The following is a 56,524-nucleotide window of genomic DNA, read 5'->3' as shown; positions in this document are numbered from 1 at the left end:
GGTCAGTAAAGCCGATCGGATACCGAGGAGTCGATGATGACCAGCCCCGCAGATCTCTCCCTCGTCGATGGCGAACTCTCCGATGACGAGCGCCTGTTCGACGAGCTCATCGCGAACGAGCAGCGCATCGAGCCCCGAGACTGGATGCCCGATGCCTACCGCAAGACGCTGATCCGTCAGATCTCGCAGCACGCGCACTCCGAGATCATCGGAATGCAGCCGGAGGGCAACTGGATCACCCGGGCACCGAGCCTCAAGCGCAAGGCGATCCTGATGGCGAAGGTGCAGGACGAGGCGGGCCATGGCCTGTATCTCTATTCCGCCGCGCAGACCCTCGGCATCACCCGCGACGAGATGATGGACCAGCTCATCAGCGGCAAGGCCAAGTACTCGTCGATCTTCAACTACCCCACCCCCACCTGGGCCGACATGGGCGCGATCGGGTGGCTCGTCGACGGTGCCGCGATCTGCAACCAGGTGCCGCTGTGCCGGGCGTCGTACGGACCCTACGGACGCGCGATGGTGCGCGTGTGCAAGGAGGAGTCGTTCCATCAGCGGCAGGGATTCGAGATCCTGCTCTCGCTCATGCAGGGCACCGATGAGCAGAAGCAGATGGCACAGGACGCCGTGAACCGCTGGTACTGGCCGAGTCTGGCGATGTTCGGGCCGCCGGATGACCAGTCCCCCAACTCCGCTCAGTCGATGAAGTGGAAGATCAAGCGCTTCACCAACGACGAGCTGCGCCAGCGCTTCGTCGGCATGCTCGTGCCGCAGGCAGAGATCCTCGGCATCACCCTCCCCGACCCCGATCTGCGCTTCGATGACGAGACAGGGCAGTACGTCATCGGCGAGATCGACTGGGACGAGTTCTTCGAGGTGCTGCGCGGCAACGGTCCGTGCAACGCCGAACGACTCGAGCGCCGCCGCACGGCGCACGAGGAGGGCGCGTGGGTGCGTGAGGCCGCGGCCGAGTACGCCCGCAAGCAGGCGCTGAAGACGAAGGCGGTGGCATGATGGCGACGCCGGGGTCCGACGAACGCGAACCGTGGCCCCTCTGGGAGGTCTTCGTCCGCGCGAATCGCGGTCTGAGCCACGTGCACGTCGGCTCCCTGCATGCCCCGGATGCCGACATGGCGATCCGCAACGCCCGCGACCTCTACACGCGCCGCGGCGAGGGCGTGTCTATCTGGGCCGTTCCGGCGGATGCGATCACGACGAGCGACCCCGATGCCAAGGGCGCCTACTTCGAGAGCCCCGCAGGCAAGAACTACCGGCATGCCGTGTACTACACGGCGTCCGAAGGGGTGCCGCACCTGTGAACGAGATCCATGCGGACCCCCACGGCGACCTGCACGGCGACGTGTCGGTCGACGAGCTGCGACTGAGCGAGGAGCTCACGGGAACAGGCTCCACGGCGGCATCCGCCGACATCGCCGAGTACGCGCTGTGGCTCGGCGACGACGCCCTGATCCTCTCTCAGCAGCTCGGCGAGTGGATCGCCCGCGCGCCGGAACTCGAAGAGGACGTCGCGCTCGGCAACATCGCCCTCGATCTGCTCGGACATGCCCGCTCGTTCCTGCATTTTGCGGGGTCGTACGACGGACGCTCCGAAGACGATCTGGCATATTTCCGCGATGAGCCGGACTTCCGCAGCGCCTGGATAGTCGAGCAGCCCAACGGCGACTTCGCGCAGACGATCGCGCGTCAGTTCGTCGTGTCGACCTACATGTTCGAGCTCTACTCCGCTCTGCGAGGGAGCACCGAGCCGACGTTCTCGGCGATCGCCGAGAAGTCGCTCAAAGAGGTCGATTACCACCGCGACCACTCTGTGCAGTGGGTGCTTCGCCTCGCCGGCGGCACCGACGAGTCGCGGCAGCGGATCATCCGCGCGCTGGGCGATGTCTGGCCCTACGTCGACGAGCTCTTCCGCGACGAACCCCTGATCGAGCGGCTCGGCGACGCCGCCGTGCGCCCGTCGACGCTGCGCCCCGGTTTCGACGCGGTCATCGACACCGTGTTCGCCGAGGCGGAGCTGGAGACACCCGCCGTCTCTGCCTCCTCCGCCGGCGGCAGACGAGGGGCGCACGCGTCACCGCTCGGTCATCTGCTCGCCGAGATGCAGGTGCTCGCCAGACGGCATCCGGGGGCATCATGGTGACCGACATCCTGCGCCCGGACACCGAGGCAGCCGCCTGGCGGATCGCCGCCGCAGTGGCCGATCCCGAGGTTCCCGTGCTGACGATCGAAGACCTCGGCGTGCTGCGCGCCGTCGCGATCGACGGTGATGTCGTGCGAGTCGACATCACCCCGACCTACAGCGGATGCCCGGCGATGGACACGATCCGCGACGACGTCATCCTGGCGCTCACAGCAGCCGGGTACGCGCAGGTCGAGGTGCGCCTCGTGCTCTCCCCCGCCTGGACGACGGACTGGATGTCGGATGCCGGCAAGCAGAAGCTCACGCAGTACGGCATCGCCCCGCCATCCGGGCGCTCGGCGATCTCATCGGGCCCGATCCGGCTCGCCATCAGCGTGCGCTGCCCCCGGTGCGGATCGCTCGACACCCGTGAGGTCTCCCGCTTCGGATCCACCTCGTGCAAGGCGCTCTTCGAATGCCGCGCCTGCCTCGAGCCCTTCGACCACTTCAAGGTGCACTGATGTCGCTGTTCGCCTCTCCGGGCATCGCTCCGGCAGCCGCCACCTATCGCGCCGCGTCGACGACGGCGAAGAAGCGCGCCCGGTTCCACACTCTCGCCGTCGAAGAGGTGCGTCCACTCACCGACGACTCCGTGGAGGTGACCTTCACCGTGCCGGCAGAGCTCGCCGACGACTACGACCACCTGCCCGGCCAGTACGTGGCACTGCGCACGACGCTCGACGGCGCCGAGGTGCGCCGCTCGTACTCGCTGTGTCGCGCCCCCGAGCATCGCACGGCGGAGGAGATCGAGGCGGGACTGCCGACCCGCCTGAGCGTCGCCGTGAAGCGCGACGAGGGCGGCCTCTTCTCCACGTGGGCGCAGACCGGGCTGCACGCCGGATTCGAGATCGACGTGATGAGCCCGCAGGGCACGTTCACCTCGGGCCTCGACGACCTCGACGACCGCCACGTCGTCGGCATCGCGGCAGGCTCGGGCATCACCCCCCTGATGGCACTGGCGCACACCGTGCTGACGCGCTCGGACTCGTCACGCTTCACGCTGCTCTACACGAACCGCTCGACGCTCGACGTGATGTTCCTCGAAGACCTCGCCGACCTCAAAGACCGCTACCCCACCAGGGTGACGCTGCACCATGTGCTCTCGCGCGAGCAGCGCACGGCACCGGTACTGTCCGGCCGGATCGACGAGGAGAAGCTGCGCACCATCCTGCGGATGCTGATCGATCCGAGCGACGTCGACGAGTGGTTCCTCTGCGGCCCGCTCTCGCTCGTCGACCTGTGCCGCGAGGTGCTCGCCGACGTCGGCGTGCCGCGCGAGCACATCCGGTTCGAGCTCTTCACGACCGGCGATGAGCCGGTGCGAGCAGCGCGGCCCGTCGAGGTGCGAGCGGGAGAGAAGACGATCCGCATCGAGGTCAACCTCGACGGCGTCTCCTCGACCGTCGAGAGCCCCGTCGATGCGCACGAGTCGGTGTTGAACGCGGCGCTGCGGGTGCGCCCCGACGCCCCGTTCGCGTGTGCGGGCGGTGTCTGCGGCACGTGCCGTGCGCGAGTCATCGAGGGCAGCGTGACGATGACCGAGAACTACGCCCTCGAACCCGACGAGCTCGACCGCGGCTACGTGCTGACCTGCCAGTCCCACCCGACGAGCGACCGCGTCGTGGTCGACTACGACGTCTGAGGAGCATCCGATGATCGATCTCACCATCGCCGACGACGTCGCCACGGTCATGCTGAACGCGCCGGCGAAGCTGAACTCGCTCGACGAGCAGGCGCTGCGGGATCTCGGTCGCGCCTACGACGAGGCCGACGCGGCAGGAGTCAGGGCGCTCGTGCTGCGCGGCGAGGGCCGGGCGTTCTGCGCCGGGCGGGACATCTCGGCGGTCGACCCGCGCGACGACGACGTCATGGGCTACCTCGGTGGCCTCGTGACGCCGCTGCTGCAGAGAATGTCGCGCTTCCCCTCGCCGACCTTCGCGGTCGCACACGGTGCCTGTCTGGGGGTCGGACTCGGGCTGCTGATCGCCACCGATGTCGTCTACGTCGCGGAATCCGCCAAGATCGGCTCACCCTTCGCGGCGCTGGGCGCCACGCTCGACTCCGGCGGGCACGCGCTCTTCGTCGAAAGACTGGGCGCGCACAAGACCCTCGACCTGATCTACACCGGTCGCCTGATGAGCGGCTCGGAAGCCGTGAGTTCGGGCCTCTTCTCGCGGGTCCTCCCCGACGACGAGGTGCTGCAGACGACGACGGATGCCGCGGCGACCGCCGCACGAGGCGCCACCGCCGCGTTCCTGGCGAGCAAGCAGCTCGTCGCGCGCATCCGCGACGAGCGGCTGGCTCTGTGGGACTCGATCGACCTCGAGAACGCGGCTCAGGCCGCGTTGTGCGACACCGACGACTACCGCGAGGGCTTCGCTGCTTTCCAGGAGAAGCGCACGCCGGAGTTCCGCGGGCGCTGAGCCGGACGTTCCTACTGCGGCTGGACAGGCGAAAGCAAGGGAGTCGTCGATGTCGGATGCCGATGCGAGACTGCCTGCATGATGCTCTCGGAGCTCGTCTCCACCGCCGACACCGTCACCGCGACCTCATCGCGCCTCGCCAAGATCGATGCGCTGTCGCAGCTGCTCGCGCGTGCTGACCGCGATGAGATCCCCGTCGTCGTCGGAATCCTCCTGGCCGCTCCGCGTCAAGGGCGGCTCGGCGTCGGCTGGCGCGGGATCTCCGCACTCGAGGTCTCGCACGCCGACTCTCCCACCCTGTCGATCGGCGACGTCGATGAGGGGTTCGAGACTCTCGCTCGCACGTCGGGTTCCGGCTCCGCTGCGACGCGCACCGCCACGCTCGCGGCGCTCGCGAACCGAGCCACCGAGCACGAATGGGATCTCCTCTCCCGGGCGATGCGGGGAGAGCTGCGCACCGGCGCGCTCGGCGGCGTGCTGCTCGACGCGATCGCCCGGGCATCCGATCGACCGGCGGCATCGGTACGGCGAGCGGCGATGCTCTCGGGCGATCTCGGCGAGACGGCGCTCCTCGCGATCACCGGCACCGAGGCCGAGCTCGATGCGGTGAGCCTGGTCGTCGGCCGCCCCGTGCTGCCCATGCTGGCTTCGACCGCCGCGACCCCGACCGCAGCCCTCGACGTCACAGGCCGGGCGTCCGTCGAATACAAGCTCGACGGTGCGAGGATCCAGGTGCACCGCAGCGGCGACGACGTGAGCGTGTACACCCGCAGCCTGGCCGACATCACCCACCGGGTGCCCGAGATCGTCGAGATCGTGCGAGGCCTTCCCGCCCACGATCTGATCCTCGACGGCGAGACTCTGTCTCTCGACGAAGACGGCGGCCCCCGACCGTTCCAGGAGACGATGTCGCGGTTCGGCGCCGACGTCTCGCGCGAGCTCGTCCTGCGTCCGTGGTTCTTCGACATCCTGCACGTCGACGGGCGCGATCTGCTCGACGAGCCGCTCTCGACCCGCCTCGGCGAACTCGAGAGGGTCGTCGGCGAGTGGCGCATGCCCGGCATCGTGACCGACGACCCCGAGGCTGCCGAACGACTGTCGCGAGAGGCACTGGTGGCGGGGCACGAGGGAGTCGTCGTCAAGGGAGTCGATGCTCCCTACGCCGCCGGCAGACGCGGCAAGTCGTGGGTCAAGGTCAAGCCCGTGCTCACGTTCGACCTGGTCGTCCTCGCGGCCGAATGGGGGTCTGGTCGGCGCCAGGGATGGCTGTCGAACCTGCATCTCGGCGCGCTCGATCCGAGTGGCGAGTTCGGCGATCCGGGCGGTCTGGTGATGGTCGGCAAGACGTTCAAGGGCCTGACCGACGAGCTGCTGCGCTGGCAGACCGAGCAGTTCCCGGCACTCGAGACGCGACGCACCCAGAGCACGGTCTTCCTGCGCCCCGAGTTCGTGGTCGAGATCGCGATCGACGGCGTCCAGCGGTCTCCGCGCTATCCGGGCGGAATCGCGCTGCGCTTCGCCCGCGTCAAGGGGTATCGCCCCGACAAGACCGTCGCAGACGCCGACACCATCCAGACTCTGCGCTCGCTGCAGCGGGGCTGAGACCCTCAGGCGGACGGCGCGAGTCCGAGATCCTCTTCACGCACGGTGCCCTGGAACGACCACGGGAAGTTGATCCACAGATCGGTGTCCTTCCACGCGTAGTCGGGCTGGATGATCGTCGACGGCTTCGTGTAGATCGTGACCGAGCGCACATCGGCGCCCTTGTCCTTCAACAGCTGCACGGCGAGTGCGAGTGTGCGACCGGAGTCGGCGACGTCGTCGACGAGCAGCACGCGACGACCGTCGAGGTACGCCATGTCGAGCTCGGGCGGCAGCACCTCCGGGGCGTCGAGCACCGTGCCGATGCCGGTGTAGAACTCGACGTTGATCGCGCCGCAGTTCTTCGCGCCGAGGCCGTAGGCGATGGCGCCGGCAGGCAGCAGGCCACCACGAGCGATGGCCACCACGACCTCGGGCATGAAGCCGCTGTCGAGGATGCTGCGCGCGAGGTCTCGCGTCGCCGATCCGAAGCCGTCCCAGGTGAGCGTCTCGCGCTCGATCGATGCATCCGTCATCGTCTCATTCTTCCCCACCGCCGCACTCCCCGGGCGCTGCCGACTCTCAGCCGAGACGAGTGATCTCCACGGACACGAACAGCTCGGACGCGCTGGGTCCGGCGTACACACCGCGCAGCGGCGGCACGTCGGTGTAGTCCCGGCCGTGCCCGACGTAGACGTGCGACTCGCCCACCTCGACGAGATTGGTGGGGTCGTATCCGCGCCACTCTCCGGAGTACCACTCCACCCAGGCGTGCGACTCCCCCGTCACCGGCTGCCCGATCGCCGCCGTCGGGTCGGGGTGCAGGTACCCCGAGACGTAGCGCGCGGGAATCCCGGCTGCGCGCAGCACCCCCAGAGCCACGTGAGCGATGTCCTGACAGACCCCCGACCGGGTGGGCCAGGCGTCACGCGCCGTCGAGCCCACACCGGTGACACCGCTGCGGTACTCCATCGCCTCCCCGACCGCGCGGCAGATGTCCAGTGCGGTCTCGTCCACGCCGCCGCCCTCCGCTTCGATGTGCAGGGCGAGATCGCGCATCTCCTCATCAGGAGCGGTGGCGGGGGTCTGCGCGACGCATTCGGCCAGCGCGAGCGATTGCGGTATGCGGGCTGCGAGCTCATCCCAGTCGATCCCGGCGGTCGCCGTCGGCAGCGGCCTGACGTCGACCACACTCGTCGCCGTGACCGAGAGCATCTGGTGGGGTGTCAGCAGCTCGAATGTCGAGACCCGCGTGTCCCAGTAGTCGGAGTACGAGTGCTGCGTGGCCGTCGGCGAGATGTCGAGCGTCGCCTGCAGCACGAACTGTCCCTCTCGGGAGTGCGGCAGCATCCGCGCCTCGTTGTACGACGCCGTGGCCGGCTGCTCGTAGCGGAAGCCCGTGCGGTGCACGATCTTGAGGCGGCTCACAGCGCCTCTCCGATCCACACCGGCATCGCGATCGACGGGAAGTACCGCTCCCTGATCGCGTCACTCGCCACAGACATCCCCACCTGGACCTCCTCCATGCTCTCCGACAGACGATGCACGGTGTCGCCGATCGGCCGGTACTCCAGCTCCGATCGCATGCGCCCCAGCACGCGATGAGCGCGGTCGGGCACCCCGAATGCGCCGGCCGGATCGATGCCGCGCAGGCATTCCTCCGCCTGCAGGATGCTGGAGAGCACCGAGCGGGGGAACAGTCGGTCGATCAGGAGGAACTCCACCGCGGACGCGCCCGTGGGCACCGCTCGGTGGCTGCGCAGATGTGCTTCGTAGGCACCGCAGCTGCGCAGCAGCGTCGTCCAGCTCGGACCACCTGCCTCGGTCAGCGACCGCGTCGCCAGCAGCCGCGCGGTCATGTCGGCGCGCTCGATCGATCGGCCGAGCACGAAGAAGTGCCACGCCTCATCACGACTCGTCGACGAGTCGACGACACCGAACGCCAACGCCGAGCGGTCGCGGACCCAGCGGAAGAACGGATGCGTCTTGTCCGAGGCGATCCGACGCGGCATCCGCGCGTTGGACTCGTTGAGCGTCTCCCAGAGGTCCGTCGAGATGATCTCCCTCGCCCGCCGCGCGTTCTCCCTCGCAGCCGCGATCGAGTGGGCGATCGATGCGGAGTGCTCGCGGTCGAGGGCGAGGCGGCTCACCACGTCGTCACGACTCAGCACGGTATCGGCGTCCGCCGTCGTGCCCATCACCGAGAGCAGCGCACGACAGGCCGTGTCCTCGTCGACCCACGGGTCTTCGAGCAGCAGCTGCAGGTGCACGTCGAGGATGCGCGCAGTGCCGTCGGCCCGCTCGACGTAGCGGCCGATCCAGAACAGCGCCTCGGCGATACGGCTCAGCATCCCGCTCCTCCCGACTGCTGTTGCTGTTGCTGTTGTTGCTGCTGCTGGTGATGGCGCAGCTCCAGGTCCTCGTCCTGCGGCGACGAGAGGAACGGCGGGTGCGCGTCACCGCTCGTCGGTGCCACGACGGCGATCGCCCCGGTGGCGAGCGACACCTCGTCTGCCGCCGCATCCGGGTCGCCCTCCACGGTCGTCGTCGGCCCGGTGAGCAGAGAGGGATCCAGCACCCAGGTGTCCTTCGAGCCGCCGCCCTGGCTGGAGTTCACGACGAGCTGCCCCTCGGGCAGAGCGACCCTGGTGAGTCCGCCGGGCAGCACCCAGATGTCGTGTCCGTCGTTCACCGCGAAGGGACGCAGGTCGACGTGCCGGGGGCGGAACCCGTCTTCCACCAGTGTCGGAATGGTCGACAGCTGCACGACCGGCTGGGCGATCCAACCCCGGGGGTCGGCCCGCAGCGAATTGCGCAGGTCGTCGAGCGTCTCGCGCGATGCGTCCGGCCCGACCACGAGCCCTTTGCCTCCCGACCCGTCGACCGGCTTCACCACCAGCTCGTCGAGCCTGTCGAGCACTTCCTCGAGCGCGCCCGGATCCTCGAGCCGCCAGGTGTCGACGTTCGGGATCACCGGCTCTTCGCCCAGGTAGTAGCGGATCAGGTCGGGGACGTACGTGTAGACGAGCTTGTCGTCCGCCACGCCGTTGCCCACGGCGTTGGCGAGCGTGACGTTGCCGAGGCGAGCCGCGAGCATCAGACCGGGGGCACCGAGCACAGAATCGGGACGGAAGTGCTGCGGGTCGAGGAACTCGTCGTCGACCCGCCGATAGATGACGTCGACCCGCGTCGGGCCGGCAGTCGTGTGCATCCACACGCGCCCGCCGGAGCAGAACAGGTCGCGCCCCTCGACGAGTTCGATGCCCATCATGCGCGCGAGCAGGGTGTGTTCGTAGTACGCCGAATTGTGCACGCCGGGGGTGAGAACCACGACCGTCGGATCATCGACGCCGTCTGGCGCCGCCGCACGCAGAGCCTGCAGGAGGCGGCCAGGGTAGTCCACGACGGGTCGCACCCGCAGGCTCGTGAACAGCTCGGGAAGCGTCTGCGCCATCACCCGCCGATTCGCCAGCACGTAGCTGACGCCGCTCGGCACGCGCACGTTGTCTTCGAGCACGCGCCAGGCTCCGAGCTCGTCGCGGATGACATCGATGCCCGCGACATGGATGCGCACTCCGTTCGCGCCGACGACGCCCGCCGCCTGACGGTGGAAGTGAGCGGACGAGCTGATCAGCGACGCGGGGATCACACCGTCCTGCACCGCGAGCTGCGGCCCGTAGACATCGGCGAGGAACGCCTCGAGAGCCCGCACACGCTGCTTCACTCCCGACTCGACGTAGCGCCAGTCATCGGCGGCGACCACGCGAGGGACCACATCGAGAGGGAATGGACGCTCCTCCCCTGCGAAGTCGAACGTGACGCCCTGAGCGAGATACGAGCTGGCGAGCGCGTCGGTGCGTGCCCTCAGCTCCGCGTCGTCCATGGCCGCGAGCGCCGGATACATGTCCTGATAAGGCAGGCGCACGCCCTCGCCGCCAGCCGATGCGTCTGAGGGGAACATCTCGTCCCAGGGTGCGGCGCCCGCTCGTCGCGGCGACCGGCGCGAGGTGTATCCGTCGAACAGTGACTCCATGACCGCATGTTTCCGTGTCGCCGTTTCGATGGTGTTACGCGCGCAAGTCGGCGCCGCGTCGGCCCGGGCGCGATAGGATCTACCCGTCCGGCGCTCTCTGACGCCGGTGCCTGAAAAAGAGGCACGAAGCTCCCCACGATGACGCGGGGGCGAGACACATACGGAATACGAATGTTTCTCCGTCCCTGTCTCGAAAGGCTTTCGCATGCCCTCCGTCTCCGCGCACGTCGCCCTCACTCTCGCTCAGCACATCGACGCCGTCTTCGGCGTGATGGGCAACGGCAACGCCTACTTCCTCGACGCGATCGAGACCCAGACGGATGCGGTCTTCACCGCCGTCCGTCATGAGCAGGGCGCAGTGGTCGCCGCCGATGCGCACTTCCGGGCCTCCGGCCGCATCGCCGCAGGCACCTCGACCTACGGGGCCGGCTTCACCAACACCCTCACGGCCCTCGCCGAGGCCGTCCAGGCCCACGTGCCGCTCGTGCTCGTGGTGGGCGACGAGCCGACCTCCGGCCCGCGCCCGTGGGATGTCGACCAGATCGCCCTCGCATCCGCCGTCGGTGCTCGCACCTATACGGTCGGGCATGCGGATGCCGCGGCGACCACCGTCATCGCGATCGAGCATGCCCTGACCTACCGCGTCCCCGTCGTGCTCGCCATCCCGTACGACGTGGCATCGCTCGAGGCGGGCGCGGTGCCCGAGGCGCCGACGCCCCGCATCCCCGCGCCGCTCGCTCCCCGCGGCGAGTTCGCGGAGGGCACGCTCGACGAGATCGCCGCAGCACTGAGGGGCGCATCCCGCCCCTTCCTGCTGGCCGGTCGCGGGGCGTGGTTGGCTGGCGCCGGGAAGGCCCTCGGAGAGCTGGCTACGATGACCGGCGCACTCACCGCGTCGTCGGCTCTCGGCCGTGGGGTCTTTCCCGAGCCGCAGTTCGATCTCGGCGTCACCGGCGGATTCGGCGCGGACGGGGCGATGGACCTAGTGCACTCCGCCGACGTCGCAGTCGTGTTCGGCGCGTCGCTGAACCAGTTCACGATGCGCTTCGGCGAGCTCTTCGCCCCGGGAACACAGGTGTTCCAGATCGACATCGCTCCGGCTGCCACGCATCCGCACGTCGGCGGCTTCGTGCGTGCCGACGCCCGTGTCGCCGCAGAGGCGCTGGTCGCACGGGTCAGCGCCCTGTCGTCCGCTCCTCGACCCGACGCCGGGCACGACTTCGGAGCAGCGCCCCGCCAGGCCGAGGTGGCAGGGGTCGCACACGGCGCGTCGGCACCGGCATCCGAAGCTGCGCCCGGACAGCCGTGGCGTGAAACCGTCGATGTCGCGGCCGCACGAACCTATGACGCGGGCGACGACCTCGCCCCCGACGGGCGCCTGGATCCCCGGTCGGCCGCCCGCCGCATCGCAGAGCTCCTGCCCTCCGACCGCGTCGTCGTCTCGGACGGCGGTCATTTCATCGGCTGGGCGAACATGTACTGGCCTGTCGAGGCACCCGATCGCATGATGATGGTCGGCACGGCGTTCCAATCGATCGGCCAGGGCTGGCCCAGTGTCGTCGGTGCTGCTCTCGCCCGCCGGGAGTCGACAGTCGTCCTCACCTCTGGGGATGGAGGCGGCCTGATGGCGATCGCCGACCTCGAGTCGGCGGTGCGCGCCGCGGGCGGCCGCGGCATCGCAGTGATCTGGAACGACGCCGCCTACGGCGCCGAGGTCAACCTCTATGGTCTGAAGGGACTCGCCGAGGGACCGATGCTGATTCCCGAGGTCGACTTCGCGGCGTTCGGCGCTGCGGTCGGCGCCGAGGGCGTGGTCGTCAAGAACCTCGCCGACCTCGATCGGCTCGCGTCCTGGACGGAAGAGGATCCCGCGACGCGCAGGTTCCTGCTGCTCGACCTGCGCATCTCGGGTGACGTGATCGCGCCGTACCAGCAGGAGATCATCCGCGTGAATTCGTGACTCCGCAGGATCGCTAGGCTCCTCGTCATGACGGATGATCCGAGTGTCCTGCGGTACAGCGCCTTCGCGGCGACCCCCGAGGGCGGCAACCCCGCCGGGGTCGTGCTCGACGGCGGCGGCTTGTCGGATGAGCGGATGCAGCGCATCGCGGCGGATGTCGGTTTCTCAGAGACCGCCTTCCTCGTCGGTCGCGCGGACGACTCCGGTGCGCCGCGATATCGCGCGCGTTACTTCTCCCCGGCCGCGGAGGTGCCGTTCTGCGGACACGCGACCGTGGCGACGGCCGTGGCCCTCGCTGAGCGCGACGGCCCGGGCGACGTGGTGTTCGACACGAACGCAGGCGCGGTCGCACTGCGATCGGTGGTCGGCGCGGACGGCGCGGTGACCGTCTCGTTCACCAGCGTCGAACCGCAGGTGCGCGACCTCGACGCCGAAGCGCTCGAGCGCCTGCTCGGACTGCTCGACCTCACTGCGTCCGACCTCGATGAGCGCTTTCCGCCGAAGGAGGCGTTCGCCGGCAACTGGCATCCGATCCTCGTCGTCGAAGACCGCGAGCTGTTCGACCAGTTCCGCTTCTCCCCTGCCGAGGTCGCGGCTCTCATGCGCGTGAACGGCTGGCTCGGCACCGTGACCGTGCTGCACGCCGCCGGCCCCGCCGACTTCGACGCCCGTAACCTCTTCCCCGTCGGTCGCATCACCGAGGACCCGGCGACCGGCTCGGCCGCAGCATCGACCGGGGCGTATCTGCGCGCACTCGACCACCCCGAGACGACCGTGCGACTCCACCAGGGAGCCCATGTCCGGCGGCCGAGCCTGCTCACGGTGACCATCCCTCCGCGCGGCGGGATCGTCGTCTCCGGGGGTGCGACGCAGATCGGCTGATCGCTCGCGGGCATGGGCGGTGCGTTAGCCTTCCGGGATGCCCGCCATCCGCAACATCGCCGTCGGACTCCCCGTCAAGGACGGTCACCTGCTCGCGCTCGAGGGACACGACCGCTCACGTCGGCTCGACTTCCTCCGTGCGATCGGCGGGGGCATCGAGTTCGGCGAGACGGCGGAGGAGGCGCTGCGTCGCGAGTTCACAGAAGAACTCGACGTCGTCGTCGACGCTGCGGAGCTTCTCGGCGTCTTCGAGAACATCTTCACGTACGAGGGCTCACCCTGTCACGAGATCGCGCACGTCTTCGCGGTGTCGTCCGCAGCGCTCGATGCCGTGCCCCTCGACGCCGAACTCCGCATCCTCGACGAGGGCAGCCCCGTGCACTGGGTGCCGGTGGACGACATCCGTTCCGGCGCGCGCATCCTGTTCCCCTCGGGTGCACCCGAGGCTCTGTTCGCGATCACCGAGCGCTGAGCACGACGCCTACAGCGCTCAGGCCTGAGCGCTGTAGTCCGGCAGCTCCTGCAGCGTCCAGGTGTTGCCGTCGGGGTCGTCGAACGTGACGAACCGCCCCCACGCCTGCTCATCGACGCCCTGTGCCGCGACTCCGAGCCCGTGAAGGTGGGCGAGCGCCTCGTCGGCATCCGGAACGACCACCTGGATCGTGTTCTGCTGGCCGGGCAAGAGCCCCTCGCCGAGGTTGGTGCCGAAGGCGATCGAGCAGGCCGACCCGGGAGGGGTCATCTGCACGAACCGCAGGCCTTCATACGGCACCTGGTCGTGATCGGCATGAAATCCGATCTTCTCGTAGAACTCCTTCGACCGGTCGACATCCGAGACCGGGACGAAGATCAGCTCGATCTTCCACTCCATCGCGCACTCCTCCTGTCGGGGCGACGTCGCCCATCGACCCTCACGGTACGCGGGGCGTCCGACACCCGCCAGAGGTGCCTCACCCGTGCGAGGCATCTCACCCGTGTCCTCCCGAGGGCGCGAGGGGCTCTCGCGACGGACTCAGGATGCGGGCAGCAGCGCCCCGTCGAAGAATGCGGCGAGCTCCTCCACGACGTCCAGAGGCAGGATCGCGGCGACGTACTGGTCGGGGCGCACCACGACCACGACTCCGTCGCGCGACAGCTCGCGCGCCTCGAAGATGTCGGTCTCCGTCCACTTCGACGGCCCAGCGGCATAGACCTTCTCCCAGTCGGTGAGCCCGAGCGGACCGGTCTTCGGCTGGAACAGAGCGGGCGCGGACGTGACCTCGATCTCTTCATACGGCTGCTGGTAGATCGCCTTCACGTCGAACACCGCGTCGGTGTCGGCATCCGCGGGCGTGAACCGCTCGAACACCGGCCCAGCCCCTGCTGCCCATGCGTCGAGGCTCGCCGTGTCGCGGCCGGCGAAGGCGTAGACGCGCCAGCGCCCGTCGGCCTTGGCGTGGTGTCCCAGGTGGATCGCGTTGCCGTCGCCTACCCGCACGACCTCTGCAGATTTGAAGCGCTTGCCCAGCGGGTATCCGACGGCGAGACCCTGGTGCGCGTCGGAGCCGGTGATCATCGACGAGGTGTACTGCGTCATGAACCCCGAGGGGAACTCCGCCGTCGCGAGATAGTACGTCGCGAGGTCAGTCGGGTCGGTGATCTCCGAGGGCTTGCGCGCCATCAGAGTCGACCACTCGCGATCGAAGTCGATGAGCTGCTGGGCGACAGGCCGGCGCTCGGCGCCGTACGTGGCGAGCAGCGCCTCGGGGGCCCGCCCGGTGAGCACGGACCCGAGCTTCCATCCGAGGTTGAACCCGTCCTGCATCGACACGTTCATGCCCTGGCCCGCCTTGGCACTGTGCGTGTGGCAGGCGTCACCTGTGAGGAACACCCGCGGCGTGCGGCCCGACCCGTCGATCACGTCGTCGAACCCGTCGGTGACCCGGTGCCCCACCTCGTAGACGCTGTGCCAGGCGACCTCCTTCACGTCGAGCGTGTAGGGAGTGAGGATCGCGTTCGCCTTGGCGATGATCTCCTCGATCGGCGTCTGACGCACGCGGTGGTCGTCGTCCTCGGCGACCTCGCCCAGGTCGATGTACATCCGGCTGAGGTAGCCGCCCTCGCGGGGGATGTGCAGGATGTTGCCCGCCTCGGAGTTGATCGCGCACTTGGTGCGCCAGTCGGGGAAGTCGGTGTTGACGAGCACGTCCATGACGCCCCAGGCATGCGCCGCGCTGCCGCCGACATGCGTGCGCCCGATGGACTGACGAACGCCGCTGCGCGCACCGTCGCACCCGGCGACGTACTTCGCACGGATCGTGCGCTCCTCGCCTGCGCGTTCCCCCGCGACGTAGCGCAGCGAGACCTCGACCGGATACTCGCCGTCGTCGTGCACGGTGAGTCCGGTGAACTCGATGCCGTAGTCGGGGGCGATGCGACCCGGGCCGTTCGCGGCGGCCTCCGCGAAGTAGTCGAGCACTCGTGCCTGGTTGACGATCAGGTGCGGGAACTCGCAGATGTCGTAGGCGTAGTCGGCGGTCCGCGACGTCCGCACGATCTCGTCGGGCTTCTCGGGGTTCGGCCCCCAGAAGTTCATCCAGCCGATGTTGTACGCCTCGGCGACGATGCGCTCGGCGAAGCCGAAGGCCTGGAACGTCTCGACGCTGCGCGGCTGGATGCCGTCGGCCTGACCGAGCACCAGCCGCCCCTCGCGCTTCTCGATGAGGCGCGTGGACACGTCGGGGTACTGCGACATCTGCGCGGCGAGCAGCATGCCGGCGGGGCCGGAGCCGACGATCAGCACGTCGATCTCGTCAGGGAGGTCTGCGGGCCGCTCGGTGCCGATGCCCTCGGCATCCTTCACGCGCGGGTCTCCCGAGACATAGCCGTGGTGGTGGAACTGCATCGTCGTCGATTCCTTCCGGACGTCTCTGTCGGGTGTTGCGTTCGAACCGAACGTGTTCTATATTCGAACACGACGTTCTACTATTGAACACAGCTTAGGGACGCTCGTCCCGAAACGCAAGGGAGCGCAACGCATGCCCGAAGGCACTCCGGCTTCGCAGACCCTCAGCCGCGGCATCCGGATCCTCGAAGTGCTCGCCGATGCGCGGATCCCGCTCACGATCGACGAGATAGCGGTGCGACTCGCGGTCCACCGCTCGGTCGCGTATCGACTGCTGCGCACGCTGGAGGACCACCGGCTCATCGGGAGAGACGCGTCGGGTGCCGTGACTCTGGGTCCTCGCATGGCGGCGCTGGCGGCTGGCGTCGCCCACGACCTGCAGGCCGAGGCGATCCCCGAGCTGACCGCGATCGCCAACGAACTCGGCATGACGTGCTTCCTCGGTGTGCTCGACGGCGACGACTGCATCACGCTCGCGAGCATCGAGCCCCGGCACGCGATCGCGAGCGTCGCGCAGCGCCCGGGCGCCAGACACCCGGTCACCGTCGGCGCGCCCGGCAAGGCGATCCTCACGCAGCTCCCGATCTCGGAATGGCCGGGCGATGCGCCCGCCGCCCTGCACGCGGAGGTCGAAGAGGCTCGCGTGCGCGGATACGCCACGAGTCACGACGAGGTCATCCCCACCGTGCGATCGGTCGCGGTGCCGCTCGTGCTGCGCGGCCAGCGCCCCTCGGCGATCGCGGTGGTGCATGTCGCCACGGCCCTCGACGACGCTGAGATCGCAGCACGTCTGCGGCGCTCGGCATCCGCGATCCGCGAAGCCCTCGAAGGCTGAGCCGGGGACACGCAGAACGCACGCCCGCGAGGCGGACGTGCGTTCTGGATGCGGCGCGCGTCAGACCTTGGCGAGCCCGCGGATCGGGCTCACCGACTGCTCCTCCTCGTGATCCGGGCCCAGCGGGATGCCGGAGCGATCACGCAGCAACAGTGTCGCCACGAGGCCGAGCAGGGTCATCCCGGCGAGGTACCAGGTGACGGCCTGCGTCGAGCCGGTGGCCTGCACGATGGCGGTCGCGATGGTCGGAGCGAACGCCCCACCGGCGATCGCGCCGATCGCATACGAGATCGAGACGCCCGAGAAGCGGATGCTGGCGGGGAAGAGCTCGGTGTACAGGGCCGCCTGCGGTCCGTACGTGAACCCGAGACCGATCGTCAGGATCGCAAGGCCGGCGAACAGAAGACCGATCTCGCCGGTGTTGACCAGCGGGAAGAGCGTGAAGACACCGACGAGCTGCATGACCCAGCCGATGATGTACGTCGTGCGCCGGCCGATCCGGTCGGACAGCCACCCCGCGATCAGAGTCGTGATGAGCCAGGTGACGGCCGACCCGGCGACAGCCCACAGCACGGGGCCGCGCTCGAGGCCGATCGGACCCTCGGGGTTGGTGGCGTAGCCCTGGATGTATCCGCCGGTCGTCATGTATCCCACCGCGTTGTTTCCGGCGAAGACGAGGGCGGCGACGATGACGAGCAGGAGGTGCTTGCGGAACAGCTGCACGATCGGCATGCTCGCCTTCTCCTTGCGCTCGGCGAGCTCGATGAAGACCGGGCTCTCCTCGACCTTGCGGCGCACGTAGTAGCCGACCAGGATCAGGACGACGCTGAGCAGGAACGGAATGCGCCAGCCCCACTGGATGAACTGATCCCCCGGGGCGATGACGGTCATGAGCGCCATCACGCCCGATGCGAGCAGCAGCCCCAGGGGCACGCCGATCTGGGGCGAGGCGCCGAAGATCCCGCGCTTCGACTTCGGCGCGTGCTCGACGGCCATCAGCACCGCGCCGCCCCACTCGCCACCGGCCGAGATGCCCTGCAGGATGCGCAGCAGCACCAGGAGGATCGGGGCGGCGATGCCGATCGCCTCATAGGTCGGCAGGACACCGATCAGTGCGGTCGCCGCTCCCATCAGGATCAGCGTCCACATGAGCACCGTCTTGCGCCCCAGCTTGTCGCCGTAGTGACCGGCCAGGAAGGCTCCGAGCGGGCGGAAGAGGAAGCTGACGCCGACGGTCGCGAAGGCGACGATGGCGCTGTTCGCCCCCAGCGGCTCGAAGAACAGCTGTCCGAAGACCAGGCCGACGGCCGTGGCATAGATGAAGAAGTCGTACCACTCGACGGTGGTGCCGACGACGGTGGCGAACACGACCCGGCGCCGATCGGCCGGTGTCGCGATTGTTCCGGTGGGGGTGAACCCCGCCTGTGACTGCCCGCTCATAGGGGTGTCTCCTTTGATTGTGACCGCATTGTCACGGCTCGCGCACGAGGTGTTTCGAGTTGCTTGCCGAGGGGTGACACGATGATATATGATTTCGAATACGACGCACAAGGCGTCGACGCAAAGCGCGAGGAGGCGCCCCGTGACGGCATCCATGACCCGCCCCGGCAAGATCATCGCGATCCACCTGAGCTACGCCTCCCGTGCCGATCAGCGGGGTCGGCGGCCCGCAGCCCCCTCCTACTTCTTCAAGCCGGCCAGTTCGGTCGGCGTCTCGGGTGGCACCGTCGAACGCCCGGCCGGCACCGAGCTGCTGGCCTTCGAGGGCGAGATCGCCCTCGTGATCGGCACCCCCGCCCGTCGGGTCTCACTCGATGACGCCTGGAGCCACGTCGGCTGGGTCACCGCCTCGAACGATCTCGGGATCTACGACCTGCGCGCCAATGACAAGGGCTCGAACGTCCGCTCCAAGGGCGGCGACGGATTCACGCCCCTGGGCCCCGAGCTGATCGACGCCCGCGCCGTCGACCCCGCCGCTCTGCGCGTACGCGCCTGGGTCAACGGCGAGCTGCGCCAGGACGACACCACGGCCGGTCTCATCTTCCCGCTCGCCCAGCTGGTCGCCGACCTCTCGCAGCACTTCACGCTGGAGCCCGGCGATGTCATCCTCACCGGCACCCCCGCGGGGTCCTCCGTGATCGTCCCGGGCGACGTGGTCGAGGTCGAGGTCGACGCGCCGGATGCCGAGGGCGCGCCGTCGTCAGGACGCCTGGTGACCACGGTCACGCAGGGCGACGTGCCGTTCGACGCCGAGATCGGCTCGCTGCCCGCCGTCGATGACCTGCAGCGCACCGAAGCCTGGGGCTCTCGTGAAGAGGCCGGACTTGCGCCTGCCGAGGCTGTTCCCGTGCTCTCCCCCGCGCTGCGCGCCAAGCTGATGGAGGCGCCGACCGCCGGCCTCTCCGCCCAGCTGCGCAAACGCGGCCATCACTCGTGCTTCATCGACGGCGTCTCAGCGAACATCCCCGGCAGCAAGATCGTGGGCACCGCCAAGACGCTGCGCTTCGTGCCCTTCCGGGAGGATCTGTTCAAGACCCACGGCGGCGGCTACAACGCGCAGAAGCGCACGTTCGACGCCGTCGACGAGGGCGAGATCATCGTGATCGAGGCCCGAGGCGATGCGACGACCGGCACCCTCGGCGACATCCTCGCGCTGCGTGCCCGCGCTCGCGGGGCGGCGGGCGTCGTCTCCGACGGCGGCGTGCGCGACTTCGACGCGGTCGCCGAGATCGGACTGCCGGTCTTCTCGCAGGGCGCGCACCCGTCTGTCCTCGGACGCAAGCACGTGCCGTGGGATTCCGACATCACGATCTCGTGCGGCGGCGCCACGGTGCAGCCCGGCGACATCATCGTCGGCGACAGCGACGGCGTCGTCGTGATCCCGCCCTCTCTTGCCGAGCAGGTCGCGGACGACACTCTCGCTCAGGAGATCGAAGACGCCTGGATCGCCGAGCAGGTCGCGGCCGGGCACCCCGTCGACGGGCTGTTCCCGCTCAACGCGGACTGGCGCGCCAAGTACGAGGCCGCCACGGGCGCGGGGTCTGAGGCAGGGTCGCACTCGTGACCGCGGTCGCCAACTCCAGCAAATCGGAGCAGGCCTACGCCTGGATCCGCTCGCGCATCTCGGCACATGCCTTCGGCCCGGGCTACCGCCTCGTGCTCGGCTCCCTGGCCGAAGAGCTGGGCATGAGCGTCGTGCCGGTGCGCGAAGCCATCCGGCGCCTCGAAGCCGAGGGTCTCGTGACCTTCGAGCGCAACGTCGGCGCCCGCGTCACTCTCGTGGACGAGAGCGAGTACGCGCACACCATGCAGACGCTCGGCCTGGTCGAAGGTGCGGCCACGGCACTCTCGGCACCGCTGCTCGACCCGGAGACGCTCGACGCAGCAGAGGCCGTCAACGAGCGGATGACTCAGATGCTCGGGCACCTCGATGCGCACGCGTTCACCGAGCTCAACCGACAGTTCCACTCTCTGCTCTTCGAGCCCTGCCCGAACCCGCACCTGCTCGACCTCGTGCACCGAGGGTGGGCGCGGCTCTCCGGCATCCGCGACTCGACGTTCGCCTATGTGCCCGGCCGCGCCCAGCATTCCGTCGAAGAGCACACGCAGATCCTCGAGCTGATCCGATCGGGCGCTGACCCGCTCGAGATCGAGCTCGCCGCCCGAAATCACCGCCTGCGCACGAGGGATGCCTTCCTCGACGCGCTCCACACCCGTTCTCACCACAACCCAGGAGACGAGTCATGACCGATTCCCGCATCCCCGCCGATCTGCCCGACCACATCCAGCACTACATCGACGGCGCGTTCGTCGACTCGGTCGACGGCGACACCTTCGATGTGCTCGACCCCGTGACCAACAAGACCTACACGACGGCCGCCGCGGGCAAGAAGGCCGACATCGAACTCGCCGTCGCCGCAGCGAAGCGCGCGTTCGACGAGGGCCCGTGGCCGCGGATGCTCCCCCGCGAGCGCTCGCGGGTGCTGCACAGGATCGCCGACCTCGTCGAGTCCCGTGACGCCCGCCTGGCAGAGCTCGAGTCGTACGACTCGGGGCTGCCGATCACCCAGGCGCTCGGACAGGCCCGCCGCGCCGCCGAGAACTTCCGCTTCTTCGCCGACCTGATCGTCGCGCAGTCCGATGACGCCTTCAAGGTGCCGGGCAAGCAGATGAACTACGTCAACCGCAAGCCGATCGGCGTCGCCGGGCTCATCACCCCGTGGAACACGCCGTTCATGCTCGAGTCGTGGAAGCTCGGCCCCGCGCTCGCGACGGGCAACACCGTGGTGCTCAAGCCTGCCGAGTTCACGCCGCTGTCCGCCTCGCTGTGGGCGGGCATCTTCGAGGAGGCCGGCCTGCCCAAGGGCGTCTTCAACCTCGTGAACGGCCTCGGCGAAGACGCCGGTGACGCCCTCGTGAAGCACCCCGATGTGCCGCTCATCTCGTTCACGGGCGAGAGCTCGACCGGGCAGCTGATCTTCGGCAACGCCGCCCCGTTCCTCAAGGGTCTGTCGATGGAGCTCGGCGGCAAGTCCCCCGCCGTCGTGTTCGCCGACGCCGACCTCGAGGCCGCGGTCGACGCGACGATCTTCGGAGTGTTCTCCCTCAATGGCGAGCGCTGCACCGCGGGATCCCGCATCCTCGTCGAGCGGTCGATCTATGAGGAGTTCGTCGAGAAGTACGCCGCGCAGGCGAAGCGCGTGAAGGTGGGCTACCCGCACGACCCCGCGACCGAGGTCGGCGCGCTCGTGCACCCCGAGCACTACGACAAGGTGATGAGCTACGTCGAGATCGGCAAGACCGAGGGTCGCCTCGTCGCCGGTGGCGGTCGCCCCGAAGGGTTCGACGAGGGCAACTTCGTCGCGCCGACGGTGTTCGCCGACGTCTCCCCCGACGCCCGCATCTTCCAGGAGGAGATCTTCGGACCTGTGGTCGCCATCACGCCGTTCGACTCCGACGAAGAGGCGCTCGATCTCGCGAACAACACGAAGTACGGACTCGCCGCCTACATCTGGACCAACGATCTGAAGCGCGCCCACAACTTCGCGCAGTCCGTCGAGGCCGGCATGGTGTGGCTGAACAGCAACAATGTGCGCGACCTGCGCACCCCGTTCGGCGGCGTCAAGGCCTCTGGCCTCGGCCACGAGGGCGGCTACCGCTCGATCGACTTCTACACCGACCAGCAGAGTGTGCACATCACGCTCGGCGGCGCCCACAACCCGACCTTCGGCAAGAACTGAGCAAGGACCTGACATGACCGACAAGACTGCGAAGACGCTGACCTCATCGGGCTACTACGTGAGCCAGGAGGCTCCGATCCAGACCGACAACCCGGTCGCCACCCCCGAGAGCACGCCCCCTGACGTGCTCCGCTGCGCCTACATGGAGCTGGTCGTCACCGACCTGGCAGCATCGCGGGTGTTCTACGTCGATGTGCTGGGCCTCTACGTCACGGAGGAGGACAACGAGGCCATCTACCTCCGCTCGACCGAGGAGTTCATCCACCACAACCTCGTCCTGCGCAAGGGCCCGATCGCCGCGGTGGCCGCGTTCTCGTACCGCGTCCGCTCGGCCGCCGACCTCGACCTCGCCGTCGCGTTCTACACCGAGCTCGGCTGCGATGTGCGCCGCAACGCCGAAGGCTTCGTCAAGGGCGTCGGCGACTCGGTGCGCGTGGTCGATCCGCTGGGATTCCCGATCGAGTTCTTCCACCAGTCCGACCACGTCGAGCGGATGTCGTGGCGCTACGACCTGCACATTCCCGGCGAGCTCGTGCGCCTCGACCACTTCAACCAGGTCACCCCCGATGTGCCCCGCGCCGTGAAGTTCATGCAGGATCTGGGCTTCCGCGTGACGGAGGACATCCAGGACGACGAGGGCACCGTGTACGCCGCGTGGATGCGCCGCAAGCCCACCGTGCACGACACGGCGATGACCGGCGGCGACGGTCCCCGCATGCACCACGTGTGCTTCGCGACCCACGAGAAGCACAACATCCTCGCGATCTGCGACAAGCTCGGCGCTCTCCGCCGGTCTGACGCGATCGAGCGCGGGCCCGGCCGTCACGGCGTCTCGAACGCGTTCTACCTGTACCTGCGCGACCCCGACGGGCACCGCGTCGAGGTCTACACGCAGGACTACTACACCGGCGACCCCGACAACCCGGTGATCACGTGGGACGTGCACGACAACCAGCGTCGGGACTGGTGGGGCAACCCGGTGGTGCCCTCCTGGTACACCGAGGCCTCGCTCGTTCTCGACCTCGACGGCAACCCCCAGCCCGTGGTCGCCCGCACCGACAGCTCAGAGATGGCCGTCACGATCGGCGCCGACGGGTTCTCGTACACCCGCCCGGACGACGACAAGGACATGCCCGAGTACAAGCAGGGCGAGTACAAGCTCGGTCACCAGCTCTGATCGATTCGCACGCAGGTTGAGACAGGGAGGAGACACGGATGCTGTCAGCAGACACCATCGAGCAGATCGCCGCGGAACTCGCCGAGGCAGACCGGAACCACTCCGTGATCCCGCGCATCACGGCGCGGTATCCGGAGGCGACGGTCGAGGACTCCTATGCGATCCAGGGCATGTGGCGCGACTCGCAGATCGCCGCCGGTCGTCGCCTCGTGGGTCGGAAGATCGGTCTGACATCCAAGGCGATGCAGCAGGCCACGGGAATCACCGAGCCCGACTACGGCGTGATGTTCGATGACACCGTCTACGAGTCGGGCGCCGAGATCCCCGTCGACCATTTCTCGAACGTGCGCATCGAGGTCGAGCTCGCGTTCGTGCTCAAGCGTCCGCTCGAGGGCCCCGACTGCACGCTCGACGACGCCCTCGCGGCGATCGACTACGCGGTTCCGGCGCTCGAGGTGCTCAACTCTCACATCGAGCTCGAGGAGCGCACGATCGTCGACACGATCAGCGACAACGCCGCCTACGGTGCGATGGTGCTCGGCACCGTGCACAAGCGGCCTGACGAGATCGATCTGCGCTGGGTGCCCGGTGTGCTCTCGCGCAACGGCGAGATCGAGGAGACCGGCGTCGCGGCCGGCGTGCTCGGCCATCCGGCCACCGGTGTCGCCTGGCTCGCGAACAAGTTCCACCAGCACGGCGCGCGTCTGGAGGCCGGGGAGATCATCCTGGCAGGATCGTTCACACGCCCGATGTGGGTGTCGCGCGGCGATCAGGTGCTGTGCGACTACGGACCGATGGGAACGATCGAATGCCGCTTCATCTGAGCCCCTCCTTCCGCGAGCAGCTCGCCGCCTCCGACCGTTCGCTTATCGGCATGTGGGGTTGTTCGGGCAGCCCGCTCGTGACCGAGGTGGCAGCGGGATCCGGCCTCGACTGGCTGCTGATCGACATGGAGCACTCGGCGAACACGCTCGAGTCGACGTTGCTGCAGCTGCAGGTCGTCGCCGCGTACCCGATCGCGCCGGTCGTGCGCGTGCCGTCCAACGACACGGTGGCGATCAAGCAGGTCCTCGACCTCGGCGCACAGAACATCATCGTGCCGATGGTGTCGTCGGTCGACGAGGCACGTGCCGCCGTCGCGGCGACGCGCTACCCGCCGGAGGGCGTGCGGGGAGTCGGCAGCGCACTCGCACGCAGCGCCCGCTGGAACCGCGTCGACGGCTACCTGCAGGACTCTGCCCGGCACACGTCGCTCACGGTGCAGATCGAGACGACGGCCGGGGTCGAAGCCGCCGCCGGGATCGCGTCGGTCGCCGGAGTGGATGCCGTCTTCGTCGGCCCGTCGGATCTCTCTGCGTCGATGGGGCTCCTCGGCCAGCAGACGCACCCCGAGGTGGTCGCCGCCGTGGAGCGGGTCTTCGCTGCGGTCAGGAGTGCCGGAACACCCGTGGGCGTCAACGCCTTCGACCCCGCCGCTGCCGATTCCTACATCGCGGCCGGTGCCGATTTCGTGGCCGTCGGTGCCGACGTGGCGATGCTCGCACGAGCATCCGAGGCTCTCGCCACCCGCTTCATCCCGGCATCCGACGACACGTCCCGCGCCAGCTACTGACGCCTGAGACCGCCCCGCCGGGCGTGGCAGGATTGACGGATGCAGAGAAGCGAGGCGCCGACATGATCCGCGCCCTCGCGGCCATGCACGACAAGGGGTTCCGCTGGTTCTTCCTGGCCCGTGCGATCACCCTCATCGCCGGCTCGATGTCGTCGATCGCCCTTGCCTTCGCGGTGCTCGAGATCGACAACGACGCACGATCGCTGTCGCTGGTGCTCGCCGCCTTCACGATCAGCAACATCGTGTTCCTGCTGTTCGGCGGCGTCATCGCCGACCGCCTCCCCCGAGCGCTGATCATCCAGTCCTGCTACGTCATCGACATCGTCACGGTCGGAGCGATGGCCGCGCTCCTGTTCACCGGCACGGCCACTGTTCCGCTGCTGGCCCTGCTGTCGGTCGTGAACGGAGCATCCACCGCGTTCGTGCTGCCTGCGATGCAGGGGATCATCCCGCAGTTGGCCTCCGCAGAGCACCTCCAGCAGGCCAACGCGATGCTCTCTTTCGTGCGCTCGGCGACGACGATCGGCGGGCCGATCATCGCGGGCATCGTGGTCGCCACTGCCGGCCCCGCCTGGGCGATGGTCGTGCAGGCGATCGGCTGGGTCATCGCGATCCCGGTCCTCGCGATGGTGCGACTGCCCCCACCCGACCACGGCGGCGGGACCACGATGTTCCACGATCTCCGCGTCGGCTGGCAGGAGTTCTGGAGCCGCACGTGGCTCTGGGTCATCGTGATCGCATTCATGGTGATGAACGCGATCCACATCGGCGCCTGGGGCGTCGTCGGGCCGTACATCGCGAAGAACGACGAACGACTCGGCATCGCAGGCTGGGGGTGGGTCGTCAGCGCCGAAGGCGTCGGCATCCTGCTGATGACCCTGATTCTGATGTGGCTGCCCCTGAAGCGACCGCTGCGCTACGGCATGATCGGCATGGCCGCGTTCGCGATCCCGTTGACCGTTCTCGGAGTGCACCCGGCCGTGGTCCTCCTGGCGATCGCCGCGTTCATCGCCGGTGCCGGCGTCGAGCTCTTCAGCACCGGCTGGAATCTCGCGATGATGGAGAACATCCCCGGTGACAAGCTCTCGCGCGTCTCGAGCTACGACATGCTCGGCAGCTACGTCGTGATGCCGATCGGCACCCTCGTGTACGGCTGGCTGATCACCCACAGCGACGTCGAGACGGTGCTCGTCACCTCGGCGATCCTCTATGCGTCGATCGCCGTCGCGACGCTGATCGTGCCGAGCGTCTGGCACATGGGGCGGCCGGCAGGTGCCCTTTCCGCCCACGAGGAGTTGGCGGATTCATAGCAATTCGGGCGAGACTGTGGGCATGACCTTCGCCGCGCTCCAGCCGCTCGCAGACCGTGCTGCACTGTTCTCCGCCCTTCGTCAGGATTCCCTGGCCACCGCCCTCGAGGACCTCGGCGACAACCGCTGGGATGCCGACATGGCGGCGGGGACGCTGACGTTCACGTCGAACGCCGACAGCACCCGCCAGCTCGTCGCTCGCGCCCACCTCGTCGCGACGATCGCCCCGGGGCCTCGCTCGCTGCTCTGGGCGTGGGCGCACCCGCAGGGCGACCCGGCCGGTGTCGCAGCCCAGTTGCGCGACTACGGAACCGAGCACGGCATCGTCGAGCTGAGCGAGACCGAGCTCCCCTTCCCCGCCGACTCCGCCGGAGACGCCGAGTGGATCACTGCCGCCGCTCGTACCGTCGGCGCCGTGGCCGTCGAGCTCACCGGCCGCGCCCCCTACTACCTCGCTCCGGTCGGCGGGGGCACCTACGCGGTGTTCCTGCTCGACGCCCCGCTCCCGCCGCTCACGGTCGCCTCCGCCGCGATCGTCCTCCCTCGCATCCTCTCGACCGTGACTCTGCCCGATGCCCGCACGGCCGTGTGGGATGCCGCTCGCCTCGCCGGGTGGAATCTCACCTGGACCGACGAGTCCTTCTCAGGTGCCACTGTCGCCGATGCGACAGGCACTGCGACGTTCCGCTTCGACGAGCAGGCACGCATCACGAACATCGAGAGCAGCCTGCACCCGCAGCCCTGACCCCTCGCAGAGGACAGCGCGTCATCGGCCCAGCCGCTGGCGCGCTGTCTTCGTTCCGGAGCCGACCGGCACATGGGCGGTGGCCGCCGCGAGCCCGAACACCGGCATGTCGACGTACACGGCTTCGAGGTCGGAGACGGGCACCTGGTAGGTCTCGTGCCAGACGCCCACGCTCCCCGTGCCCTGCAGCGACCGCATGAAGTCACGCCAAGGCTGCAGATGCGGAGCATCGCGGTCGGCGGCGAATCGCTGCAGGTGCTCCGGGCTCTCCCAATACGACAGCAGGATCGTCGTGCGACCGAACCAGCTGTGTGCGCCGAGCATCCCCGCGTCCGGATGGGTCGCGAGGTGCTGCAGCATCGGGGGCATCTTGCTGGCGGTCCACCACACCTTGCCGAGCTGCCACCAGCGGTTGGCGCGCATCCCGATCACGAAGACCGTGACGTCCGAGCGGTCGGGGGCCGCGGTGAATCGACCGGGGAAGACCTGCTGAGCCATGCGCCACTCCTTGGAACGTTGTTATGTAACTGCGTTATGCAACAACGTTACGGTACGATCGAACGCATGGCAAGACCTCCTCTGTACGATGTCGCTCTGCGTGATCGCCTGCTCTTCGCGACAGCGGAGATGGTCGATGACAAGGGGCCTGAGCGGATCAGCCTGCGCGACATCGCGCAGAATGCCGGCACCTCGACCTCGGCCGTCTACGCTCTGTTCGGAGGAAAGACCGAACTGCTCGTCGCCGTCATCGAGCACGGATTCGCCTCGTTCGGCGAGGCGCAGGCCGCATCCGAATCCCAGGGACTGCGCGCGCTCGGTCTCGCCTATCGGTCGTGGGCGATGGCCAACCCCGCCCTCTACCGCCTGATGTTCGGCGGCGGGGTCGCGACCGAGGACTGCCGGCCCGACGATGCGACCATGAGCACGGCGATGGCTCCGCTGATGCGCGCACTCGCGGCACGCGTCGACGAGTCGGACGTTCCGGCCGCCGCCCTCACCGTCTGGGCGCAGGTGCACGGCGCCGTGAGCCTCGAACTCGCCGGCGTGACGCCCCCGCTCGTTCCGTGGGACTCGGTCTACGGCGCGGTGGTGGACGCGGTCGAGCGCGCCTTCCCCGCCCGCTGATCCGTCCTGCACCTTCGAGGTGCCACGGCATCCGAGAGTGTGGAATTCTGGTCGCATGAAGAACGGAATCGTCCGGTTCGCCGCGCTCTACGTGTTCAACGTCGCAGTCCTGCTGCTCATCGGCCTGCTGTCCGCCGGGGTCTCGGTCGGGTTCCACGCGCTCTGGGCCGCGGTGGTCCTGACTCTCGCGGCACTCTTCGTGAAGCCACTGCTCACCGGGGCGTTCCGCAAGGCCGCAGCCAAGTCCGCAGCCGACCGCAACAAGACCGGAGAGAAGGTCGTGCAGTACGTTCTCGTCTACCTCGTCGAGCTCCTCATCTGGATGGCCGTCGTGTGGCTGAGCGGCGTCCGCGCCTCCGGCTTCTGGAGCTACGCGCTTCCCCCGCTGTTCCTGCTGTTCGGCTGGATGATCTACGACCAGGTCGACGACAGGCTCCGCGCGAAGGCGAGCGAGCTGTACGACGCCGTGCAGGGCAGGGTGTCGGGCAAGAAGTCCGCACCTGCCGCCGCAGCGCCCGGCTCCCCCGCCGCACCGGCCACCACCGAGGCGCGCACGGAACTCCACGACGGTCTGACCCCCGAGCAGCGACGGATGCTCGACGAGCTCGGCTGAACGCAGACGGTCCCGATCTGCGGACCTCGCCCCGATTCGCGGACGAATCGGCGGGAGAAATCAGCGGATCGGGACCGGATGCGCAGATCGGGACCGACGAGAGTCAGACGAGGCGTTCGGCCGCCTCGACGACGTTGGTCATGAGCAGCGCGACGGTCATAGGCCCGACGCCACCGGGATTCGGCGACACCCAGCCCGCGACCTCGGCCACATCGGGGTGCACATCGCCGAAGACCAGGTTCTTGCCGGTCTCGGGGTCGGTCTCGCGGGTCACTCCCACGTCGAGCACGGCGGCGCCGGGCTTGACGTCCTCAGCGCGGATGAGGTGCTTCACACCCGCAGCCGCGACGATCACATCGGCCTCCCGCAGGTAGCGTGGCATGTCGACCGTGCCGGTGTGCGTCAGAGTCACCGTCGCGTTCAGGTCGCGCCTCGTCAGCAGCAGTCCGATGGAGCGACCGATGGTCACGCCTCGCCCGACGACCACCACATGCTTGCCCTTGAGGTCGTAGTCGTTGCGCAGCAGCAGCTCGATCACGCCTCGCGGTGTGCACGGCAGCGGTGTGTGGATCGGGTTGTTGACGTTGAGCACAAGCCGGCCGAGGTTGGTCGGGTGCAGGCCGTCGGCATCCTTCGCCGGGTCGATCCGCTCGAGGATCGCGTCGGTGTCGATGTGCTTCGGCAGCGGCAGCTGCACGATGTAGCCGTGGCACTCCGGGTCGGCGTTGAGCTCGTCGATCAGCGCTTCGACGTCGGCCTGCGTGGCGTCGGCCGGCAACTCGCGCTGGATCGAATTCATCCCGATCGCCTCGGACTGACGGTGCTTCATGCCGACGTAGAGCTGGGATGCCGGGTCGGCGCCGACGAGCACGGTCGCGATGCCGGGCACGACGCCCTTCGCTTTCAGCGCGGCGACCCGCTCGGTGAGCTCGGCCTTGATCGCGGCGGACGCCGCCTTGCCGTCGAGGACCTTCGCGGTCACTGCTGCAGTTCCGGGTAGAGCGGGAAGCCTGCGGCGAGCGCGTCGACGCGAGCGCGGAGAGCCTCGACATCGGCACCGGGAAGGAGTGCGAGCGCGATCACGTCGGCGACCTCGGTGAACTCGGCGTCGCCGAAACCGCGGGTCGCGAGCGCGGGCGTGCCGATGCGCAGACCCGAGGTCACCATGGGCGGACGCGGGTCGTTAGGCACCGCGTTGCGGTTCACGGTGATGTGGATCTCGTGCAGCAGGTCTTCGGCCTGCTTGCCGTCGATCTCGGCGTCACGAAGGTCCACCAGCACCAGGTGCACGTCGGTGCCGCCGGAGCGCACTCCGATGCCGGCATCCTTCACGTCCTGCTGCGAGAGACGCTCGGCGAGGATCGATGCGCCGCGCAGTGTGCGCTCCTGGCGCTCCTTGAACTCGGGGGTGCCCGCGAGCTTGAACGCGGTCGCCTTGGCGGCGATGACGTGCATGAGCGGGCCTCCCTGCTGCCCGGGGAACACGGCCGTGTTGATCTTCTTCGCGAGGTCGGGGTCGTTCGTCAGGATGAATCCCGAGCGGGGGCCGCCGATCGTCTTGTGCACAGTCGACGAGACGACGTGTGCGTGCGGCACCGGGTTCGGGTGCAGGCCCGCGGCGACGAGGCCGGCGAAGTGCGCCATGTCGACCCAGAGGAGGGCGCCGACCTCGTCGGCGATCGCGCGGAAGGCGGCGAAGTCGAGCGTGCGGGGGTACGCCGACCAGCCGGCGATGATGACCTTGGGCTTGTGCTCGATGGCGAGGCGACGCACCTCGTCCATGTCGATCGTCGAGGTCTCGGGGTCGACGCCGTAGGCGACGATGTCGTAGAGACGGCCCGAGAAGTTGATCTTCATGCCGTGGGTCAGGTGACCGCCCTGGTCGAGGGCGAGGCCGAGCAGCGTGTCGCCGGGGCGGGCGATCGCGTGCAGGACTGCGGCGTTGGCCGATGCGCCCGAGTGCGGCTGGACGTTGGCGAACTCCGAGCCGAAGAGGTCCTTCGCGCGCTGGATCGCGAGCTCTTCAGCGACGTCGACCTCTTCGCAGCCACCGTAGTAGCGGCGGCCGGGGTAGCCCTCTGCGTACTTGTTCGTGAGCACGGAGCCCTGCGCCTGCAGGACCGAGACGGGGACGAAGTTCTCGGATGCGATCATCTCGAGGAACGTCTGCTGGCGAGCGAGCTCGCGGTCGAGGACCTGTGCGATCTCGGGGTCGACCTCGGCGAGCGGGGCGTTGAAGTAACGATCGGTCATGACTTGCTCCTCTGACGACGGATTCGAAGGGGTATACCTATCGGCCCAGGCGCGCGGTCGAATTCCGTGGTCAGTCGCTCCCCGGTGGTAGTCCACCCAGACGCCAGTCGCGACGTGAGTCAGCATAGCGGATTTCCCTGTGCTGCCGACTCCGCGCAGGGTAGGTTTTGTTCATGGTCCTTCCCCATTCCATGCCCCTTGTTCCTCTTCCCGCTTCCGCCATCGTCGGCGATGGCCGGCTGACCGTCTCCGAGAGCACGCGAGTCATCGGCGACTCCCCGGCCGCACGCCAGCTGATCGATGCCGCCGAGCGGCGCAGCGGCATCCGCTTCCTCCACTCCACGGACACCGCAGACGAGAGATCGGCGATCGTGCTCCGCATCGATGCCGCCACCGCGCCCGAGGGCTACACGCTCAGGGTCGCCGACTCCGTCGAAGTGGTCGGCGGCGACGAGGCCGGACTGTTCTACGGTGTGCAGACTCTGCTGCAGCTGCTCCGCGAAGACGACGAAGGCTGGGCACTGCTGCACGCCGAGGTCACGGACGCACCGCGATTCGAGCGCCGCGGCGTCATGCTCGACGTCACCCGCCACTTCTTCGACGTCGCCGAGGTCAAGAAGTTCATCGACAGCACCAGCGCGCTCAAGTTCAACCACCTGCACCTGCACCTCAGCGACGACCAGGGGTGGCGCATCCAGATCGACTCCTGGCCCAAGCTCACCGAACTGGCGTCGTCGACCGCCTCGCTCGGCGACCCCGGAGGCTTCTACACGAAGGACGACTATCGCGAGATCGTGGCGTATGCGGCCGAGCGGCACATGCTCGTCATCCCCGAGATCGACCTTCCCGGTCACACGCACGCGATCGGCGTCGCGTACCCCGAGCTCGTCGAGGATCCCGTGATGAACGACATGCTGATCGCCGAATCGGGGCGCCTCGGTCAGCCGCTCCCCGCGGCCGGCGAGCCCTACCTCGGATGGGGAGTGGGGCACTCGAGCGTCCGGATCCATGAGGAGCGCACGTATGAGTTCGTGCGCGACGTGATACGAGAACTCGCCGAGATGACGCCCGGTCCGTTCATCCACATCGGCGGAGACGAATCGCTCGGCACCCCGCAGGCCGACTTCGACCACTTCGTCGAGCGCGCGACGGCGATCGTGTTCGAGGAGGGCAAGATCCCGCTGGCGTGGCACGAGGTCGGTGCGGCGAAGAACATCGCCGAGGGCACGATCGGTCAGTACTGGGGCAAGACGACGCCCGAGGGCTCGCATGCCGCGGAGGCCGCGCATTTCGTCGAGCGGGGCGGAGCGCTCATCATGTCGACCGCCGACGTCGCCTACCTCGACATGAAGTACACCGCGGACTTCCCTCTCGGGCTGACCTGGGCCGCGATCATCGATGTCCGCACCGCCTACGAATGGGAGCCGACCTCGGTGCTCGACGTGCCGGAGTCCGCGATCCTCGGCATCGAGGCGCCGTTGTGGAGCGAGACCACTCGCACGCTGAGCGATGTCGAGCAGCTGGTGTTCCCGCGGGCCGCCGCTCAGGCGGAGGTCGCCTGGTCGCCGCGTACCGCTGCCGGTCGGGACTGGGAGTCGTTCCGTGTGCGGCTCGGCGCACTCGCACCGCTGTGGAAGGCTGAAGGCGTCGACTTCCACCCCGCACCCGAGATCCCCTGGAGCGAGCGATGACAACCGGTTCCGCAGCGACAGGGTCGCTCGTCATCCATTCGGCCCGACTGATCGACCACGGGGCCGATGTCGCGGACTCCTGGGTGCGGATCGAAGACGGGCGCATCATCGCCGTCGGCTCCGGGCAGACGTGGGGCACGGCAGACGAGGTCGTCGATGCGAGCGTCGTCGCCGGTTCGGATGCCGTGCTCGCCCCCGGGTTCATCGACATCCACAGCCACGGCGGCGCGGGCGCCTCGTTCGACGACGGCGTGGAGGCGATCCGCACGGCGCGAGCCCTGCACCGAGCTCACGGCACCACACGATCGGTGATCTCGCTCGTCACGGCGCCGCTCGATGCCCTCGCACAGCGCGTGGCGGAGATCGCCGATCTGATGGAGACGGACGCCGACATCCTCGGGTCGCATCTGGAGGGCCCTTTCCTCGACCCTGCGCACCATGGAGCACACGAGCCGACTCTGCTGCGCACTCCGGTCCACGACGATGTCGTCCGGCTGCTCGACGCGGGCCGCGGCACGATCAGACAGGTGACGATCGCGCCAGAACTCGCGGGCGGACTCGACGCGATCCGACTGATCGTCGATGCTGGGGCTGTGGCCGCGGTCGGTCACACGAGCGCGGATGCCGCGACGGCGATCGCCGCCTTCGACGCAGGCGCGACGGTGCTGACCCACGCGTTCAACGCCATGCCCGGCATCCACCATCGCGCACCAGGGCCGGTGCTGGCGGCAGCCGCCGACCGCCGGGTGGTGCTCGAGGTGATCGCCGACGATGTCCACCTCGATCCGCACGTGGTCAAGCTCGTGTTCGACTCGGCGCCGGGGCGCGTGGCGCTCATCACCGACGCCATGGCCGCCGCGGGCAGCGCCGACGGCCACTATGACCTGGGAGCGGTGAGCGTGACGGTCGAAGACGGCATCGCACGCGCTGACGACACCGGCTCGATCGCAGGGTCGACGCTCACTCAGGACGTCGCGCTGCGCAGGGCGATCGCCGCCGGGGCACCGCTCGCTGAGGCGGTGCGCGCGCTCACCGAGACTCCGGCGGACGCCATCGGATACGGAGACCGACTCGGCCGCCTCGCAGTCGGATACGTCGGCGACGCGGTGCTTCTGGATGCGCAGCTGCAGGTCGTGCGCGTATGGGTGGGCGATCGCCCGTAACCCGATGTCGCGCAGTCGGATGCGATAGCTCATCGAGTGGCCGACGCGCTCTCCTGCCGGACCCCTGAATGGGTGCGGGGCCGCCGTTCCCCAGATCGGCGGCCCCGTCACATTTCCCTCCCATGTGCGAGAGCTGGCGGGCCGAGCGCTCCTCCCCCGAGGTGCCCGACCCGCCATGCCGGTGCACTTACCCCTTGCACCAGCGCCTGAGCTCCGCCCCCCGGTGGAGCTCCATGGCTTGTCTCTAGTGATGAGACGAAGGCGATGCCGATTCATTACGCGATTTCCCAGATTTTTTTCGAGGTTCTTCGCCGGATCCCCTCGATCTGCTCCTGATCAGGGGTTTATCGCGAGAAGAAGATTTGCATCCAGTTTCTCGGAAGGGGTGGCAAGGCTGAGAGATTGGAGAGAGAATGGAGATGACGCGTGATGAAAATGGGGTTCACGCGTCTCTTCATGTGGAGGCGCACTCGCCCTCCACGACAGATGGATGACAGTGGATCAGGACAGCACTTCGCACGAGGGAACGATTGCCGACGCCGATCTCGTCCTGCGCACCCGTTCGGGTGACGCAGCGGCATTCGGCGAACTCTGGAGGCGGCACTATCCCTCCGGCATGTCGGTCGCCCGATCGATCACGTCGTCGATCGACCCGGACGATCTCGTGCAGGAGTCCTACACCCGCATCTATCAGGCGATCATCAAAGGCGGCGGGCCCAACGGCTCCTTCCGCGCGTACCTGTTCACGAGCATCCGCAACACCGCCGCCGCGTGGGGCCGCTCTCGCCGCGAGTCGGCGATCGACGAGCTCGACAGCGTCGCCGACCCCGACAGCACAGACCAGGCGGCCAACGAGGCGCTCGATCGCAGTCTGACGGCACAGGCGTTCCGCAGCCTCCCCTCCCGCTGGCAGGAGGTGCTCTGGTACACCGAGATCGAGCAGATGAAGCCGCAGGAGGCCGCAACCCTTCTCGGCATGAAGGCCGGTGCCGTCTCGCAGCTCGCTTTCCGGGCGCGCGAAGGGCTTCGCGAGGCCTGGATCCAGGCTCACCTCCGCAGCGCGGCCGCCGGCTCCGACTGCCAGTGGACCATCGAGCATCTGGGCGCCTACTCACGAGGCAACCTCGGCACACGCGACCACAACCGTCTCGAGCAGCACCTCGAAGAGTGCGCACGCTGCATGATCGTCGCCGCCGAGGCGAAGGACGTGTCCAAGCGTCTGGCTCTCGTGCTGCTCCCGCTCGTCCTCGGCGTCACCGGTTCCGCAGGTTACCTCGCCACCCTGCAGGGCGGCGGCGCTCCGATCGTCGCGCTCGCAGCCATGCCCTCAGGCATCACCGAGGGTGCGGTCGTCGTCGCAGGACACACGACGGCGGCATCGACAGGCTCCTCGAGCGGTGCAGCAGGCGGCGGGGGTGCAGCAGGCGGCGGTGCGGCAGGCGGCGGCGGTGCGGCAGGCGGCGGAGCCGGCGGGATGGCCAGCGGCGGCATCTTCAGCGGTGTCGGTGCGCTCGTCGGAGCTGGATCGGCGGCTCTGGTCGTCGCCGGTGTCGTGGCGGCCGCCACGATCATCCCCGGCCTCACCGGCGCGTCACCGGCAGCATCGCTTCCGAGCGCCGGCGACAGCGACTCATCGTCGATCAGTGCCGACGTCGGACCCGACGAATCGATGTCCAACGACAAGAAGCCCATCGTTGACGACGCAGAGCCCGACCCGGTGCCGGTCATACCACCGCCCGTAGAAGCACCCGTCACCCCTCTGCCCGGGGAGGACATCGCACCCGCGATCGCCTCGCCTGCGGCACCGGTCGAGTCGCCCGCACCGACACCGCCCGCCCAGACACCGCCCCCGGTGACGGAAGAGCCTGACGACGAGACCCCCGGCGAGAACCCCGACGGCGAAACCCCCGGCGAGAACCCCGGAGAAAACCCCGACGGCGAGAACCCCGGAGAAAACCCCGACGGCGAAACCCCCGGCGAGAACCCCGGAGAAAACCCCGACGGCGAAACCCCCGGCGAGAACCCCGGAGAAAACCCCGACGGCGAGAACCCCGGAGAAAACCCCGACGGCGAAACCCCCACGGAACCGGCTGCACCGACGACGCCGATCGAGGTCAGCCTCACGAACATCTGTCTCGATGCGCGCGCCGTTACCTACGTGACCGTGGGCGTGACCGGTGAACCGGGCGCAGACATCCAGGCTCTGCTCGGCGGACACCACGGTGGTGCAGACAGCACCTCGCTGAGCGATGCAGGCACAGGCACGATCGGGCTGCGACCCGGTCTCGTGCAGATCGTCCTCAGCGCGAGCGTCGAGGTCCACTACGTGACAGCCGCCGGCCCGGCCCTGCCGGTGACCACAAGCCTCTCCGCACTCGGGGTGACCCTCGAATCCGTGCTCCTCGCGCCCTCATGCGGTGTACCGGCGGAGGATCCCACCGAAGCCGCACCCGCTGAGCCGACTCCGGATGACGCGATCGTGCCCGTCCCCGAGCCGACGGACGAGGCCGCACCCGCTACTCCGGTCGACTCTCCTGAGACGGATGTCCCGACCGAGCCCGTCGCTCCGACCGAGCCCGCTCCGCCGGTCGAGACAGCTCCGCCGGTCGAGACAGCTCCTCCGGCAGAGCCTGTGGTCGAGGAAGAGACCGCCCCGGCAGAAGAGGGCGCGCCCGTCGAAGAGACCGCACCCGTCGACGACGTCGCCCCGGCTCCGGACGAGGCCGCCCCCGCGCTCTGACCCGCCATCCGCGGCGAATAGACTGGATCCATGTCCCAGGATCCCGCCTCCGTCCCCGGCGTCGACCGCCCGAGCATCACTCCCCTCGACATCGTCCGATCGGTGGTCCTGATCGTCGCCGTGGGCACGCTCGCACTGTGGGGATTCGCTACATGGCCGTTCCCATGGAACGTGATCCTCGGGATCGGGGCTCCGATCGTCGTGATCCTGGTCTGGGCTCTCTTCCTCTCCCCGCGGCCCGTGCTGCGTCTGCACCCGTTCCTGCGAGTCGTCGTCGAGCTCCTGATCTACGTCGGCGTCACGATCGCCTGGTGGTTGATGGATCAGCCGATCATCGGCACCGCATTCGCCGTGGTCGCTGTCGGCGCCGGCGTCATGAGCGGGCGGCGTCGCATCCGATGAGCACGCTCGATCAGCTCGTCGCCGCGCTCGGCGACATCGTCGACACCGCCACCGCCACCCTCGAAGAAGCCCGAGCCGACCGGTCAGGGCATGCCGCTCCAGGTCGCCCGCTCGCAGTCGTGCACGCTGAGACCGTGGAGCACGTCCAGACCGTGATGCGCATCGCGACTGAGCACTGCACCCCGGTCGTCGTGCGCGGGGCCGGCACGGGTCTCGCCGGTGCGGCGAACGGCGGCGAAGGAGAGATCGTCCTCTCCACCCGCCGTATGACCGCTGTTCACGAGATCCGGGCAGACGACCTGCTCGCCGTCGTCGAGCCCGGCATCCTCAACGCCGACCTCAACGACCTGCTGGCAGAGCATGGACTCTGGTGGGCCCCCGATCCCGCGAGCCGTGCGATCTCAACCGTCGGCGGCAACATCGCCACCGGGGCGGGCGGGCTGCTGTGCGCGAAGTACGGCGTCGTGAAGGACGCGGTCCTCGGAGTCGACCTGGTGCTCGCAGACGGTCGCCTGATGCGCCTCGGCCACCGCAGCGTCAAGGGCGTCACGGGGCTGGACCTCACGTCGCTCGTGATCGGCTCGGAAGGCACTCTCGGCGTGGTCGTCGGCGCCACGCTGAAGCTTCGCCGGTTGGTCGAAGGAACCACGTGCACTGTGACGGCGATCTTCCCCGACGTGCGCGCAGCGGCTTCCGCATCCGCCGCCGTCACCGCCTCGGGTGCACAGCCGGCGATCATGGAGCTGATGGACTCCGCCAGCCTGGCCGCAGTCGCTGCCCTGCTGGAGCTGCCCTCCCCCGCGGCCGGAAGCGCTCAGTTGACGATTCAGACGGATGGCCCGGCCGCCGTCTCCGAGGCGACGACGATCGCGGAGATCCTGACGGCTCACCGCGGTGCGACTCAGGTGTCGCACGACCGAGACGAAGGCGAGCGTCTGCTGGCGATCCGCCGTGCCATGCACCCCGCGATGTCCGCTCTCGGCACGACCCTCATCGAAGACGTGTCCGTGCCGCGCAGCGCGATGCCCGCGATGTTCGACGAGATCGCCCGCATCGAGAAGGCCTACTCGATGACCATTCCCACGGTGGCGCACGCCGGCGACGGCAACCTGCACCCGAACTTCATCTTCGAGGGCACCGAGCCCCCCGCGGAGGTCTGGGCCGCCGCAGACGAGCTCTTCCGGGCCGCGATCGCGCTCGGCGGCACGCTGACCGGCGAGCACGGGATTGGAACGCTGAAGAGCCGCTGGCTGTCCGCCGAACTCGGAGAGGACCAGTGGGAGCTGCAGCGGCAGATCACCCGGGTCTTCGACCCGCTCGGGATCCTGAACCCCGGCAAGGTGTTCGCCCCCGATGCCTGACATCCACGTCAGTGCGGCGGTCATCGTCGATGACGCCGGAAGGGTGCTGGTGGTCCGCAAGCAGGGGACGACGCGCTTCATGCAGCCGGGCGGCAAACCGGAAGCCGGTGAGACGCCGTCGCAGACGCTGATCCGCGAGCTGCACGAAGAACTCGGTCTGCGACTCGACGAGGCCGACCTCGAGCCCCTCGGCACGTTCGTCTCCGAGGCGGCCAACGAGCCCGGGCACCGGGTCGTGGCCGATGCGTTCTCGGTCTCGATCGCCGCCGCAGAGGTGGCGGTGCAGGCCGAGCTCGCCGAGCTGCGCTGGATCACGCCCACCGACGCCGAGACGCTGCCCCTGGCGCCGCTCAGCCTCGAGCACCTGCTGCCGCTCGCCTGGCCTGCGACGCGCCCCTGAGAGCCGACGCACCCCTGAGAGCCGCTCGGATCAGATGCCCTGCCAGCTCGGCTTGTTGGCGAAGGTGTAGCGGTAGTAGTCGGCGAGTCTGAGGCGCGATGCCGCGGCTTCGTCGACCACGACGGTGGCGTGCGGATGCAGCTGGATGGCGGAACCGGGGAGGATGGCCGACAGCGGCCCCTCGACCGCGTTCGCGACCGCCTGAGCCTTGCCCTCGCCGAAGGCGAGCAGCACGAGGTGCCGAGCGCGCAGGATCGTGCCCAGACCCTGAGTGATGCAGTGCATCGGCACGTCGTCGATCGAGTCGAAGAAACGCGCGTTGTCCTCGCGGGTCTGCTCGGTGAGGGTCTTCACTCGCGTGCGCGAGGCGAAGGACGAGCCGGGCTCGTTGAAGCCGATGTGTCCGTCGGTGCCGATGCCGAGGATCTGCAGATCCACTCCGCCGGCCGCCTCGATGGCGGTCTCGTAGTCGTCACCCGCGTGCTGGATCGTGTCCTGCGCGCCGTTGGGCACATGGATCCGTCGCGGGTCGAGTCCGAGGGGCTCCACGACCTCGCGGGTGATGACCGAACGGTAGCTCTCGGGGTGAGCCGGATCGATCCCCACGTACTCGTCCAGAGCGAACCCGCGCACCTGCGAGACGTCGCGCCCCGCGAGCTTCTCGCGCAGCGCCTTGTACACAGGGAGCGGCGTCGAACCGGTGGCGAGGCCGAGCACGGCATCCGGACGCCCGTCGATCAACTCCACGATCTCGGCGGCGACCAGTGCGCCTGCTGCTTCTGCGTTCTCGACGATGACGACTTCAGCCATGGGAAACGATCTCCTTAGAGGGTGTGGTTGCACCGACGACCGCTGCCCCGAAGGCCGCAGCGGGAGAGCCGGAAGGAAGCAGTTCGATCCTGTCGTCCAGGTGCAGCGAACGCATGAAGGGCGATGCCTCTGCACCTGTCTGCAGGGCGCTGCGGATGCCCGAATAGAGCCTGTCTCCGAGCGAGGTGAGCCCGCCGCCGATGATGACGCGTTCGACGTCTGCGGAGAGCACCAGTGCCCGCACAGCTGCGGCCGCGCCGTGGAAGAGGTCGGCCCGCAGACCTGCGGCGCGCTCGTCTCCGGCATCGGCTGCGTCGAGGATGTCGCGCACCGGCAGCGCACCCGGTCGATCCCAGGCACGAGCGAGCGCACCTCCGCCGCAGAAGGTCTCGATGCATCCGCGCTGTCCACAGCCGCACAGCCGGCCGTTCGGGTCGACCGAGAGGTGCCCGACCTCGCCGGCGGTTCCTCGTGCGCCCCGCCAGATGGTGCCGTCGACGACGATGCCGGCGGCGACACCCGTGCCGAGGTTGAGGTAGGCCATGGAGCCGTCGATACCACGCAGCACCGCAGCACCGAGGGCTGCCGCCTTCACGTCGTTCTCGACGCGCACCGGGATCCCCAGCTGTCGGCCGGCGAGACCGGCGAGATCCAGCGACTCGACGCCCAGGTTCACCGCATGCAGGACTCGACCGGTATCCGCGTCGACCAGCCCGGGGATGCCGACGCCCACGGATTCGACGGCGGAGCGGGCGAATCCTCCCTCGACGGCGAGCGCGTCGACGGCGTCGAGGATGCTGACGACGACCGCCTCCTCGCCCCATCCCGTCGGTCGGCGCAGGCGCGCCAGGAGGTCTCCGTCCGGCGACACCGCTACGGCGTCGATCTTGGTTCCGCCGACATCCAGGCCCACTCGAATGGGTCGACCGGACAGGCCGACCGCGATCGCATCCGTCATCGGATGGAGCCCCTGCTCGTCTCCGGGTCGTGGGCGCTCTTGCGAACGAGGGCGCGGCTCACGAGACACCCAGCTGGCTGGAGAGCACCATCACGGCCGCGCCGCGCAGGACGATGTCTTCCTGGTGGGTGCGTCGGATGAGCGCGTCTTCGAAGACGCCCTCGAGCGTGCGCGCATGCAGGGTCTCGACAGCGGCGTCGATCAGCACTCCGTCGAGCAGGTCCTCCGGGCCCGAGAGCACGACTTCGGACAGATCCAGTGCCGCCACGATCGGGGCAATCGCGATGCCCATACGGGTGCCGGCATCGCGGAGGATCTCGTCTCGCGACTCGGGAGCGGCAGCGATCGCCGGGCGGAGTCTCGTCTCGCTCAACCAGGCTTCGAGGCATCCGTCCTTGCCGCACGCGCAGCGGGGTCCGCCGTCCGTGCCGACGACGACGTGCCCGATCTCGCCCGCCGCGAAGCGGCTGCCGAGAAGCGGCTGGCTGCCGGTGATGACTCCGGCTCCGACTCCTCGACCGATCTTGATGAGCATGAAGTCGGCCTTGGCCTCGCCGAACGTGTACTCGGCGAGCACGGCGGCGTTGGCGTCGTTGCGGACCAGCACCGGCAGGTCGAGGTCGATGCCGAGCTTCGCCTCGAGAGGCAGATTGCTCCACCCGAGGTTCGGCGAGCTGAGCACGACGCCGTCGGGGCGCACGACACCCGGGCTGCCTATCCCGACGCCGAGGATGGGCTGGGTGGCGGTCTCGGCGAGCGCGCGCGCCAGTTCGAGCGTGGCGGCGTAGGCGGCGTCACCGTCTGCGCTCTCGGGGCGCGGCACCTCGCGGCGCTCGAGCACGTCGCCGTCGAGACTGAGCAGAGCGCCCACGAACGCGTGGGGACCCGAGAGATCGAGCCCGATGATCTGATGGCCGACGCGATCGATGTCGATGAGGATCGGCGGCTTGCCCGGTCCGACCGTCTCGCGGACTCCCATCTCGACGACGATCCCGTCGGCGATGAACTCGGCGACGAGGTCCGAGATGGTGACCCGTGTCAGGCCGGTCTCTCGCGAGAGATCCGCTCGGCTCATCGCGCCGGAGTGATAGAGGGTCTGGAGAACGAGAGCACGGTTGTGCCCGCGAGCGTGCTCCGGGAGCACCTTCGATCGCGAGCGCAGGTGGCGCCCCGGGCCGAAGGCGTGTGCGCTCGCGGCGACGTAATCTGGCGACGTCGAAGGACGCGATCCATCCGATACGGACATGTTTGTTAGTAGACCTTACGAACAAAAATTTCGCAACCCCTGGCTCAGTTAGCACAGGGAGGGTTACGGAAACGTTACATTATGCCGAGAGTACCCCGTCTGGGGTGCTGCGAGGCCCGGTCAAGCCCTCCACGAGGCCGGCCACGATCTCCTCTCGCGCCTCTCGAGTGAGAGGCTTCCCCGGCACTCCAGGACGCCTCTGCGCCGGCGTCGGACCGTCGAGAGGACGATACCGCACCCCCGACGCGGTGAGGCGTCTGAGGTGGGTCGGGAGCCTGCGGGCGAACTCCTCGTACTCGGGGGGATCGCCACCATCCCACAGCCGCTCGGCGATCGCCGCGAGACGGGGGAACATGGCGAAGTCGACTCGGTCTCTCGTCGGGAGGTGCTCGGTCCACACGTTGGCCTGCCCACCGGACGCGCCGTCCTCGACGCGCAGCGCATATGCACGCTCGATCGGCAGTGGCGGCCCCACCCGGATCGGCTCCTCCCCCGACTCCGACTGGGGATAGTCGAGATACACCTCGAGGTCGGGACACGCGATCACGGGAATGCCACGCCGCAGCGCCTCCCGCATGGCGACAGGGCCGCGCCAGGCGAGGACCTGCACCCCGTCGGGGACGTCGCCCTCGAGCACCTCGTCCCAGGCGAGGGCTGTGCGTCCGCGGCTGCGGACGTGCGCCACGAACTGACTCGTGAACCACGGCTGCACGTCATGCGGAGTCGCGAGACCGAGCTCGCGCATCCGCTCGCGCGCCACCGCGCTCTCGGCCCACTCCGTCACCGGGACCTCGTCACCCCCGATGCCGATCCACGGCGACTCGAAGAGGTCGCAGAGCGCGTCGATCGCGGCTCGCCCGAAAGCGAGAGCGTCATCCGTCGGCGCAAGCGTCCGCGGGTTCACTCCGAAACGTGACCACGGTGCGACGACGGGCTCGCCCACGTCCGTGTTGCCGAGCTCGGGATAGGCGGCGAGCCCGGCCTGGATGTGCCCTGGCAACTCGACCTCCGGCACGACCGTCACGAATCTCTCGGCAGCGTAGGCGACCAGGCCGCGCAGCTGGGCATCTGTGTAGTGCCCCTCGTGCAGCCCTGTCTCGACCGTCGCCCGAGGCCCGTGGCCCCGCTGCGTCTCCCCGCGGCGAGCGCCCACTTCGGTCAGACGCGGGAACCCCGGCACCTCGAAGCGCCACCCCTGATCGTCGGTGAGGTGCAGGTGCAGGTGCGTGAGGTGATGGTCGGCCATCAGATCGACCAGTCGCTCGAGATCCTCGACGGGGCGGAAGTGCCGTGCGACGTCGAGCATCACTCCCCGCCAGGCGTAGGCGGGCGCGGACTCCCAGACCCCCGCGGGGATCCGAGCTCGATCAGCGCCCGGTTCGCGCAACTGCCTCAGCAGGGTGACGCCTCGGAACACACCTGCCGGGCCGGCACCGGTGACGTCGATCCCCTGGGCGACGACCGTCACCCGGAAGGCTTCGTCGCCCACCCGCTCTCGGGCGAACGGCTCGTCGGCGAGAGACTCGTCGATGCGCAGCGTGATCGCGGGGGTCGAGTCCGATTCCTCGGGAGGTCCGCCGAGACGGGACGCGCTCCCGGCGAGTGCAGCAGGAGCGATGACGGGCGTGCGGACCGTCCAGTCGAAGGGCGCAGCGGCCGGGTCGATCACCGAGCGGATGTCCGGGACGGGCGCGCGATGCGCTGCGGGAGTCATCGTCAGAGCACTGCCGGGGGTCTCGCCGGACACGCGCCCCGCGATCACCACCGGCACACCGCCGACGAGCACCTCGTCGATCCCGATCGGCGCCCGGTGCGGTGCATCGAACGTCGCGCCGGCCGCGACGGTCTCGGGATCGAACAGCACCAGATCGGCTGTCGCGCCCTCGCGGATCACGCCGCGTGGTGCGTCGCCGCGGTCGAGGCCCAGCCGCATCGCCGGCGTGCCGGAGAGATGCCGAACGGCCTGTTCGAGGGAGAGGACCCCGAGCTCACGCACGTAGTGCCCGAGATAGCGAGGGAAGGTTCCCCGACCCCGCGGATGAGGTCGCGCACCGATCAGGATGCCGTCGCTGCCGCCACAGTGCCGCGGGTGCCGCATGATCGCGCGGACGTTGTCCTCGTCGCCGATGTGCATCAGGATGCCGGTCGCACCGCCGTCCGCGAGAATCGTGTCCAGCACGACGTCGACGGCGCGTCTGCCTGACGTCGAGGCGATCTCGTCGACGGTGCGCCCTACGAGGTCTGCGAGCGCGGGCGAGGAGGTGCCGGAGATCTGGATCGCCGACCAGTCTGCGCGTTCACCGTGGAATCCGTCGCAGCCGGTCTCCTCGAGCTCGACGCGCACGGCCTCGCGCCCTCCCTCATCGAGAGCGGCGATGGTCGCCAGCAGGTCTCCGCTCTCTGCGAGCCTGCTCGGCAGCAGCGCCGCAAGGGTCGTGGCGCCGGGAAGATAGGGGTAGGTGTCGAGAGTGACGTCGACGCCGTCCTCGAGTGCCTCGTCGACGAGTGCCAGCAGCTCCGCCGCCCGCCCGCGGTTCGGTGCGAAGTTCATCGTCGCGTGCGTCAGATGGATCGGACACCCCGTGCGGCGACCGATGCCGAGGGCCTCACGATAGGCGTCCAGGGCTCCGCCGCCGTAGCTCCGGGTGTGCGGTGCCCAGTATCCACCGCGTTCTGCGACGACGCGGCAGAGTGCCTCCAGCTCGGCGGTGTCGGCATACATCCCCGGGGTGTAGGTCAGTCCGCTCGACATTCCGAACGCCCCCGCGTCGAGGGCCTCGCCGAGAATGTCGGACATCGCCGCGATCTCCTCGCGGGTGGCCGCGCGGTTCTCGTGACCCACGACCATCATCCGCAGGTTGCCCTGCGGCACCAGAACGGCGGCGTTGCCCACCGAGACCCTGTCGATCGCGTCGAGGAGGTCGTTCATCGAACGCCATGGAACGGCGGACGGCGTGCCGTTCCAGCCGGCGATCTGAGCGGGGATCACAGTTGCCGTCGCATCGTCGAGCGGCGCGTAGCCGAGTCCGTCCTGGCCCAGCACCTCCGTCGTTACGCCCTGCAGGATCTTGGCGTCGTGCGCTGCGCCCTGCAGCACGGCCAGCTCACTGTGCGCATGCATGTCGATGAACCCGGGCGCGAGAACCCGCCCCGCGGCGATGATCTCCACCGCATCCGCCGGCAGCTCCAGATCGGTCCCGTCGCCTTCGCGGATCACTGCCACGATCCGCGATCCCTCGACGGCGACATCGGCGACGAACCTCTCTGCGCCGGTTCCGTCGACCACCGTGGCGCCTCGGTACACCCGCACGGGCTTCTCGGCGCTCAGAAGCATGTCGCCACCGCTCCGATCACACGCGGATCGGCGGCATCAGGGTCGTCGATCACGGCCACCACACGCCACTTGTCGAAGGCAGTGCACGGGTGCGACAGCCCGAGCCGCACGACGTCGCCCACAGCGACCTCTGCCCCGTCAGCGAGATCGAGGAACGCGTGCTGATCATTGAGCGCAGTGATCCGCCCGCCGACCGATTGGGGCACGGGCAGGTCGAGGTCGAACGGCACGTCGCGGCGCCCCGCGTCCAGGAGCGCGAGTCTCTCCTCGGGCTGGGATACGACACGCGACCAGGCGTGCATGGCGGACCGCAGCCGCTCCGTGGATGTCAACGGTCCGAACGGCGACATGCGCGAGTAGAAGCCGTCGTCATGGATCTGGAACGCCCCCGACCGCAGCACGATGTCGGCATCGCCCCGGTGCGGGGCCAGTATCGCCGCCGCTCGGTCGGGGAACGCGCTGCCCCCTGCGCTGAGCACGGGGCGCACGCCGGGCGAGTATGCGAGACGCCGGTGCAGTTCGACCAACGTCGACAGGTACGCGTCGACCGCAGCGATCGACTCGTCTCCCCGGTCGGGACCGAAAGGACCCTCGTACCCCGTGACGCCGGCGAGCCGGAGACCGGGTGCCGCGAGGATCGCCTGGGCGATGCGCTCGCCCTCCTCGACGCTGCGTGCACCGGTGCGACCTCCCCTGCCACCGAGCTCGACGAGCACGTCGAGCTCGCGATCGGCGCCCGAGAGAGCGTCTGCGAGGATGCCGACGGTACCTACGGAGTCGGCCCAGCACAGAATCCGGAGATCGCGATCCGCAGCGAGCAGTTCGCCCAGATGACGTGCCGCGGCTCCATCGGTGACCGAGTTCGCGATGAGCACGGTGGAGACCCCTGCCTCGACAGCGACCTCGGCCTGCCACGGCGTCGCGACCGAGATGCCCCACGCCCCCGCATCGAGCAGCCGCTGCCAGAGCGCCGGCGCCATCGTGGTCTTGCCATGCGGAGCGAGGAGGACGCCCTGTTCCGCCGCCCACGCGAAGACGGTCGATTCGTTGTGCACGAGCGCTGCCTCATGGACTGTCAGCACCGGAGTCACGAGGTCGGACACGTGCAGCCCCGCCCCGGCGACCTCCGAGAGTCGGAGCCCCGCGGATCGCGGAGGGAAACCCTTCGCCCAGGTGCCGAGAACAGGATCCGGGATTTGTAGAGGCATCTAACAAGGCTACTAGGCTGGGATCATGACCGCGAAGATCCGAGTGTCGACCGACGCCGCCCCCGCCCCCGCCCACACGTTCTCGCAGGGCATCCGCAAGGGGCCGATCGTGCAGGTCTCCGGGCAGGGCCCCGTCGATCCCGAGACGAACGAGTATCTCTTCCCGGGCGATGTCGCGGCTCAGACCACGCGCACCCTCGAGAACGTCAAGGCGATCGTCGAGGCCTCGGGTGCGACGTTCGAGGATGTGGTCATGCTGCGCGTGTATCTGACCAAGCGAGAGGACTTCGCGATCATGAACGACGCATACGGCGCCTTCGTGACCGCGCACACGCCCAGCGGCGTCCTGCCGTCGCGCACCACCGTGTTCACGGGCCTCCCGCGCGAGGAGATGCTTGTCGAGATCGACGGCCTCGCGGTCGTCACCGACTGACGCGAGCACCGTTTCCACAGGTCCACGGACCGTTGCCTCCCCGTTATACGCGATCGCGTAGCATATCGGTAAGGACACGTGAGAAACCGGGGGGTGATGTTCGTGACCGATCTGATCTCAGCGCAGGATGCGAAGACCGAGAAGCTGACCGAGGCGACCGCCTCCGGTGACCAGCTGCAGACCGTCGCGCCCGCCGGCTCCGGTGACGCACCCACAGACTCCCAGCCGCCGAGCAGCGGCGACCAGCAACTCGCCTGGGCACCGAACGAGCCCGCCCCCAAGAAGAAGCGTCTCGGCCTGTGGATCGGCCTCGGCGTCGGGGCCCTCGCCATCGGCGCAGGCGCCGCATCGATGATCCTGATCGCCCCTGGCACCACGGTTGCCGGGATCCCCGTCGGCTGGCTCACGCCCGGAGCCGCCGCCGACACCATTCAGAGTCACGTCGCCGAGACCGAAGTCACTCTCACCGGAGCCGGCGACGACGTCGTGCTGACCGGAGCCGACCTGGGGGCCGCGATCGACGCGGACGCACTCGCCGACCAGGCCTTCGCCGAGCGACCGCTCTGGAACATCGGCGCCTGGATGGGCGAACCCGTCGCCGCCGACATCACCATCGACCCCGCCACAGCGGAGTCCGCACTGCGCGAGGCAGTGCCGACGAGCTTCGAAGATCCGGTCGACGCCGGCGTCGTCTTCGACGCCGCAGGCGGTGGCTATGCGATCACGCCGTCGGCGACGGGCACTGCCGTCGACGTCGACGGCCTCACCGCCGCCATCGTCGCCACGATCGCGGATGGCGGCAAGAGCCTCGAGTTCTCCGGCGGTCCGGCCGAAGCCGCCCCCGCCGTCACCGACGAGGACGCCACGACCTTCGCCACCTCGCTGAACACGATGCTCGGCTCGATCGGCTTCTACATCGGCGAAGAGCGCACTGTCCCCGTCGACCCGGCCACCGCATCGACCTGGTTCTCGGTCGTGGACGACGAGGGTGAGCTGAGCATCGTCGCAGACGAGGCGGCGATCCAGACGACGATCGACTCCCTTCCCGCTGCCGTCGATCGCGCCCCTGTCAACGCGACGAACATCGTCGACTCGGCCGGCAAAGTGCTCCGCACCGTCGCCGAAGGCACCAACGGCCGCACGATCGGCGACACCTCGACCCTCGCATCCGATGTCGCTGCGAAGGTGGAGGCCGGAGAGGGCGTCTTCCCGATCGAAGTCGCCGAGACCCCGTTCGAATCGGTCAACCTGGTGCGCAAGATCGATGTCGACCTGAGCTCCCAGACGGCGACCCTCATCGAGAACGGCGCAGTCGTCCGTTCGTGGGCGATCTCCTCGGGCAAGAGCGCGACGCCCACCGACACCGGCAACTTCAGGGTGTACGCGCATGTGCGCGAGCAGACGATGAAGAGCCGCGAACCGGACGGGTCGATCACCGAGACGCCGAACGTCCCCTGGGTCACGTACTTCAACGGCGACGAGGGCTTCCACGGCACCTACTGGCACAACGACTTCGGCAACCCCCGCAGCCACGGTTGCGTGAACATGCCGATCGACGTCGCCAAGTACGTCTACGAATGGTCCCCTGTCGGCCTCGAGGTCGCGGTCCACTACTGAGCTTCGTCCCCGGCTGAGCGGGCGGTACGCCTCCCGCGACAGACTCGGGGAGAACGACGAAGGAGGGGCCGGATGCTCACGCATCCGGCCCCTCCTTCGTTCATCCGTGTCAGCTCAGTGCGTCGACGATGCCGTTCAGCGTCGTGGACGGGCGCATGACGGCTTCGACCAGTGCGTCGTCGGGGCGGTAGTAGCCGCCGATCTCGACGGGCTTGCCCTGCACCGCGTTGAGCTCGGAGACGATCTTCTGCTCATTCTCCGCGAGCGTGGCGGCGATCGGAGCGAACGATGCTGCGAGCTCGGCATCCTTCGTCTGGTTCGCCAGCTCCTGAGCCCAGTACAGGCCCAGGTAGAAGTGGCTGCCGCGGTTGTCGATCGTACCGAGGGCGCGCCCCGGCGAGCGGTCCTCTTCGAGGAAGGTGCCGGTCGCCGCATCCAGCGTCTCGGCGAGGACGCGCGCTTTCTCGTTTCCGGTGCGGTCCGCGAAGTGCTCCAGTGAAGCGGCCAGCGCGAAGAACTCGCCCAGGGAATCCCAGCGCAGGTAGTTCTCCTCCACCAGCTGCTGCACATGCTTGGGTGCGGAGCCGCCGGCGCCGGTCTCGAACAGCCCTCCGCCTGCAAGCAGCGGGACGATCGAGAGCATCTTGGCGCTGGTGCCGACCTCGAGGATCGGGAACAGGTCGGTGAGGTAGTCACGCAGCACGTTGCCGGTCACCGAGATCGTGTCGAGGCCGTGACGCATGCGCGCGAGCGTGTAGCGGGTGGCCTCCTCGGGGGCGAGGATCGTGATGGTGAGGCCCTTGGTGTCGAGCGTCGCGAGGCCCTGGTGCACCTTGGCGATGATCTGCGCGTCGTGCGAGCGGTTCGCGTCGAGCCAGAACACCGCGGGCACGCCCGATGCGCGAGCACGCGTGACGGCGAGCTTGACCCAGTCCATGACCGGGATGTGCTTCGTCTGCGTCGCGCGCCAGATGTCGCCGGCGCCGACCTCGTGCTCGATCAGCACGGTGCCCTCGCTGTCGAGGACCTGCACCGTGCCGGGGGCGGCGATCTCGAAGGTCTTGTCGTGGCTGCCGTACTCCTCAGCCGCCTGAGCCATGAGGCCCACGTTCGGCACGGTTCCGATCGTGGCGGGGTCGAGCGGGCCGTTCGCGATCACGTCGTCGATCACGGCCTGGTAGACGCTCGCGTACGACGAGTCCGGGATGACCGCGAGGGTGTCGGCTTCGCCGCCGTCCTCGCCCCACAGCTTGCCGCCGTTGCGCACGAGCGCGGGCATGGAGGCGTCGACGATCACATCGCTGGGCACGTGCAGGTTGGTGATGCCCTTGTCGGAGTTCACGTACGAGACGCGCGGGCCCTCGGCGAGCGCGCGGTCGAAGGCTGCGGCGATCTCTTCGCCGCCGGCGACGGAGCTGAGGCCCGAGAGGATCGAGCCGAGACCGTCGTTCGGGTTGAGCCCTGCCTCAGCGAGCTTGTCGCCGTACTGAGCGAACACATCCTTGAAGAAGACCCTCACGACGTGGCCGAAGATGATCGGGTCGCTGACCTTCATCATCGTGGCCTTGAGGTGCACCGAGTAGAGGATGTCGTCGTTCTTCGCCGTCTCCATCGTCTCCGCGAGGAAGGCGTCGAGGTGCGCGGCCGAGAGGAACGTGGCGTCGATGATCTCGCGCGGAAGGACCTTGAGGCCCTCCTTGAGGATCGTCACGGTGCCGTCTGCGGCGGTGTGGCGGAAGCTCAGGACGTCGTCATGGGCGGCGACCCATGAGCGCTCGTTGTTCTTGAAGTCGTCGTGACCGAGCGTGGCGACGCGGGTCTTGGACCCCTCCGCGAACGGCTTGTTGCGGTGCGGGTGCTTCTTGGCGTAGTTCTTCACCGCGAGCGGGGCGCGACGGTCGCTGTTGCCCTCACGGAGCACCGGGTTGACCGCGGAGCCCTTGATGCGGTCGTAGCGCGCGCGGACGTCCTTCTCCTCGAGGGAGGACGGCTCGTCCGGGAAATCCGGGATGTCGTAGCCCTGAGCCTGCAGCTCGGCGATCGCACCCTTGAGCTGCGGGATCGAGGCCGAGATGTTCGGCAGCTTGATGATGTTCGCCTCGGGCAGGGTGGCGAGGCCACCGAGCTCCGCGAGGGAATCGCCGACCTGCTGCTCCGGCGTGAGCTTCTGCGGGAACGCCGCGAGGATGCGCCCGCCGAGCGAGATGTCGCGGGTCTCGACCTCGATACCCGCCTGTCCCGTGTAGGCCTTGATGATCGGCAGGAGGGAGGCGGTGGCGAGTGCCGGAGCCTCGTCCGTGTACGTGTAGATGATGGCGTCGTCGGTCACCAGGAGGTTCTCCGTTCGCGAGGGCAGATTTGTCTCGATACCAAGATACCTGAGGCGCTCCCGGCGCACGTTCGCCGGGAGGTGGGGCGGACATCGACTTCCTGCATTCCGCGCGCGTGCACCCCTGACGAAAGTCGAGGGTTTCTGCGCGGAGACCCATCGAGGGGCTAGCCTGTGACTATGTCCGAACTGCGCATGGTCGAACTCTCCGCTGCGACGATCGTCGCCGTGAACAACCTGTCGCTCAAGCCCGGACAGGAGCAGTTCCTCGCTCCGGTGTCCTATGGCATCGCGGCGACGGTCATCAACCCGCAGACCTCCTGGCAGCGGGTCGTCCTCGAAGACGACCAGGTCGTCGGGTTCGTCAGCGCGAACTTCGACCCCGAGGCCCCGGAGGAGCACTTCCGCTCGGTGCTCTGGCGCATCAACGTCGACGCCGAGGGCCAGGGTAAGGGCGTCGGCCGCTTCGCCGTCGAGAGCCTGCTCGAAGAGGCCCGCACCCGCGGCTTCGACCATGTCAACGTCATCTACGAGGCCGGAGAAGACGGCCCGGAGGCATTCTTCCTGCGCGTCGGATTCACGCCCGTCGGCGAGACCGAGTACTCCGAAGTCATCGCCCAGATCCGTCTCACTTCGTAGACCGGCGGCGGGGTCTCGAATCCCCTCCCCCATCGAGGCTCCGTCGCCCTCTCCGGTTCCGTGGTGGGACCGCTCCCGCGACCCTGGCGCCCAATTTGTTGCGAGCAGCCACAAAAGGGTTGCGCGCAGTCTCGGCCTCGGCCTATCATCGCTTTCGGAAGCACAAGCGAAACGCTTCGATGAAGTAGTGACAGCGACGATGGAGTCCCGATGACGACGATTCACGAGGTGGCCGAGGCTGCCGGAGTGTCGATCAGCACGGTCTCCTACGCGCTCAGCGGCAAGCGCCCGGTCTCGGAGAAGACGCGTCGGCGCATCGAGGACGCGGTGCAGACGCTCGGCTACGAGCCCGACGCCGGAGCACGGATGCTGGCCGGTCGCCGCACGCAGATCTTCGGACTCACCGAGCCCCTGCGAGCGGATACGCACGCCCCGACCCACATGGCCTTCGTGCTCGCGACAGCGGTGGCCGCCCGTCGCCGTGGCTACGACATCCTCCTCCTGACCGACGAGCAGGCATCCGAGGGGATGAACCGGGTCGCCGCGAGCAACCTGGTCGACGCCATCCTCGTGCTCGACGTCGCGCCGGACGACGAACGCGCGGACATCGCCCGGTCCCTGCGCTCACCGAGCGTCTTCATCGGGATCCCGGACGACGCGCACGGTCTGACGTGCGTCGACCTCGACTTCGAAGGCACGGGCCATCTCGCGGTGGATCGACTGGCCGATGCCGGTCACACGTCCGTCACGCTGCTCGGCCAGACGGAGGTCTCGTACCGCAAGTCGAACTTCCCCCGACGACTGCTCCTCGGCGTGCAGGATCGGGCGGCCCAGCGAGGAGTCGACCTCGACTGGGCGACGACCGGCGACACGACGACCGACATCGCCGCTGTCCGCGCCTCTGCTGAGCTGGCATTGAGTCGGGGCGTCCGCGCGTTCATCGTTCACGCCGTCGGCGACGTCCACGAGACCCTTCTCGAGGCGATCGCGGCCCATGGGCTGACGGTGGGCTACGACGTGTCGGTGATCTCGGCAGCCGCATCGTTCGACACCTCCTCGCTCGCGGTGCCGATCGACACGATTCCGCTCGTGCCGCAGAAGTCGTGCGAGCTCGCCGTCGATCTCGCCGTGCGACATCTGGAAGAACGGGGCACGCCCGCCCAGATCCACCTCATTCCTCCCGAGTACCACTCCGCCGGCTCGGTCGCTCCCGCTCGAGAGTGACCGCGCGCGGAGATCGCGCCCGCATCGCGGTCATCGAAACGCTTCGACGACTGCCTGATCACAACTGAACACCCGACCCATTGATGTGTCCGGCCCCAGGGCCACTGAGAAAGGAGTGCCGACGATGGCACGCACCACCCGCAGGACGAAGACGCTGGCGGCTCTCGCCGCGCTCACCGCGACAGGAATCGCTCTGAGCGGCTGCACCGCCGGTTCCGCAGACGAGGGCGGCGACGGAGACACCCTCAAGCTCTGGCATTACGAGGGCGCGGACAGCGCCATGGGCAAGGCCTGGGACGAGGCGATCGCGATCTTCGAAGAGGAGACCGGAGCCACCGTCGAGTTCGAGGAGAAGTCCTTCGAGCAGATCCAGAAGACCGCCAGCCAGGTGCTCGACACGGACGCTGCCCCCGACCTCATGGAGTTCAACAAGGGCAATGCGACGGCGGGGTTCCTGGCTTCCACGGGCCTGATCACCGACATCTCCGATGCCGTCGACGAGTACGGATGGGACGAGAAACTCGCCCCCTCGCTCCAGACCACCGCGAAGTACTCGGAAGACGGCGTGATGGGCGGCGACACCTGGTTCGGCGTCCCGAACTACGGCGAGTTCGTCGGCGTGTACTACAACCAGGATGCCTTCGCCGCGGCGGGACTGGAGATCCCCACCACCTACGAGGAGTTCGTCGACGTGCTCGACGCATTCGTCGCGCAGGGCGTCACCCCGCTCGCCGAGGCCGGCGCCGAGTATCCCCTCGGACAACTCTGGTATCAGCTCGCGCTGCTCGAAGGCGACCGCGAATTCGTAGACGCCTACCAGCTCTACGACGGCGAGGTCGACTGGCAGGGCCCTGAGGTCACCGCCGCCTCCGAGACACTCAAGGAGTACGTCGACAAGGGCTACATCGCCTCGGATGTCTCCTCGGTCAAGGCCGAGGATGCGGGCGTCTCGTTCATCAACGGCACCTCGCCGATCTTCGTGTCAGGCTCATGGTGGTTCGGCCGCTTCGTCTCAGAGGCCACCGGCTTCGACTGGACGATGACCGCCTTCCCGGGCGCAGACCTCTCGCTCGGCTCGTCCGGCAACCTCTGGGTCGTCCCCGAGAACGCCGCGAACAAGGAGCTCGCCTACGAGTTCATCGACATCACGATGCGTCCGGAGATCCAGGCGATCATCGGCAACAACGGCGGCCTCCCGGTCGCGGCCGACACGGCCGACATCACCGACGAGAAGAGCGCGGCGCTGATCGAGACGTTCAACGGCGTGCTGGATGCCGACGGTCTCGCCTTCTACCCGGACTGGCCCGCTCCCGGGTTCTACGACGTGATCGTGCAGGAGCTCCAGGGCCTCATAACCGGCACACAGGACGCTGAGACGACGAACACGAACCTCGGCGAGCAGTACGACGAGGGCACGTCCGAATTCCGTTGATCCGCTCGCGGGGGCGACGGCCGCACGGCGTCGCCCCCGCATCCTCCTGGAGATGAACATGTCACTCGTCACCCGCCGCGAGGGCCGCACGAAGCTGCCGCCCGAAGAGCCGTCGATCCCGCAGCGCAGCGGTGGGACCGGGGCCTACTGGATGTACCTGCTCCCGGGCTTCGTCCTGCTCCTCGTCGTCGTCATCGTCCCGCTGATCTGGAACGTGTATCTGACCTTCACGAAGTGGAAGGGCGTCCGCACACCGGAGTTCATCGGTCTCGAGAACTGGCAGAAGATCCTCACCGACAGCGACTTCTGGACCTCATTCACGAACTCGGTGTGGATGATCATCGCCATGGTCGTCGTCCCGACGATCGTCGGACTGATCGTCGCTGCGCTGCTCTTCGACGTCGTCGGGCGCAAGTTCGGGGGCAAGGTGGGCAGCTTCCTGCGAGCGACGTACTACCTCCCCCAGATCCTCCCGATCGCCGTCGCCGGCATCGTGATCGGCTGGATCGTCCGGCCGGGTGGCGACGGGGCGCTGAACCAGATCCTCGGATGGTTCGGCATCCCCGCCTACGACTGGCTCGGCCAGATGCCCTCGGCCCTCATCGTGCTGATGGTCGTCATGGTGTGGGTGCAGCTCGGCTACCCCGTCGTCGTCTTCATGGCGGCGCTTCAGCGCGTAGACCCAGAGCTCTACGAAGCCGCGGAGCTCGACGGCGCGAACTGGCTGCAGCGCTTCACCGCGATCACGATGAGCATCATCCGCCCAGAGATCTTCGTCGTCACGCTCACCTGCACGATCGCCGCCCTCAAAGTCTTCGGACCCGTGTACATCATCACGCGCGGCGGCCCCGCCGGAGCCACCCTGGTGCCCGCTTACTACGCCTATCAGGAGTTCTTCACCAAGCGGAACGTCGGTTACGGCGCGACCATCGCCACCGTACTGACCATCGTCGTGGTGATCGTGTCGATCATCTTCATCCGCGTGCAGAACTCGCTCGAGCGCAAGGAAAGGGCGGGTCTCTGATGCACGCCACCACCGCCATCGTCACCGGCAAGCCGGAGAAGACCCGCGCCCGCGGCGGAATGACCAAGAAGCGTCCGATCGACTGGCTCATGCTCGCGCTCGTCGTGATCGGCGCGCTGCTCATCGTCGCTCCGTTCTACCTCGTGCTGGTCAACTCGTTCAAGTCCCCCGTCGACTACGCGACGTCCGGTCCTCTCGCCTTCCCCGAGACCTTGGACTTCGGCGGGATCATCAAGTTCTGGGAGCGCGTGAACTTCCCCGAGAAGGTCTGGAACTCGCTCTTCATCGCGGGTGTCGTCTCGGTTCTCGCCGTCGTCATCTCGATGCTGAACGCCTTCGCCATCGGGATCGGCCGCGTCCGCGGGCGCAGCTGGATCGTGCTGCTGTTCCTGCTCGCGAACCTGCTGCCGCAGGAGGCTCTGCTCTACCCGCTGTACTACATGTTCAAGTCCGTCGGCCTGTACGACAACGTGTGGTCGGTCATCATCGTCTTCACCGTGATCCAGGCGGCCTTCGGGACCTACCTGCTGTCGTCGGTCTACGGCACGTTCCCGAAGGAGATCCTCGAGGCCGCCTCGCTCGACGGCGCGAGCCGCTGGCAGATCCTCTGGCGCGTGGTCTTCCCCATCAGCCGCCCCACGCTGTCGGTGCTGCTCATCTTCTTCTTCATCTGGACGTGGAACGAGTTCCTCATCCCGCTGACCTTCCTCGCCTCGAACGCGAACCAGACGGTCCCCGTCGCGATCAGCGTGCTGCAGGGCGATCGACTGATGGACGTCACGACGACCAGTGCCTCGGCGCTCCTCGGCATCATCCCCACGCTCATCTTCTTCCTCATCTTCCAGCGCACCCTCACACGCGGCATCACGGCAGGAGCAGTCAAGTAATGAAGTTCACCGACGGGTTCTGGCAACTGCGTCCGGGCGTCACCGCGCTCTACGCGCAGGAGGCCTACGACATCGCCGAGACCACCGACACCCCCGACGGCCCCGGCATCGTGATCACGGCGCCCACCATGGTGATCGCCAAACGCGGCGACACCCTGAACCGTCCGGTGCTGACCACGACGCTCTCCTCCCCCGCCGAGGGTGTGGTGCGGGTGCGGATCGCGCATCACGAAGGTGGCCGCTGGCACGGCGGGTTCGATCTGCCCGGGGCAGGCTCCGGGGCGGCGTCCGTATCGATCACCGAGGCTGGCGGCATCCTCGACGCGGGCTCGCTCGTGGCTCGCGTCGCTCACGGCGCACCCTGGGATCTCGCGTTCGAGGTCGACGGCAGGCGCGTGACCGGAAGCGGGCACAAGGCCCAGGGATACGTGCGACTCGCCCCGGACGCGCAAGTCGATGCCGGGATCGTCGACAATGCGCGCCAGGGTGGCTCGACCCCGAACGGAGCGGTCTTCGCGCACGAGCAGCTCGACCTCGGAGTCGGCGAGCTGATCTACGGTCTCGGCGAGCGCTTCGGGCCGCTGGTGAAGAACGGCCAGTCGGTCGACATCTGGAACGCCGATGGCGGCACCTCCAGCGAGCAGGCGTACAAGAGCATCCCCTTCCATCTGTCCAACCGTGGCTACGGCGTGCTCGTGAACGACCCCGGCCACGTCTCGTACGAGATCGGATCGGAGTCGGTCGAGCGCGTGCAGT

Annotated in this window: 51 protein-coding genes and 1 riboswitch (1 of these 52 running past the window's edge); of the genes, 35 read left to right on the top strand and 16 right to left on the bottom strand. The window is 68.5% G+C overall.

Features of this window, described 5'->3' with window-relative positions:
• The first annotated feature begins 36 nt into the window (after positions 1-36).
• From paaA to ACZ0AA_RS00465, 7 genes are all read left to right on the top strand, one after another.
• Complete coding sequence (gene paaA / locus ACZ0AA_RS00495) at positions 37-1,014, top strand: 1,2-phenylacetyl-CoA epoxidase subunit PaaA (RefSeq protein WP_400861657.1); 978 nt, start codon at positions 37-39, stop codon at positions 1,012-1,014.
• The gene (gene paaB, locus ACZ0AA_RS00490; RefSeq protein ID WP_210097303.1) at positions 1,014-1,319 is read left to right on the top strand and encodes a 1,2-phenylacetyl-CoA epoxidase subunit PaaB; all 306 of its coding nucleotides are present in this window, start codon (positions 1,014-1,016) and stop codon (positions 1,317-1,319) included. Before paaA ends, paaB begins: the two co-directional genes overlap by 1 nt.
• Positions 1,316-2,158 (top strand): 1,2-phenylacetyl-CoA epoxidase subunit PaaC, encoded by an 843-nt coding sequence (gene paaC / locus ACZ0AA_RS00485; protein ID WP_400861659.1) that lies wholly within the window; start codon positions 1,316-1,318, stop codon positions 2,156-2,158. Before paaB ends, paaC begins: the two co-directional genes overlap by 4 nt.
• On the top strand, positions 2,152-2,658 hold the full coding sequence (gene paaD, locus ACZ0AA_RS00480; RefSeq protein WP_463511844.1) for a 1,2-phenylacetyl-CoA epoxidase subunit PaaD: 507 nt from the start codon (positions 2,152-2,154) through the stop codon (positions 2,656-2,658). The genes paaC and paaD overlap by 7 nt, the downstream gene beginning before the upstream one ends.
• Entirely contained in the window at positions 2,658-3,839 is a 1,182-nt protein-coding gene (paaE, locus tag ACZ0AA_RS00475; RefSeq protein ID WP_463511843.1) for a 1,2-phenylacetyl-CoA epoxidase subunit PaaE, read from the top strand. The genes paaD and paaE overlap by 1 nt, the downstream gene beginning before the upstream one ends.
• Positions 3,840-3,849: 10 nt before the next feature.
• Complete coding sequence (locus ACZ0AA_RS00470; RefSeq protein ID WP_463511842.1) at positions 3,850-4,620, top strand: enoyl-CoA hydratase/isomerase family protein; 771 nt, start codon at positions 3,850-3,852, stop codon at positions 4,618-4,620.
• A 78-nt stretch (positions 4,621-4,698) separates the two neighbouring features.
• Positions 4,699-6,222 (top strand): ATP-dependent DNA ligase, encoded by a 1,524-nt coding sequence (locus ACZ0AA_RS00465; protein ID WP_463511841.1) that lies wholly within the window; start codon positions 4,699-4,701, stop codon positions 6,220-6,222.
• Positions 6,223-6,227: 5 nt separating this feature from the next.
• Here ACZ0AA_RS00465 and ACZ0AA_RS00460 read toward each other — a convergent pair whose 3' ends face one another.
• The 4 genes from ACZ0AA_RS00460 to ACZ0AA_RS00445 are packed head-to-tail and all read right to left on the bottom strand — an operon-like array spanning position 6,228 to position 10,234.
• On the bottom strand, positions 6,228-6,737 hold the full coding sequence (locus ACZ0AA_RS00460) for a phosphoribosyltransferase (protein ID WP_210097298.1): 510 nt from the start codon (positions 6,735-6,737) through the stop codon (positions 6,228-6,230).
• Positions 6,738-6,783: 46 nt separating this feature from the next.
• Positions 6,784-7,629 (bottom strand): transglutaminase family protein, encoded by an 846-nt coding sequence (locus ACZ0AA_RS00455; protein WP_400861669.1) that lies wholly within the window; start codon positions 7,627-7,629, stop codon positions 6,784-6,786.
• On the bottom strand, positions 7,626-8,552 hold the full coding sequence (locus ACZ0AA_RS00450) for an alpha-E domain-containing protein (RefSeq protein WP_400861671.1): 927 nt from the start codon (positions 8,550-8,552) through the stop codon (positions 7,626-7,628). Before ACZ0AA_RS00450 ends, ACZ0AA_RS00455 begins: the two co-directional genes overlap by 4 nt.
• On the bottom strand, positions 8,546-10,234 hold the full coding sequence (locus tag ACZ0AA_RS00445; RefSeq protein WP_463511840.1) for a circularly permuted type 2 ATP-grasp protein: 1,689 nt from the start codon (positions 10,232-10,234) through the stop codon (positions 8,546-8,548). The genes ACZ0AA_RS00450 and ACZ0AA_RS00445 overlap by 7 nt, the downstream gene beginning before the upstream one ends.
• Positions 10,235-10,439: 205 nt before the next feature.
• Here ACZ0AA_RS00445 and ACZ0AA_RS00440 point away from each other — a divergent pair, with 205 nt between their 5' ends.
• From ACZ0AA_RS00440 to ACZ0AA_RS00430, 3 genes are read left to right on the top strand one after another with little or no spacing between them, the layout of a single operon-like run.
• Entirely contained in the window at positions 10,440-12,194 is a 1,755-nt protein-coding gene (locus tag ACZ0AA_RS00440) for a thiamine pyrophosphate-binding protein (protein WP_463511839.1), read from the top strand.
• Positions 12,195-12,221: 27 nt separating this feature from the next.
• The gene (locus ACZ0AA_RS00435; protein WP_463511838.1) at positions 12,222-13,076 is read left to right on the top strand and encodes a PhzF family phenazine biosynthesis protein; all 855 of its coding nucleotides are present in this window, start codon (positions 12,222-12,224) and stop codon (positions 13,074-13,076) included.
• Positions 13,077-13,113: 37 nt separating this feature from the next.
• Positions 13,114-13,548 carry an NUDIX domain-containing protein gene (locus tag ACZ0AA_RS00430; protein WP_463511837.1) on the top strand — a complete coding sequence of 145 codons (435 nt, stop codon included), beginning with the start codon at positions 13,114-13,116 and terminating at the stop codon, positions 13,546-13,548.
• Positions 13,549-13,566: 18 nt separating this feature from the next.
• Here the strand turns inward: ACZ0AA_RS00430 and ACZ0AA_RS00425 are convergent, their stop codons facing one another.
• Both ACZ0AA_RS00425 and ACZ0AA_RS00420 read right to left on the bottom strand, forming a co-directional pair.
• A complete protein-coding gene (locus ACZ0AA_RS00425) occupies positions 13,567-13,947 on the bottom strand; it encodes a VOC family protein (RefSeq protein WP_400861679.1) in 381 nt (126 codons plus the stop codon).
• Between the two features lie 141 nt (positions 13,948-14,088).
• On the bottom strand, positions 14,089-15,960 hold the full coding sequence (locus tag ACZ0AA_RS00420; RefSeq protein WP_463511836.1) for an FAD-dependent monooxygenase: 1,872 nt from the start codon (positions 15,958-15,960) through the stop codon (positions 14,089-14,091).
• A 133-nt stretch (positions 15,961-16,093) separates the two neighbouring features.
• Between ACZ0AA_RS00420 and ACZ0AA_RS00415 the strand changes: the two genes are divergently transcribed.
• Entirely contained in the window at positions 16,094-16,795 is a 702-nt protein-coding gene (locus tag ACZ0AA_RS00415; RefSeq protein ID WP_463511835.1) for an IclR family transcriptional regulator, read from the top strand.
• A 60-nt stretch (positions 16,796-16,855) separates the two neighbouring features.
• On the opposite strand, the gene ACZ0AA_RS00410 is transcribed toward ACZ0AA_RS00415, so the two are convergent.
• The gene (locus tag ACZ0AA_RS00410) at positions 16,856-18,235 is read right to left on the bottom strand and encodes an MFS transporter (protein WP_463511834.1); all 1,380 of its coding nucleotides are present in this window, start codon (positions 18,233-18,235) and stop codon (positions 16,856-16,858) included.
• A gap of 88 nt (positions 18,236-18,323) precedes the next feature.
• Between ACZ0AA_RS00410 and ACZ0AA_RS00405 the strand changes: the two genes are divergently transcribed.
• The 8 genes from ACZ0AA_RS00405 (at position 18,324) to ACZ0AA_RS00370 (ending at position 26,879) form a co-directional block, all read left to right on the top strand.
• Complete coding sequence (locus ACZ0AA_RS00405) at positions 18,324-19,859, top strand: fumarylacetoacetate hydrolase family protein (protein ID WP_463511833.1); 1,536 nt, start codon at positions 18,324-18,326, stop codon at positions 19,857-19,859.
• Entirely contained in the window at positions 19,856-20,542 is a 687-nt protein-coding gene (locus ACZ0AA_RS00400; RefSeq protein WP_463511832.1) for a GntR family transcriptional regulator, read from the top strand. Before ACZ0AA_RS00405 ends, ACZ0AA_RS00400 begins: the two co-directional genes overlap by 4 nt.
• Positions 20,539-22,035 (top strand): 5-carboxymethyl-2-hydroxymuconate semialdehyde dehydrogenase, encoded by a 1,497-nt coding sequence (gene hpaE / locus ACZ0AA_RS00395; RefSeq protein WP_463511831.1) that lies wholly within the window; start codon positions 20,539-20,541, stop codon positions 22,033-22,035. The genes ACZ0AA_RS00400 and hpaE overlap by 4 nt, the downstream gene beginning before the upstream one ends.
• A gap of 13 nt (positions 22,036-22,048) precedes the next feature.
• A complete protein-coding gene (gene hpaD, locus ACZ0AA_RS00390; protein WP_463511830.1) occupies positions 22,049-23,212 on the top strand; it encodes a 3,4-dihydroxyphenylacetate 2,3-dioxygenase in 1,164 nt (387 codons plus the stop codon).
• 38 nt (positions 23,213-23,250) lie between these two features.
• Positions 23,251-24,036: a 2-keto-4-pentenoate hydratase gene (locus tag ACZ0AA_RS00385; RefSeq protein WP_463511829.1), complete on the top strand. Its 786-nt coding sequence runs from the start codon at positions 23,251-23,253 to the stop codon at positions 24,034-24,036.
• Complete coding sequence (locus ACZ0AA_RS00380; protein ID WP_463511828.1) at positions 24,021-24,824, top strand: HpcH/HpaI aldolase family protein; 804 nt, start codon at positions 24,021-24,023, stop codon at positions 24,822-24,824. The genes ACZ0AA_RS00385 and ACZ0AA_RS00380 overlap by 16 nt, the downstream gene beginning before the upstream one ends.
• Positions 24,825-24,886: 62 nt before the next feature.
• Positions 24,887-26,134, top strand: a complete 1,248-nt coding sequence (locus tag ACZ0AA_RS00375; protein WP_400861694.1) for an MFS transporter — start codon at positions 24,887-24,889, stop codon at positions 26,132-26,134.
• A gap of 22 nt (positions 26,135-26,156) precedes the next feature.
• Positions 26,157-26,879 (top strand): DUF6882 domain-containing protein, encoded by a 723-nt coding sequence (locus ACZ0AA_RS00370; protein WP_463511827.1) that lies wholly within the window; start codon positions 26,157-26,159, stop codon positions 26,877-26,879.
• A gap of 21 nt (positions 26,880-26,900) precedes the next feature.
• Here the strand turns inward: ACZ0AA_RS00370 and ACZ0AA_RS00365 are convergent, their stop codons facing one another.
• Positions 26,901-27,377: a DUF4188 domain-containing protein gene (locus ACZ0AA_RS00365; protein ID WP_463511826.1), complete on the bottom strand. Its 477-nt coding sequence runs from the start codon at positions 27,375-27,377 to the stop codon at positions 26,901-26,903.
• A 66-nt stretch (positions 27,378-27,443) separates the two neighbouring features.
• Between ACZ0AA_RS00365 and ACZ0AA_RS00360 the strand changes: the two genes are divergently transcribed.
• Together ACZ0AA_RS00360 and ACZ0AA_RS00355 are read left to right on the top strand one after the other, a co-directional pair.
• Complete coding sequence (locus ACZ0AA_RS00360; RefSeq protein ID WP_400861698.1) at positions 27,444-28,004, top strand: TetR/AcrR family transcriptional regulator; 561 nt, start codon at positions 27,444-27,446, stop codon at positions 28,002-28,004.
• Positions 28,005-28,059: 55 nt separating this feature from the next.
• A complete protein-coding gene (locus tag ACZ0AA_RS00355; protein ID WP_463511825.1) occupies positions 28,060-28,617 on the top strand; it encodes a hypothetical protein in 558 nt (185 codons plus the stop codon).
• A gap of 103 nt (positions 28,618-28,720) precedes the next feature.
• Here ACZ0AA_RS00355 and ACZ0AA_RS00350 read toward each other — a convergent pair whose 3' ends face one another.
• Both ACZ0AA_RS00350 and glyA read right to left on the bottom strand, forming a co-directional pair.
• On the bottom strand, positions 28,721-29,599 hold the full coding sequence (locus ACZ0AA_RS00350; protein WP_400861700.1) for a bifunctional methylenetetrahydrofolate dehydrogenase/methenyltetrahydrofolate cyclohydrolase: 879 nt from the start codon (positions 29,597-29,599) through the stop codon (positions 28,721-28,723).
• Positions 29,596-30,870 carry a serine hydroxymethyltransferase gene (gene glyA, locus ACZ0AA_RS00345; RefSeq protein ID WP_400861702.1) on the bottom strand — a complete coding sequence of 425 codons (1,275 nt, stop codon included), beginning with the start codon at positions 30,868-30,870 and terminating at the stop codon, positions 29,596-29,598. Before glyA ends, ACZ0AA_RS00350 begins: the two co-directional genes overlap by 4 nt.
• 36 nt (positions 30,871-30,906) lie before the next feature.
• Positions 30,907-30,991, bottom strand: a riboswitch (ZMP/ZTP riboswitch).
• 70 nt (positions 30,992-31,061) lie between these two features.
• Between glyA and ACZ0AA_RS00340 the strand changes: the two genes are divergently transcribed.
• The 6 genes from ACZ0AA_RS00340 to ACZ0AA_RS00315 all read left to right on the top strand — a co-directional run bounded on the left by ACZ0AA_RS00340 (position 31,062) and on the right by ACZ0AA_RS00315 (position 38,627).
• Complete coding sequence (locus ACZ0AA_RS00340; RefSeq protein ID WP_463511824.1) at positions 31,062-32,561, top strand: beta-N-acetylhexosaminidase; 1,500 nt, start codon at positions 31,062-31,064, stop codon at positions 32,559-32,561.
• Positions 32,558-33,724: an N-acetylglucosamine-6-phosphate deacetylase gene (nagA, locus tag ACZ0AA_RS00335; RefSeq protein WP_400861707.1), complete on the top strand. Its 1,167-nt coding sequence runs from the start codon at positions 32,558-32,560 to the stop codon at positions 33,722-33,724. Before ACZ0AA_RS00340 ends, nagA begins: the two co-directional genes overlap by 4 nt.
• 490 nt (positions 33,725-34,214) lie before the next feature.
• Positions 34,215-36,464, top strand: a complete 2,250-nt coding sequence (locus ACZ0AA_RS00330; protein WP_463511823.1) for a sigma-70 family RNA polymerase sigma factor — start codon at positions 34,215-34,217, stop codon at positions 36,462-36,464.
• A gap of 30 nt (positions 36,465-36,494) precedes the next feature.
• Complete coding sequence (locus ACZ0AA_RS00325) at positions 36,495-36,866, top strand: YrdB family protein (protein WP_463511822.1); 372 nt, start codon at positions 36,495-36,497, stop codon at positions 36,864-36,866.
• The gene (locus tag ACZ0AA_RS00320; protein WP_463511821.1) at positions 36,863-38,227 is read left to right on the top strand and encodes an FAD-binding oxidoreductase; all 1,365 of its coding nucleotides are present in this window, start codon (positions 36,863-36,865) and stop codon (positions 38,225-38,227) included. The genes ACZ0AA_RS00325 and ACZ0AA_RS00320 overlap by 4 nt, the downstream gene beginning before the upstream one ends.
• Positions 38,220-38,627: an NUDIX hydrolase gene (locus tag ACZ0AA_RS00315; RefSeq protein ID WP_463511820.1), complete on the top strand. Its 408-nt coding sequence runs from the start codon at positions 38,220-38,222 to the stop codon at positions 38,625-38,627. Before ACZ0AA_RS00320 ends, ACZ0AA_RS00315 begins: the two co-directional genes overlap by 8 nt.
• A gap of 30 nt (positions 38,628-38,657) precedes the next feature.
• Here the strand turns inward: ACZ0AA_RS00315 and nagB are convergent, their stop codons facing one another.
• From nagB to ACZ0AA_RS00290, 5 genes are all read right to left on the bottom strand, one after another.
• The gene (nagB, locus tag ACZ0AA_RS00310) at positions 38,658-39,437 is read right to left on the bottom strand and encodes a glucosamine-6-phosphate deaminase (protein ID WP_400861716.1); all 780 of its coding nucleotides are present in this window, start codon (positions 39,435-39,437) and stop codon (positions 38,658-38,660) included.
• On the bottom strand, positions 39,430-40,395 hold the full coding sequence (locus ACZ0AA_RS00305) for an ROK family protein (protein ID WP_400861718.1): 966 nt from the start codon (positions 40,393-40,395) through the stop codon (positions 39,430-39,432). Before ACZ0AA_RS00305 ends, nagB begins: the two co-directional genes overlap by 8 nt.
• Positions 40,396-40,453: 58 nt before the next feature.
• Positions 40,454-41,641, bottom strand: a complete 1,188-nt coding sequence (locus tag ACZ0AA_RS00300; protein WP_042539314.1) for an ROK family transcriptional regulator — start codon at positions 41,639-41,641, stop codon at positions 40,454-40,456.
• Between the two features lie 79 nt (positions 41,642-41,720).
• A complete protein-coding gene (locus ACZ0AA_RS00295) occupies positions 41,721-44,975 on the bottom strand; it encodes a family 20 glycosylhydrolase (RefSeq protein WP_463511819.1) in 3,255 nt (1,084 codons plus the stop codon).
• Positions 44,966-46,183, bottom strand: coding sequence for an alanine racemase (locus ACZ0AA_RS00290; protein ID WP_463511818.1), 1,218 nt, complete (start codon positions 46,181-46,183; stop codon positions 44,966-44,968). Before ACZ0AA_RS00290 ends, ACZ0AA_RS00295 begins: the two co-directional genes overlap by 10 nt.
• Before the next feature lie 25 nt (positions 46,184-46,208).
• Here ACZ0AA_RS00290 and ACZ0AA_RS00285 point away from each other — a divergent pair, with 25 nt between their 5' ends.
• Both ACZ0AA_RS00285 and ACZ0AA_RS00280 read left to right on the top strand, forming a co-directional pair.
• Complete coding sequence (locus tag ACZ0AA_RS00285; RefSeq protein ID WP_463511817.1) at positions 46,209-46,616, top strand: RidA family protein; 408 nt, start codon at positions 46,209-46,211, stop codon at positions 46,614-46,616.
• 96 nt (positions 46,617-46,712) lie between these two features.
• Positions 46,713-48,233 carry a L,D-transpeptidase family protein gene (locus ACZ0AA_RS00280; RefSeq protein ID WP_463513802.1) on the top strand — a complete coding sequence of 507 codons (1,521 nt, stop codon included), beginning with the start codon at positions 46,713-46,715 and terminating at the stop codon, positions 48,231-48,233.
• Between the two features lie 109 nt (positions 48,234-48,342).
• On the opposite strand, the gene ACZ0AA_RS00275 is transcribed toward ACZ0AA_RS00280, so the two are convergent.
• A complete protein-coding gene (locus ACZ0AA_RS00275; protein WP_463511816.1) occupies positions 48,343-50,562 on the bottom strand; it encodes an NADP-dependent isocitrate dehydrogenase in 2,220 nt (739 codons plus the stop codon).
• 180 nt (positions 50,563-50,742) lie between these two features.
• Between ACZ0AA_RS00275 and ACZ0AA_RS00270 the strand changes: the two genes are divergently transcribed.
• From ACZ0AA_RS00270 to yicI, 6 genes are all read left to right on the top strand, one after another.
• Complete coding sequence (locus ACZ0AA_RS00270; protein WP_400861727.1) at positions 50,743-51,201, top strand: GNAT family N-acetyltransferase; 459 nt, start codon at positions 50,743-50,745, stop codon at positions 51,199-51,201.
• 210 nt (positions 51,202-51,411) lie between these two features.
• Positions 51,412-52,425 (top strand): LacI family DNA-binding transcriptional regulator, encoded by a 1,014-nt coding sequence (locus tag ACZ0AA_RS00265; RefSeq protein ID WP_463511815.1) that lies wholly within the window; start codon positions 51,412-51,414, stop codon positions 52,423-52,425.
• A gap of 124 nt (positions 52,426-52,549) precedes the next feature.
• A complete protein-coding gene (locus ACZ0AA_RS00260) occupies positions 52,550-53,857 on the top strand; it encodes an ABC transporter substrate-binding protein (protein ID WP_400861730.1) in 1,308 nt (435 codons plus the stop codon).
• A gap of 58 nt (positions 53,858-53,915) precedes the next feature.
• Positions 53,916-54,881 (top strand): carbohydrate ABC transporter permease, encoded by a 966-nt coding sequence (locus tag ACZ0AA_RS00255; RefSeq protein ID WP_400864655.1) that lies wholly within the window; start codon positions 53,916-53,918, stop codon positions 54,879-54,881.
• Entirely contained in the window at positions 54,881-55,768 is an 888-nt protein-coding gene (locus ACZ0AA_RS00250; protein ID WP_400861732.1) for a carbohydrate ABC transporter permease, read from the top strand. Before ACZ0AA_RS00255 ends, ACZ0AA_RS00250 begins: the two co-directional genes overlap by 1 nt.
• A protein-coding gene (yicI, locus tag ACZ0AA_RS00245) for an alpha-xylosidase (RefSeq protein ID WP_463511814.1) crosses the window boundary here: on the top strand, positions 55,768-56,524 show its 5' end (the start). 1,478 nt of this gene lie beyond the right edge of the window; 757 of the gene's 2,235 nt are visible here — the first part of the coding sequence; its start codon is at positions 55,768-55,770; the stop codon falls past the right edge of the window. Before ACZ0AA_RS00250 ends, yicI begins: the two co-directional genes overlap by 1 nt.

This window comes from Microbacterium sp. AC035 (genome assembly GCF_979258485.1).
Note: the sequence above shows the minus strand (reverse complement) of the source record. Positions and strands in the feature narration are given on the sequence as shown.

Coding starts and splice junctions, on each gene's coding strand:
- hpaD (WP_463511830.1), top strand. CDS start 22,049: ATGACCGACAAGACTGCGAAGACGCTGACCTCATCGGGCTACTACGTG.
- ACZ0AA_RS00295 (WP_463511819.1), bottom strand. CDS start 44,975: ATGCTTCTGAGCGCCGAGAAGCCCGTGCGGGTGTACCGAGGCGCCACG.
- ACZ0AA_RS00285 (WP_463511817.1), top strand. CDS start 46,209: ATGACCGCGAAGATCCGAGTGTCGACCGACGCCGCCCCCGCCCCCGCC.
- ACZ0AA_RS00315 (WP_463511820.1), top strand. CDS start 38,220: ATGCCTGACATCCACGTCAGTGCGGCGGTCATCGTCGATGACGCCGGA.
- ACZ0AA_RS00410 (WP_463511834.1), bottom strand. CDS start 18,235: ATGAGCGGGCAGTCACAGGCGGGGTTCACCCCCACCGGAACAATCGCG.
- ACZ0AA_RS00325 (WP_463511822.1), top strand. CDS start 36,495: ATGTCCCAGGATCCCGCCTCCGTCCCCGGCGTCGACCGCCCGAGCATC.
- ACZ0AA_RS00260 (WP_400861730.1), top strand. CDS start 52,550: ATGGCACGCACCACCCGCAGGACGAAGACGCTGGCGGCTCTCGCCGCG.
- ACZ0AA_RS00440 (WP_463511839.1), top strand. CDS start 10,440: ATGCCCTCCGTCTCCGCGCACGTCGCCCTCACTCTCGCTCAGCACATC.
- ACZ0AA_RS00265 (WP_463511815.1), top strand. CDS start 51,412: ATGACGACGATTCACGAGGTGGCCGAGGCTGCCGGAGTGTCGATCAGC.
- paaA (WP_400861657.1), top strand. CDS start 37: ATGACCAGCCCCGCAGATCTCTCCCTCGTCGATGGCGAACTCTCCGAT.
- ACZ0AA_RS00465 (WP_463511841.1), top strand. CDS start 4,699: ATGATGCTCTCGGAGCTCGTCTCCACCGCCGACACCGTCACCGCGACC.
- nagA (WP_400861707.1), top strand. CDS start 32,558: ATGACAACCGGTTCCGCAGCGACAGGGTCGCTCGTCATCCATTCGGCC.
- ACZ0AA_RS00380 (WP_463511828.1), top strand. CDS start 24,021: ATGCCGCTTCATCTGAGCCCCTCCTTCCGCGAGCAGCTCGCCGCCTCC.
- ACZ0AA_RS00360 (WP_400861698.1), top strand. CDS start 27,444: ATGGCAAGACCTCCTCTGTACGATGTCGCTCTGCGTGATCGCCTGCTC.
- ACZ0AA_RS00305 (WP_400861718.1), bottom strand. CDS start 40,395: ATGACGGATGCGATCGCGGTCGGCCTGTCCGGTCGACCCATTCGAGTG.
- ACZ0AA_RS00280 (WP_463513802.1), top strand. CDS start 46,713: ATGTTCGTGACCGATCTGATCTCAGCGCAGGATGCGAAGACCGAGAAG.
- ACZ0AA_RS00300 (WP_042539314.1), bottom strand. CDS start 41,641: ATGTCCGTATCGGATGGATCGCGTCCTTCGACGTCGCCAGATTACGTC.
- glyA (WP_400861702.1), bottom strand. CDS start 30,870: ATGACCGATCGTTACTTCAACGCCCCGCTCGCCGAGGTCGACCCCGAG.
- ACZ0AA_RS00435 (WP_463511838.1), top strand. CDS start 12,222: ATGACGGATGATCCGAGTGTCCTGCGGTACAGCGCCTTCGCGGCGACC.
- ACZ0AA_RS00415 (WP_463511835.1), top strand. CDS start 16,094: ATGCCCGAAGGCACTCCGGCTTCGCAGACCCTCAGCCGCGGCATCCGG.
- ACZ0AA_RS00290 (WP_463511818.1), bottom strand. CDS start 46,183: ATGCCTCTACAAATCCCGGATCCTGTTCTCGGCACCTGGGCGAAGGGT.
- ACZ0AA_RS00470 (WP_463511842.1), top strand. CDS start 3,850: ATGATCGATCTCACCATCGCCGACGACGTCGCCACGGTCATGCTGAAC.
- ACZ0AA_RS00355 (WP_463511825.1), top strand. CDS start 28,060: ATGAAGAACGGAATCGTCCGGTTCGCCGCGCTCTACGTGTTCAACGTC.
- ACZ0AA_RS00445 (WP_463511840.1), bottom strand. CDS start 10,234: ATGGAGTCACTGTTCGACGGATACACCTCGCGCCGGTCGCCGCGACGA.
- ACZ0AA_RS00330 (WP_463511823.1), top strand. CDS start 34,215: ATGACAGTGGATCAGGACAGCACTTCGCACGAGGGAACGATTGCCGAC.
- ACZ0AA_RS00370 (WP_463511827.1), top strand. CDS start 26,157: ATGACCTTCGCCGCGCTCCAGCCGCTCGCAGACCGTGCTGCACTGTTC.
- paaB (WP_210097303.1), top strand. CDS start 1,014: ATGGCGACGCCGGGGTCCGACGAACGCGAACCGTGGCCCCTCTGGGAG.
- ACZ0AA_RS00270 (WP_400861727.1), top strand. CDS start 50,743: ATGTCCGAACTGCGCATGGTCGAACTCTCCGCTGCGACGATCGTCGCC.
- ACZ0AA_RS00430 (WP_463511837.1), top strand. CDS start 13,114: ATGCCCGCCATCCGCAACATCGCCGTCGGACTCCCCGTCAAGGACGGT.
- nagB (WP_400861716.1), bottom strand. CDS start 39,437: ATGGCTGAAGTCGTCATCGTCGAGAACGCAGAAGCAGCAGGCGCACTG.
- ACZ0AA_RS00385 (WP_463511829.1), top strand. CDS start 23,251: ATGCTGTCAGCAGACACCATCGAGCAGATCGCCGCGGAACTCGCCGAG.
- ACZ0AA_RS00460 (WP_210097298.1), bottom strand. CDS start 6,737: ATGACGGATGCATCGATCGAGCGCGAGACGCTCACCTGGGACGGCTTC.
- ACZ0AA_RS00375 (WP_400861694.1), top strand. CDS start 24,887: ATGATCCGCGCCCTCGCGGCCATGCACGACAAGGGGTTCCGCTGGTTC.
- ACZ0AA_RS00250 (WP_400861732.1), top strand. CDS start 54,881: ATGCACGCCACCACCGCCATCGTCACCGGCAAGCCGGAGAAGACCCGC.
- paaD (WP_463511844.1), top strand. CDS start 2,152: ATGGTGACCGACATCCTGCGCCCGGACACCGAGGCAGCCGCCTGGCGG.
- ACZ0AA_RS00420 (WP_463511836.1), bottom strand. CDS start 15,960: ATGCAGTTCCACCACCACGGCTATGTCTCGGGAGACCCGCGCGTGAAG.
- paaE (WP_463511843.1), top strand. CDS start 2,658: ATGTCGCTGTTCGCCTCTCCGGGCATCGCTCCGGCAGCCGCCACCTAT.
- ACZ0AA_RS00340 (WP_463511824.1), top strand. CDS start 31,062: ATGCCCCTTGTTCCTCTTCCCGCTTCCGCCATCGTCGGCGATGGCCGG.
- ACZ0AA_RS00405 (WP_463511833.1), top strand. CDS start 18,324: ATGATTTCGAATACGACGCACAAGGCGTCGACGCAAAGCGCGAGGAGG.
- ACZ0AA_RS00450 (WP_400861671.1), bottom strand. CDS start 8,552: ATGCTGAGCCGTATCGCCGAGGCGCTGTTCTGGATCGGCCGCTACGTC.
- ACZ0AA_RS00365 (WP_463511826.1), bottom strand. CDS start 27,377: ATGGCTCAGCAGGTCTTCCCCGGTCGATTCACCGCGGCCCCCGACCGC.
- ACZ0AA_RS00255 (WP_400864655.1), top strand. CDS start 53,916: ATGTCACTCGTCACCCGCCGCGAGGGCCGCACGAAGCTGCCGCCCGAA.
- hpaE (WP_463511831.1), top strand. CDS start 20,539: ATGACCGATTCCCGCATCCCCGCCGATCTGCCCGACCACATCCAGCAC.
- ACZ0AA_RS00425 (WP_400861679.1), bottom strand. CDS start 13,947: ATGGAGTGGAAGATCGAGCTGATCTTCGTCCCGGTCTCGGATGTCGAC.
- ACZ0AA_RS00320 (WP_463511821.1), top strand. CDS start 36,863: ATGAGCACGCTCGATCAGCTCGTCGCCGCGCTCGGCGACATCGTCGAC.